This is a genomic window from Aphanizomenon sp. CS-733/32, from assembly GCF_028330045.1.
Taxonomy (GTDB): Bacteria; Cyanobacteriota; Cyanobacteriia; order Cyanobacteriales; family Nostocaceae; genus Dolichospermum; species Dolichospermum gracile.
In genome coordinates, this window is record NZ_JAQMSE010000040.1 from 1 (window position 1) to 40541 (window position 40541).

At 37.5% G+C, this 40541-nt stretch carries 41 protein-coding genes and 1 pseudogene; 22 read left to right on the forward strand and 20 right to left on the reverse strand.

What is annotated here, in order from left to right; all coding sequences use genetic code 11:
• Window positions 1-243: 243 nt before the first annotated feature.
• On the reverse strand, window positions 244-513 hold the full coding sequence (locus PN471_RS03670) for a YciI family protein (protein WP_193899315.1): 270 nt from the start codon (window positions 511-513) through the stop codon (window positions 244-246).
• A 367-nt stretch (window positions 514-880) separates the two neighbouring features.
• Here PN471_RS03670 and urtA point away from each other — a divergent pair, with 367 nt between their 5' ends.
• The 5 genes from urtA (at window position 881) to urtE (ending at window position 6313) form a co-directional block, all read left to right on the forward strand.
• Entirely contained in the window at window positions 881-2197 is a 1317-nt protein-coding gene (urtA, locus tag PN471_RS03675) for an urea ABC transporter substrate-binding protein (RefSeq protein WP_271775707.1), read from the forward strand.
• Window positions 2198-2398: 201 nt separating this feature from the next.
• The gene (locus PN471_RS03680) at window positions 2399-3559 is read left to right on the forward strand and encodes an ABC transporter permease subunit (RefSeq protein WP_271775708.1); all 1161 of its coding nucleotides are present in this window, start codon (window positions 2399-2401) and stop codon (window positions 3557-3559) included.
• 56 nt (window positions 3560-3615) lie between these two features.
• The gene (gene urtC / locus PN471_RS03685; protein WP_271775709.1) at window positions 3616-4776 is read left to right on the forward strand and encodes an urea ABC transporter permease subunit UrtC; all 1161 of its coding nucleotides are present in this window, start codon (window positions 3616-3618) and stop codon (window positions 4774-4776) included.
• Window positions 4751-5524: an urea ABC transporter ATP-binding protein UrtD gene (gene urtD, locus PN471_RS03690; RefSeq protein ID WP_271775710.1), complete on the forward strand. Its 774-nt coding sequence runs from the start codon at window positions 4751-4753 to the stop codon at window positions 5522-5524. The genes urtC and urtD overlap by 26 nt, the downstream gene beginning before the upstream one ends.
• 90 nt (window positions 5525-5614) lie before the next feature.
• On the forward strand, window positions 5615-6313 hold the full coding sequence (gene urtE / locus PN471_RS03695; RefSeq protein WP_271775711.1) for an urea ABC transporter ATP-binding subunit UrtE: 699 nt from the start codon (window positions 5615-5617) through the stop codon (window positions 6311-6313).
• A gap of 76 nt (window positions 6314-6389) precedes the next feature.
• Here the strand turns inward: urtE and pheT are convergent, their stop codons facing one another.
• Window positions 6390-8825, reverse strand: a complete 2436-nt coding sequence (gene pheT, locus PN471_RS03700; RefSeq protein WP_271775712.1) for a phenylalanine--tRNA ligase subunit beta — start codon at window positions 8823-8825, stop codon at window positions 6390-6392.
• Window positions 8826-9272: 447 nt separating this feature from the next.
• Here pheT and PN471_RS03705 point away from each other — a divergent pair, with 447 nt between their 5' ends.
• Window positions 9273-9437, forward strand: coding sequence for a hypothetical protein (locus PN471_RS03705; RefSeq protein ID WP_271775713.1), 165 nt, complete (start codon window positions 9273-9275; stop codon window positions 9435-9437).
• Between the two features lie 99 nt (window positions 9438-9536).
• Here PN471_RS03705 and PN471_RS03710 read toward each other — a convergent pair whose 3' ends face one another.
• From PN471_RS03710 to PN471_RS03730, 5 genes and pseudogenes are all read right to left on the reverse strand, one after another.
• Window positions 9537-10277, reverse strand: a complete 741-nt coding sequence (locus PN471_RS03710) for a phytochelatin synthase family protein (RefSeq protein WP_271775714.1) — start codon at window positions 10275-10277, stop codon at window positions 9537-9539.
• A gap of 150 nt (window positions 10278-10427) precedes the next feature.
• Window positions 10428-11636, reverse strand: a complete 1209-nt coding sequence (locus PN471_RS03715) for a NupC/NupG family nucleoside CNT transporter (RefSeq protein ID WP_271775715.1) — start codon at window positions 11634-11636, stop codon at window positions 10428-10430.
• A gap of 429 nt (window positions 11637-12065) precedes the next feature.
• On the reverse strand, window positions 12066-13754 hold the full coding sequence (locus PN471_RS03720; protein ID WP_271775716.1) for a protein kinase domain-containing protein: 1689 nt from the start codon (window positions 13752-13754) through the stop codon (window positions 12066-12068).
• A gap of 150 nt (window positions 13755-13904) precedes the next feature.
• Window positions 13905-14841: pseudogene (locus tag PN471_RS03725) on the reverse strand (universal stress protein); the annotation flags it as partial.
• A 143-nt stretch (window positions 14842-14984) separates the two neighbouring features.
• Window positions 14985-16589 carry a peptide ligase PGM1-related protein gene (locus PN471_RS03730; RefSeq protein ID WP_271775717.1) on the reverse strand — a complete coding sequence of 535 codons (1605 nt, stop codon included), beginning with the start codon at window positions 16587-16589 and terminating at the stop codon, window positions 14985-14987.
• A gap of 372 nt (window positions 16590-16961) precedes the next feature.
• Here PN471_RS03730 and PN471_RS03735 point away from each other — a divergent pair, with 372 nt between their 5' ends.
• The 7 genes from PN471_RS03735 to PN471_RS03765 all read left to right on the forward strand — a co-directional run bounded on the left by PN471_RS03735 (window position 16962) and on the right by PN471_RS03765 (window position 22277).
• Complete coding sequence (locus PN471_RS03735) at window positions 16962-17588, forward strand: alpha/beta hydrolase (protein WP_271775718.1); 627 nt, start codon at window positions 16962-16964, stop codon at window positions 17586-17588.
• A 146-nt stretch (window positions 17589-17734) separates the two neighbouring features.
• Window positions 17735-17947 carry a protein IsiD gene (gene isiD, locus PN471_RS03740; RefSeq protein WP_015078552.1) on the forward strand — a complete coding sequence of 71 codons (213 nt, stop codon included), beginning with the start codon at window positions 17735-17737 and terminating at the stop codon, window positions 17945-17947.
• A gap of 248 nt (window positions 17948-18195) precedes the next feature.
• Window positions 18196-19329, forward strand: a complete 1134-nt coding sequence (locus tag PN471_RS03745) for a DUF262 domain-containing protein (protein ID WP_271775719.1) — start codon at window positions 18196-18198, stop codon at window positions 19327-19329.
• Entirely contained in the window at window positions 19323-19634 is a 312-nt protein-coding gene (locus PN471_RS03750; RefSeq protein WP_334311894.1) for an AAA family ATPase, read from the forward strand. Before PN471_RS03745 ends, PN471_RS03750 begins: the two co-directional genes overlap by 7 nt.
• 77 nt (window positions 19635-19711) lie before the next feature.
• Window positions 19712-19993, forward strand: a complete 282-nt coding sequence (locus tag PN471_RS03755; protein WP_271775720.1) for a hypothetical protein — start codon at window positions 19712-19714, stop codon at window positions 19991-19993.
• Window positions 19993-21201, forward strand: a complete 1209-nt coding sequence (coaBC, locus tag PN471_RS03760) for a bifunctional phosphopantothenoylcysteine decarboxylase/phosphopantothenate--cysteine ligase CoaBC (protein ID WP_271775721.1) — start codon at window positions 19993-19995, stop codon at window positions 21199-21201. Before PN471_RS03755 ends, coaBC begins: the two co-directional genes overlap by 1 nt.
• Window positions 21202-21833: 632 nt before the next feature.
• Window positions 21834-22277 carry a cobalamin biosynthesis protein gene (locus PN471_RS03765; RefSeq protein WP_271775722.1) on the forward strand — a complete coding sequence of 148 codons (444 nt, stop codon included), beginning with the start codon at window positions 21834-21836 and terminating at the stop codon, window positions 22275-22277.
• Here the strand turns inward: PN471_RS03765 and PN471_RS03770 are convergent.
• Both PN471_RS03770 and PN471_RS03775 read right to left on the reverse strand, forming a co-directional pair.
• On the reverse strand, window positions 22261-22614 hold the full coding sequence (locus PN471_RS03770; RefSeq protein WP_193897400.1) for a phage holin family protein: 354 nt from the start codon (window positions 22612-22614) through the stop codon (window positions 22261-22263). The two genes, PN471_RS03765 and PN471_RS03770, sit on opposite strands and share 17 nt — an antisense overlap.
• Before the next feature lie 9 nt (window positions 22615-22623).
• Window positions 22624-23388, reverse strand: a complete 765-nt coding sequence (locus tag PN471_RS03775) for a peptidoglycan-binding domain-containing protein (RefSeq protein WP_271775723.1) — start codon at window positions 23386-23388, stop codon at window positions 22624-22626.
• Between the two features lie 296 nt (window positions 23389-23684).
• Here PN471_RS03775 and PN471_RS03780 point away from each other — a divergent pair, with 296 nt between their 5' ends.
• On the forward strand, window positions 23685-23930 hold the full coding sequence (locus PN471_RS03780) for a hypothetical protein (RefSeq protein ID WP_271775724.1): 246 nt from the start codon (window positions 23685-23687) through the stop codon (window positions 23928-23930).
• A 9-nt stretch (window positions 23931-23939) separates the two neighbouring features.
• Here PN471_RS03780 and PN471_RS03785 read toward each other — a convergent pair whose 3' ends face one another.
• The 4 genes from PN471_RS03785 to PN471_RS03800 are packed head-to-tail and all read right to left on the reverse strand — an operon-like array spanning window position 23940 to window position 25182.
• On the reverse strand, window positions 23940-24188 hold the full coding sequence (locus tag PN471_RS03785) for a DUF4926 domain-containing protein (RefSeq protein WP_271775725.1): 249 nt from the start codon (window positions 24186-24188) through the stop codon (window positions 23940-23942).
• The gene (locus PN471_RS03790) at window positions 24181-24558 is read right to left on the reverse strand and encodes a type II toxin-antitoxin system RelE family toxin (protein ID WP_039202178.1); all 378 of its coding nucleotides are present in this window, start codon (window positions 24556-24558) and stop codon (window positions 24181-24183) included. Before PN471_RS03790 ends, PN471_RS03785 begins: the two co-directional genes overlap by 8 nt.
• Window positions 24548-24802 (reverse strand): hypothetical protein, encoded by a 255-nt coding sequence (locus tag PN471_RS03795; RefSeq protein WP_027404096.1) that lies wholly within the window; start codon window positions 24800-24802, stop codon window positions 24548-24550. Before PN471_RS03795 ends, PN471_RS03790 begins: the two co-directional genes overlap by 11 nt.
• The gene (locus tag PN471_RS03800) at window positions 24799-25182 is read right to left on the reverse strand and encodes a hypothetical protein (protein ID WP_193897390.1); all 384 of its coding nucleotides are present in this window, start codon (window positions 25180-25182) and stop codon (window positions 24799-24801) included. The genes PN471_RS03795 and PN471_RS03800 overlap by 4 nt, the downstream gene beginning before the upstream one ends.
• 286 nt (window positions 25183-25468) lie before the next feature.
• On the opposite strand from PN471_RS03800, the gene PN471_RS03805 reads away from it, so the two are divergent.
• Entirely contained in the window at window positions 25469-26011 is a 543-nt protein-coding gene (locus PN471_RS03805) for an REP-associated tyrosine transposase (RefSeq protein ID WP_271775726.1), read from the forward strand.
• A 323-nt stretch (window positions 26012-26334) separates the two neighbouring features.
• On the forward strand, window positions 26335-27687 hold the full coding sequence (locus PN471_RS03810; protein ID WP_271775727.1) for a reverse transcriptase domain-containing protein: 1353 nt from the start codon (window positions 26335-26337) through the stop codon (window positions 27685-27687).
• On the opposite strand, the gene PN471_RS03815 is transcribed toward PN471_RS03810, so the two are convergent.
• Genes PN471_RS03815 through PN471_RS03840 form a run of 6 tightly spaced genes read right to left on the reverse strand, consistent with a single transcriptional unit; the run spans window position 27665 to window position 30125 of the window.
• Window positions 27665-27820, reverse strand: a complete 156-nt coding sequence (locus PN471_RS03815) for a hypothetical protein (protein WP_271775728.1) — start codon at window positions 27818-27820, stop codon at window positions 27665-27667. The two genes, PN471_RS03810 and PN471_RS03815, sit on opposite strands and share 23 nt — an antisense overlap.
• A 51-nt stretch (window positions 27821-27871) precedes the next feature.
• Window positions 27872-28183, reverse strand: coding sequence for an HNH endonuclease (locus PN471_RS03820; protein ID WP_271775729.1), 312 nt, complete (start codon window positions 28181-28183; stop codon window positions 27872-27874).
• Complete coding sequence (locus PN471_RS03825; protein ID WP_271775730.1) at window positions 28184-28393, reverse strand: hypothetical protein; 210 nt, start codon at window positions 28391-28393, stop codon at window positions 28184-28186.
• Window positions 28390-28893: a hypothetical protein gene (locus PN471_RS03830; protein WP_168467348.1), complete on the reverse strand. Its 504-nt coding sequence runs from the start codon at window positions 28891-28893 to the stop codon at window positions 28390-28392. The genes PN471_RS03825 and PN471_RS03830 overlap by 4 nt, the downstream gene beginning before the upstream one ends.
• Window positions 28871-29758, reverse strand: a complete 888-nt coding sequence (locus PN471_RS03835) for a hypothetical protein (protein WP_168467349.1) — start codon at window positions 29756-29758, stop codon at window positions 28871-28873. Before PN471_RS03835 ends, PN471_RS03830 begins: the two co-directional genes overlap by 23 nt.
• Window positions 29739-30125 carry a prevent-host-death family protein gene (locus PN471_RS03840; RefSeq protein ID WP_196803219.1) on the reverse strand — a complete coding sequence of 129 codons (387 nt, stop codon included), beginning with the start codon at window positions 30123-30125 and terminating at the stop codon, window positions 29739-29741. Before PN471_RS03840 ends, PN471_RS03835 begins: the two co-directional genes overlap by 20 nt.
• Window positions 30126-30514: 389 nt before the next feature.
• Here PN471_RS03840 and ileS point away from each other — a divergent pair, with 389 nt between their 5' ends.
• The 3 genes from ileS (at window position 30515) to PN471_RS03855 (ending at window position 34768) form a co-directional block, all read left to right on the forward strand.
• Window positions 30515-33424: an isoleucine--tRNA ligase gene (gene ileS, locus PN471_RS03845; protein ID WP_271775731.1), complete on the forward strand. Its 2910-nt coding sequence runs from the start codon at window positions 30515-30517 to the stop codon at window positions 33422-33424.
• A gap of 100 nt (window positions 33425-33524) precedes the next feature.
• Window positions 33525-34130, forward strand: a complete 606-nt coding sequence (locus PN471_RS03850; RefSeq protein ID WP_271775732.1) for a Uma2 family endonuclease — start codon at window positions 33525-33527, stop codon at window positions 34128-34130.
• Window positions 34131-34186: 56 nt separating this feature from the next.
• Window positions 34187-34768, forward strand: a complete 582-nt coding sequence (locus tag PN471_RS03855) for a Uma2 family endonuclease (protein ID WP_271775733.1) — start codon at window positions 34187-34189, stop codon at window positions 34766-34768.
• Between the two features lie 152 nt (window positions 34769-34920).
• Here PN471_RS03855 and PN471_RS03860 read toward each other — a convergent pair whose 3' ends face one another.
• On the reverse strand, window positions 34921-35199 hold the full coding sequence (locus PN471_RS03860; RefSeq protein WP_193897380.1) for a hypothetical protein: 279 nt from the start codon (window positions 35197-35199) through the stop codon (window positions 34921-34923).
• 344 nt (window positions 35200-35543) lie between these two features.
• Here PN471_RS03860 and ppsA point away from each other — a divergent pair, with 344 nt between their 5' ends.
• From ppsA to rpsN, 3 genes are all read left to right on the forward strand, one after another.
• Window positions 35544-37979 (forward strand): phosphoenolpyruvate synthase, encoded by a 2436-nt coding sequence (gene ppsA / locus PN471_RS03865; protein WP_271775734.1) that lies wholly within the window; start codon window positions 35544-35546, stop codon window positions 37977-37979.
• Window positions 37980-38267: 288 nt separating this feature from the next.
• Window positions 38268-39776, forward strand: a complete 1509-nt coding sequence (locus tag PN471_RS03870; RefSeq protein ID WP_271775735.1) for a pyruvate kinase — start codon at window positions 38268-38270, stop codon at window positions 39774-39776.
• 332 nt (window positions 39777-40108) lie between these two features.
• A complete protein-coding gene (gene rpsN / locus PN471_RS03875) occupies window positions 40109-40411 on the forward strand; it encodes a 30S ribosomal protein S14 (protein WP_027404105.1) in 303 nt (100 codons plus the stop codon).
• Window positions 40412-40541: the final 130 nt, after the last annotated feature.

A 40541-nucleotide genomic window follows, 5' to 3' on the forward strand; every position in this document is an offset into this window, starting at 1 on the left:
GCAGCCTACAAAACAAAAAACAAATCTCAAAACCAAAGAACCGTGGGGCGCACGGTCTTAAAGCTCAGTTAATGTCCTCATAGAGGAGTCACTGAGAAGCCCACACTCACCTGAAAGGGAGTGTGTGGAGTACGTCACCTAATTCATCCTATCGTCGCAATTTCCAAAAGGCACTGAAGGGATAATTAATTCGTAATTACCCATTACGAATTAATTATTTTCGTTAAAAGTTGTGTCAAGGGGCTAAAAAGCCTGAATCCATTCTTTAACAGAATACTCTGTCCAAATGCCGTTTTGCCAATAGGGATCTGATTCTACTAATTGACGAACGGTGTTTTCGTCTTCAGCTTCGTAAATAGCAAAAACTTGAGTTACATCTTTTGTTGGACCAATGGTAATTAAAATTCCAGATTCCTTCTGTTGTGCTAATCCGGCTAAATGGTCTTGACGATAGGGTTCGCGTTTGGTAAGAACGTCTTCACAATAGCTTCCCCATAAGATGTATTTTGTCATAATTTCTGATTTGATTATTGATACTAATTAAAAAATATAGCAACATCAGGTTTTTTAAGATAGAGATTGATGATCAAGTTTTTAATTTCACTAATATGCCTACATACTTAATTATACTCATTACAATACTAAAAAATATACATACATTTATAGTTATATGAAGTAGATCCTAACTTGCTCATTGCTGGCAGGGAGGGGGTTAGGTGCGTTGTTATTATACCAGTCCCGATGAGAAAGAAATTATATTTTTCATCTATCTTGAGGTAGATTTTTATTAAAATAAATTACGATTTTGTATAACAAATCACAGTTTAATAGTTAAATATAGAACTAATATCTCAGTTTAAAAAGATAACTAATCAAAAATATGGGTAGACAATTTAACCGACGTAAGTTTCTGCTTTATGGTGCAGCGGGTATTGGTAGTAGCATTTTTTTAAAAGCTTGTGCTAATAACTCTCCAAATACTGCGAATAGTCCAGCAGCATCCACCAGTATATCTCCCGTAGCTGGTACTACTGGTAAAACCATCAAGGTAGGTATTTTACATTCTCTCAGTGGCACAATGGCTATCAGTGAGAAAAGTGTGGTAGATGCGGAAAAACTAGCAATTAAGGAAATTAACGCTGCTGGGGGTGTTTTAGGTAAACAAATTGAAGCAGTTGTTGAAGATGGCGCTTCCAATTGGGATACATTTAGAGAAAAAGCTACCAAATTGATTGACCAGGATCAAGTAGCTGTGGTTTTCGGGTGTTGGACTTCTGCTAGTCGCAAAAATGTGAAGCCAGTTTTCGAGAGCAAGGATCATATGCTCTGGTATCCTGTGCAGTATGAAGGTCAAGAATGTTCTAAAAACATTTTTTACACTGGTGCAGCCCCAAATCAACAAATTGAACCTTCTGTTGATTGGTTGTTGAAGAATAAAGGTAAAGAGTTCTTTTTAGTAGGTTCTGACTATGTTTTCCCCCGCACTGCTAATAACATTATTAAGGCTCAATTAGAGGCTTTAGGTGGGAAAACTGTTGGGGAAGATTACTTACCCTTGGGTAATACGGAAGTAACAGCTATTATCACAAAAATCAAGCAGGTTTTACCCAATGGTGGTGTAATTTATAATACTCTTAATGGTGATAGTAATGTTGCTTTCTTCAAACAGTTGAAAGGAGCGGGATTGACACCAGAGAAGTATCCTTCCATGTCTGTGAGTATTGCGGAAGAGGAAGTTAAAGCCATTGGTGTGGAGTATCTAAAAGGACATTATGCTGCTTGGAACTATTTTCAAACAGTAGACACACCTGCGAACAAGAAATTTGTGGCGGCTTTCAAGAAAGAATACGGTGAAGATAGGGTAACAAATGACCCAATGGAAGCAGCCTATATCGCCGTGTATTTATGGAAACAAGCAGTAGAAAAAGCCACTACAACTGACTTAGCAAAAGTCCGGGCTGCGGCCTATGGTCAAACTATAGATGCACCTGAAGGAAAGGTGACTGTTAATGCTAATCATCACATATCAAAAATTGTGCGGATTGGTCAAGTCAGACAGGATGGACTATTTGACATTGTTTATGCTACCCCCGCACCAGTTGAACCAGTTCCTTGGAATCAATTTGTGAAAGAGACTAAGGGATTTGCCTGTGATTGGTCAGATCCTGCAAAAGGTGGTAAATACAAGAAAGGTTAATTTTGTGGTCAGTTGTCAGTATTTAGTGATACAATGAATTGCATCTCGATGAGGTATGTATGGGCAGGCAAGATTCCCACCCGACAAGAGTTTTACTATTCATATTTGTACTTCGTTTAGTGGCAATTTTGTGATGTGAAAATAACTAAAAAATAACTGGCAACTGACTATTAGGAATAAATTGATAATTGCAGGGATAAAATGTTAACAGGTTTTTTGGAAGCTGTCTTTAATGGTGTTAGTATTGGTGCTGTTTTATTAATTGCTGCGCTAGGATTAGCGATCATATTTGGCTTAATGGGTGTCATTAATATGGCTCATGGTGAGCTAATGATGTTTGGTGCTTATACAACTTTTGTGGTGCAAAATGTTTGTAAGCAATTGGGTGGGGTTTGGTTTGAAGTTTATATCTTTTTGGCTTTGATTATCGCTTTTATTTTTACTGCTGGTGTGGGATTAATTCTGGAGAAAAGTGTAATTCGTTATCTCTATGGACGACCTTTAGAAACTCTGTTAGCAACTTGGGGCGTAAGTTTAATTTTTCAGCAGTTTGTCCGCAGTGTGAATTTATTATTGATCATCGGGGTAGCTTTGTTTTCTCTGCTGTTTTTTGGGGGTTTATGGATTTTAAATTCTCGGAATAATTTACAGAAAATTCGTAACTGGGTTGTGGGAGTTTTACTATTTTTGTCACTAGGATTGACAATCACAATTTGTAATTTATTGAGTAAAACCTATCAGCAAGCGGTAACTTTACCTTGGTTTGGCGCTCAAAATGTGGATGTTACAGCCCCTAGTTGGTTACAATCTGGTGTATCTTTAGCTGGTGTACAATTACCTTATGCCCGGTTATTTATTATTGTTTTGACGATTATTTGTGTGGGGGGAATTTATCTATTTTTGCAACGTTCTCATTGGGGATTAAGAATTAGGTCTGTCACGCAAAATCGCAGCATGAGTGCCTGTTTGGGTATCCCCACTCAACAAGTTGATGCAATTACTTTCGCCCTGGGTTCAGGGTTAGCTGGTGTAGCTGGATGTGCAATTAGTTTACTCGGTTCTGTTGGACCAAATACTGGACAAAATTACATTATTGACACCTTTATGGTGGTGGTTGTCGGTGGTGTGGGTAATTTAGCTGGTACGATTTTGGCGGCTTTGGGAATGGGGACAATTAATTATTTAATTGGTTCGGGAACTTTGGCTTTGTTATTGGGTGCGGTTAAGCCTTTGGCTGATTTATTTAGTTTTTTTGCAACTACAAGTATGGCTAAGGTGATGGTTTTTGCGTTAATTATTGTGTTTTTACAGTGGAAACCTGGCGGAATTTTTCCTCAAAAGGGTCGTCATGTTGATGTTTAAGTCATGGGAAATTAACCGCAGATAAACGTGGATTTGAGAAAATGGATAAAGCAGGAATGATAAAAATTAAAAAGGGGCGGAGTTTAATATTAGTTGAAGTTGGGGTCGTTTGTGCGATCGCTTTAATTTTGATTTTGATGATGCCGGTATTACTTTCAGATTTTCGTCTGAATTTATTGGGACGGTTTTTGTCTCTGGCCATTGTGGCTTTAGGAATTGATTTAATTTGGGGTTATGCTGGTTTATTGAGTTTGGGACATGGGATTTTCTTCGGTTTGGGTGGATATGCGATCGCTATGTACCTAAAATTGCAAGTCCCCACGGGGGAGTTACCGGATTTTATGTCCCTTTATGGTGTTATGGAACTTCCTGGATTTTGGCAGCCTTTTTCTTCTTTTCCCCTGTCTATAGCTGCTGTGGTGATGATTCCGGGTTTGTTAGCAGGATTACTCGGATATTTAGTCTTTCGTAATCGCATTAAGGGCGTTTATTTTTCGATTTTGACTCAAGCTGCAATTATTGTATTTTTCAATTTTTTTAATGGACAACAACAATTTTTTAATGGCACAAATGGACTCATAGATTTTACCACCTTTCCGCCTTTATCTTGGGGAATTAATGGCAGTGGTGCTATAGTTAGTGATAGCAAAACTCAATTTGTTTTTTACGTCTTGACGGTGGTATTTTTGGCAGCTACTTATGGGCTTTGTCGCTGGTTAACTAGTGGACGTTTTGGCAGATTATTAATAGCTATTCGTGATGATGAAAGTCGGGTGAGATTTTCTGGTTACGACCCCACAGATTTTAAAGTCTTAGTATTTGCTGTTTCGGGAGCAATTGCTGGTATAGCTGGGGCATTTTACACCGTTCAAAGTGGTTCTGTATCTCCTAGATCCATGGATATTGGCTTTTCTATTGAAATGGTGATTTGGGTGGCTGTGGGGGGAAGAGGGACATTAATCGGGGCAGTTATCGGGACTTTATTAGTTAATTATGCCCGGACTTTTTTAAGTGAACAATTCGCGGAAATATGGCTATTTTTTCAGGGTATACTATTATTAATTATCGTCGTTTTGCTTCCTGACGGCATCATGGGATGGTTAAGTAAACAAAATATCCCTTTTGGGAAACGTCAGCAATTAAAACTTTCTCAGACCTATCCTAGTTTAGAAGAAGATATGGAGGTGAAACATGAACGCCAAAATCTTAGAAACTGAAAATGTCACCGTTAGTTTTGACGGTTTCAAAGCATTAAATCGCCTAAATTTTAGTATGAATGTTGGTGAATTGCGCGTAGTAATAGGTCCAAATGGGGCGGGAAAAACTACCTTTTTGGATGTGATTACGGGTAAGGTGCAACCAACTATAGGAAAAGTATTATTTAAGGGTAAAAATTTACGTTCTTTAGCTGAACATCAAATTGCACGGCTGGGAATTGGGCGCAAATTTCAAACTCCACGCATATATCTTAATTTAACACCTTTCGAGAATTTAGAAATCACTAGTAATCGTCATAAAAATGTCTTTTCTACCTTGTTTCGTTCTATCAATTATGCGGAAAAAAATAGTCTGAAAGGCTTATTAGCAACAATTGGTTTAACTGCAAAAGCAAATATTCCAGCGGCTTTATTGTCCCACGGAGAAAAGCAACGTTTGGAGATTGGAATGTTAGTAGCACAATCTCCTGATTTATTACTTGTTGATGAACCAGTGGCTGGTTTAACAGATGAAGAAACCTATAATATCGGTAATTTGTTATTAACATTAGCGGAAAGTCATTCAATTCTAGTCATTGAACATGATATGGAATTTGTGCGACAAATTGCTAAGAAAGTGACAGTATTACATGAAGGTTCAGTATTGTGTGAAGGTGATTTTGAGAAAGTCAGAAATGACCCCCGCGTTATTGAAGTATATTTAGGAAAACAGGAAGATAATCACACCCCCCTTAGTCCCCCCTTGTAAAGCTGGGAAACAAGAATCCTGTCCCCTCCCCTTTATCAGGGTAGGGTAAAGTTAGGAAAAATTAAAATAGTTAATCAGGTTAATTTTATAATGCTAAAAATTTCTAATCTTAACGTTCATTATGGTGAAAGTCATATTATCAGAAATGTAGATTTGACTGTATTACCAGGACAGATGGTATGTTTAATTGGCCGCAATGGGGTGGGGAAAACAACCATGCTAAAAACAATTATTGGCTTACTCAAACCCAGCAGCGGAATTATTAATTTTGCAGGGGAGATAATTAACAGTAAACCAACTTATGAAAGGGCGAAAATGGGTATTGGTTATGTGAGTCAGGGAAGGGAAATTATCCCGCGATTAACAGTTAAAGAAAATCTGCTTTTGGGATTAGAAGCTAGACAAAAACCAGTCAAAAAACCAGAAATTCCTCCAGAAATTTTTAGCCTATTTCCAGTGTTAAAAACTATGCTTTCTCGTATGGGTGGAGATCTAAGTGGTGGACAACAGCAACAATTAGCGATCGCTCGTGCTTTAATGGGAAAACCACAACTACTCGTATTAGACGAACCGACGGAAGGTATTCAACCATCAATCATTTTGGAAATTGAAGCCGCAGTCCGTCAGATTATTGAAACCACAGGGGTTTCCGTCTTATTGGTAGAACAGCACTTGCATTTTGTCCGTCAGGCAGATTACTATTATGCCATGCAAAAAGGGGGGATTGTTGCTTCCGGTCTAACTCAGGAACTTAGTCAAGATGTGATTCAAAAGTTTTTGACGGTTTAGTTTAGTGATAATTGATAAAGCCAGGGAATAAATTCCCTGTCTCATAGCAAAAGTCGGTTAAAACCGACTGTTTCGATTAACTTCTCAAATTCACACCAAATTTTTCCACTAAGGCTGTCCGCACTTGATTATGAACTGGTTCAATTTCATTTTCAGTGAGAGTGCGATCGCTGGCACGATATACTAACCGAAAGGCTAAACTGCGTTGTCCTGTGGGGACGTTTTCACCCCGATATTCATCGAACAATTCCACAGAATTTAACAACCCTTTCCCAGCTTTATTAATAACTTTTTCCAATTCGGAAACCGTTACTTTCACAGGGGCAAAAAACGCCAAATCTCTGTCACTAGCTGGATAGGTAGAATAGGAACTGAATTTGGGAACTAGCAAATCATCATCATCCCAGGCATCCAACAGAGCATCTAAATCCAATTCAAACACATAAACGGCTTCTGGTAAATCCTTCTCTCGACGTAATTGGGGGTGAACTTGTCCGAATGTTCCCAGTCTACTACCCTTTACCCATAATGAAGCTGTGCGTCCAGGATGTAAGCGAGAATCTCGATTTTCGGGTTGAAATTCTACCACTAATTTTAGTTGTTTAAAGACACTTTCTAAAATGCCTTTGGCTTCAAACCAAGTAATCGCTTCTTCCTTACCACCTCTTGACCATTTACCGACAGTGATATCACCACCAATAATTCCAGCCAGGATTTCCGCTTCTTGTAAACCCTCTTCTTCGCGCCAGAAAATCCGCCCGATTTCAAAACCGTTTAATGCCCCATTTCCTTGCTCTATATTATATTGAAAAGCGGTAATTAAACCGGAAATCAAATCAGTGCGTAAAGCCGAATATTCAGTAAACAAAGGGTTACTTAAAATGATCTGTTTATCTTCACCTGGTTTCACCAAAGAATAATGAATTAATTCTGTTAAACCTTCAGCGCGGAGATAAGCGCGTAACCTGCGAATTAATTCTTGTTCTAAAGATAGATAACCAGCTTCGGATTTTTCTGGTAGAGTATCACAGAACTTATCATAACCATATAACCGGGCAATTTCTTCAATTAAATCAATTTCCCGTTCTAAATCGCGGTAACGATAGGGAGGTACGGTAACTGTCCAATTCCGGTCATCAATTTTGGCTAATTTACATCCTAAAGCCGTGAGAATTTTTTCCACATCTGACCCTTGTAATTCTCCTGTTTCTTGTCCTAATTCAATCGGACCTAGCACTTCATTAACTTTATCTAAACGCAGGTTAATAGAATGTGACCAAGTAGAAATATCTGGACGATAATCGGAAATTTCTTGCTGAACAATCACCCCTGCGGCTAATTCACTAATTAAGGATAAAGCGCGGTGACAAGCTATTTCTAATTCGGCACGATTTACGCCCCTTTCGTATCTACCAGAAGCCTCACTTCTTAACCCCGCACTGCGAGAAGAACGCCGAATAGCCACAGAATCAAATAACGCAGCTTCTAAAACTAAACTTTGTGTACCTTCATGAACTTCTGTTTCTGCACCACCCATAACACCTGCTAAAGCCACCGCTTGATTATTAGCAGTAATTAATAAATTTTGGGTTGATAAATTGCGAATATTTCCATCTAAGGTTTTTAAAGTTTCCCCAGTTTCCGCAAACCGCACACCAATGATTAAATTTTCGCCGCCACCTACAGATTGTAAACGCCCTTTATCGAAAGCGTGAAGAGGTTGTCCTCTTTCTAATAAAACATAGTTAGTGATATCAACTACATTATTAATTGGTCTGACTCCAGCAGCGCGTAAACGTTGTTGCAACCATTCAGGAGAAGCCGCAATTTTGATGTTTTCGACAACTGTACCAATATAAGCAGGACAAGCTTGGATTTCAGAAATTTTTAAAGTGATGCTTTTCCCAGTCTTGGTATTTTCTACTTCTGCAATGGGGGGAATTGATAGTTTTCCGCCAGTTAAAGCTGCTACTTCCCGGGCAATACCCACCATAGATAAAGCGTCAGCCCGGTTAGCAGTAGCGGTGACATCTAAAATCACATCTTCCAAACCCAATAAGGGACGAACATCACTACCCACCACCATGTTTTCTTCAGGGAAGATATGAATACCGTCAATATCAGTGGGTAAACCCAGTTCTTTTAAAGAGCATATCATCCCATTGGAAGGAACACCACGCAGTTTTGCGGGTTTGATTTTTAAATCAATGTTGGGTAAATAAGTTCCTGTGGTGGCGACGGGGACATAGATATCTGCGCGGACGTTCGCAGCACCGCAAACGATATTTACAGTCTCAGCAGCCCCAATATCTACGGTACAAACGCTCAATTTATCTGCGTTGGGGTGGGGTTGACGTTCTAGCACTTTTCCCACAACTACACCATTTGCCCAAGTGCGGCGGTCTTCTATATCTTCTACTTCAAACCCTGCCATTGTCAAGGTTTCCGCCAGTTCTTCTGGGGTGAATTTGATTTCTACAAGTTCTTTTAACCAGGTTAGAGAAATACGCATGGAGTCTGTTTGTTTAGATTTGTCTTTCGCTCTAATTTTATATATTAGGTGAAAATTATGAGATTTTTTTGGTTTACATCCAAGTGCAGAAAATTTGTAGAGACGTTCCATGGAAGGTCTCTACATTCTATTATGATTAATTAAGTAGATATCAGAATCTATTCCGATGGGAGATATGTCCTTGCAGCAGTGCTTCGCTATCGCTATCTGAAATTTCCCAAATTTTGTATATACTCAAAACGGCTAAAACTTGGACTTTTTTATAATACAAATAACAGTCTCAAAGCCTCTCCCCGTTGCGGGGAGAGGTTTTGAGAGGGGTTTCATATTTAGTTACACAATAAACCGTTTGCAGTATAAAAACTGTCCTCCAAGGTATTCAAAAATCCGATAGCGGAGCGTGGCGTTAGCCATAATTACCGATTGTGACACTAGGGGGTGCGAAAGGTGGGCTCAATTGTTACAGTTTTGGTAACAGGGAATAGGCAAGAGGCAATATTAGTCATTGTAGGGTGCGTCAAACCCCATAATTTGACAAACAACAGATTACCTCTACCTGACGCACCTCCTCAACAAGCGATTCCCAACATCGAAAATGGCGAAGGTAAGTAGATGAACGGGAAAAAACCGAAATATGTAACAAAAAGTAAAGTTTCCCAAAACCTCTTCCCTGTTCCCTATTCCCTATTCCCTATTCCCTGTAGATAAACATCAATTATTCTTACTCACCAATACAAACCCCCGCGTCTTCCCTGATGTTGAATCAACAGTATTCATTGCTTTCCATAAATCTGCTGTTTTTACCCAAACAGGTGGATATTTATAGCGCGAAACATCCATAATTAAAAATCTATCTGTTAACTCGTTATATGCAGCTAAAGGTGAAATATGTCCACCTCGTTCTTGACCAATTTCTTTACGTAAATAGTTAATAATAATAAAATTTCCTGGTTGCTTTAAATTCTCTGCTGCTAACTTGCGAAACTCTGCTAAATTTGTCCCGCTGGCATGATACACCTTAACCCGCACATCATAACTTGCCAATAATCCTCCTAACTGATCTAAAGTCATACCTTGACGGGCAACAACTTCAGGATTTACCACAGTTTTAGTTTTTGCATTACTAAAAAAATTATCTTGGGTAAATACCCTAAATGGCTTATACTGTGGTGCTTCTGGGGCAGGAACTTTCAAACTATTTAACACCATAACCATACTAGCAACGCCACAATATGCCTGATTAATTTGGGTGACAAACTGTGTACTTAGTGGAAAAAAATCATTGTTTGATTTACTGGCAATTAATAATTTTTCACCTTCAGGGGTATCAAAACCAATCAAGTTTGGAGAAAGTGATAATGTTTGGGCAAAAACATTACCTCCAACCAAACAAACACCCAAAATCATAACTCTAATTGATGTTTTGATAGAATTGATTGCTGCCAATTTCATAGTTTATTTTCAACCTATAGCGGTATGCACTTGAATAAAATCTATCATAGCCCCTTCCCACAAGCGATGAGGTGGTTCTTGTACCTCCATAAGAAGGGGGTAGGCACGGGGGCGCTACCCCTACATTAAATCCTGTAATTTCAATTATTTCTAAATCAAAATTCCCGCAATTCCCGCAGTAATAAAACCTGTCAGTAATCCGCCAATCATTGTCCTTAAACCCATACGGGCTAAGTCTTGTTGGCGGTTGGGTGCTATTCCTGTCATCCCTCCAATAGTAATGCCAATTGAGCCAATATTAGCAAAATTACATAAGGCATAGGTAGTAATAATAGCTGAACGTTGAGAAATTTCTTGTTTCTTAATCAGTTCTCCCAAATCCAAATAGGCGATAAATTCATTAAGAATCGTCTTTTTACCTAATAATGCTCCAATTTGTCCACAGTCAGCCCAAGGTATACCCATTAACCAGGCTACAGGAAACATAATTAAAGATAACATCCCTTCTAAAGATAATTGTGGATAACCTGCCAAATTTCCCAACCAACTTAAACTAGCATTCACAGCAGCTAATAAACTCAAAAAAGCAATTATTATGACTCCAACGTTAACTGCTAATTTTACGCCATCAATTGCCCCAGAGGTGGCTGCATCAAGGAAATTAACATAATTATTTTTGATATCTATATTAACTTTTTCCGTAGTTTCCGATACTTCTGTTTCTGGATACATGATTTTTGATACTATTAAAGCAACGGGAGAAGTCATAAAGAAAGCCGCAATTAAATGCTCAGGCGGAATCCCAAAGGACAGATAAGCACCTAGTACACCCCCGGCAATGGTAGCAAAACCACCTGTCATGACGGCGTGCAATTCAGATTTTGTCATGTTTGCTAGGTAAGGTTTGACCATGAGTGCTGCTTCTGTTGGTCCCAAGAAGATATTTCCCGCACAGGACAAAGATTCAGAACCTGATGTTTTCATGGTTTTCATCATCAACCATGCTAGGGCATTGACAACCTTTTGCAAAATGCCATAGTAATAAAGAATACTGATAAATGATGAGAAAAAGATAATTGTGGGGAGAATTTGAAAAGCAAACAGATGATCTTTGAAGTTTTCACCAAAGACGAATTTTGCACCAACATCAGAAAAGGCTAAAAAGTTACCAACTATATTTCCCAAGGATTTAAATAAGTGCAAACCCCAAGGGGTTTTGAGAATGACTATAGCTAAAATAAATTCTAACCCCAATCCCCAGGCGACTGTCCGCCAACGCACGGCTTGACGGTTCACGGACAGGGCGTAGGATATACTAATAAAAACGCCAATGCCTAAAAATGAAATAGTGCGTTCCATGTTCAATGTTTCAATATTTTCAGCAAATAAGCTTCAGATTAACTTAATTTCAGGTATTAAGTTCCGCACTGGCTAAGTTGCACGGTGTTTTTTGCTAGAATACTGCTGATTTTAGCAAGATGACAGTATATTTGCTGGTTTAATCAGTCTTAAATATGAAGGAATAATTAAAAATATACAAAACTTAAATAAATTGTTATTACAGAACTATGCAAATGGGAATAAAGGGTGTATATTAGTTTCAACTTCACTATACCGAAACATTTATAGTCTACTAGTTATGAGATACCTCTGGTTCACAACAAAAATGAACTAGGGGTATCTGTGTTTTTGGTCAGTAGTCAGTGGTCAGTGGTTATTGGTGAAAACTATTCTTCTTTTTTCTTCCTCCTGACTCCTGACTCCTGACTCCTGACTCCTGACTTCTCCTTATCGCCAACCTAGCCAGCGTAAGCCAGGGACAATTAGGTAATGGCTTATACTCAGGGAAAAGCTGATTAAGATACTCACTAAACTAAAAAAACCTATGGGTGAAAATATATCCAGCCCTTGTGGTTGACTGGAAAAATGGAATAAATTTAGTCCTAATCCTAAACGCACGAGAATGGCTATGAGGTTGGCGCTTCCTAAACCTGCAATGACTGCGTAGGCGATTTGATGACTGCGAAGACCTAAACCAAGGGTTAATAGGGGAAGTGAGATTAAAATCCATGTGACTAAGCTTTCCGCCGGATTTGGAGTGGTGATGAATTGACAAGCTACCCAGCCTAAACTGTAGCCAATTAAGCCCATTAAGGCTGTGATCAGAAACCGCCGCTTTTGCCCAAAACAGCCTGATAAGGTTAATCCCCAACCTGTTCCTAAACCTGCAAAACCATAAACTATACTTTCTGCGGCTATATAAGGTTGTTTTTCGACTAATGTTGGTAATGGATAGGTTAGTAATTCTAGCCAGCGATCGCCTAAACTGGTATGATAAGCTAGGAAAAACCCTGTTATTGTGCCGATTCCCGCGCAGATAATCGTCAACATCATTACCCAAATAGTCGCCAAACAAGCGGATAAAAATTTGTATATTCCCTGAATTATTAATAAAGTAGTATTACTTATAGCTTGGGTAAATTCAGTGATTGATTGGACAACAGATTTACCTGTACTGCTAAATAAACCTGGCTGTGGAGAGGACGAGGCGATACTTAATAACCGTTTATGAATAATAGCTGCATTGGCTGGGCGTAACCGCACATCATCTTCCACCATTTCATCAATTAAATCTGCTAAATCTGGTTTAATCTGCCGATAATTCCGCCAACGCAATTTTCCAGTTAAACTATCTTCCAATTCGGATGGATATTTGGCGGTAAGTAGTTGAATCATTGTCCGTCCCAAGGCATAAAAATCTGCCGATGGTCCAATGTTACGGCCGCGAATTTGTTCTTGGGGACTATAGCCGGCAGAGTACAAGCGTGTAGAAGTGGGGTGCATTCGCAAAACTGACCCACTAAATTGTTTAGCACCACCAAAATCAATTAGCACCAATTGATCACTTTTGGCAGGAGATACTGGTGTGGAAGTCCGCAACATCAAATTAGAAGGTTTGATATCGCGGTGAATAATTTGGCGTTTATGTAACTCCTGTAAAATCAATACAGCTTGAATAAACCAACCGACTACCAAATCTTCGGAACAACCTTGAGGATAATTTATTAATACTTCCTCTAAAGTGTAGCCATTAATCTTTTCCATCACCAAACAAGGTAACTGATGGGGTTTAGGATTAATTAAGTTAACTTGAAAATAGCCATCAGCCTCAACTTTAGGCACGCCAAAACTGCGGAAACTACTTAAAACTTCCGCTTCTTGAATGAACAATTCCAGCGCCTTGGGTGAGGTTTCGACTAGCACCTTTAGCACTTTTTCTGTCTGTGTCTTTTCATCCCAAATTGTGTAAATTTGGGCAAATCCCCCCGCACCGAGAGGTTTAAGAGAGAAATAGCGGTCTAACAGATGCAGCGGTGTGCCACAACTGTTACAGAATTTGTTTCCCCAAGGTTGAGGATAAGGACGTTGACAATGGGGATTTATGCAGTGAACCGCACTCTGAGTTATCTGGGTCAAAACCACGAAAATACAAAGGCTGGATCGATTTTAGCGTCTATTTCACTTTAGTTCTAGATATTCGTCTAAATAACTCTAACTGGCCATTGCCATTAGTCTTTGTCCCAAATATCGAGCCTTTTTTTGGGTCAGAGGAGGGAATTACAGGTATTATTGAGGTTCTCCCAGCATGACAATCGAACATTTCAAATTGTTAATCACTTGGGTTGTCACTTCACTAACGGCTAATCCTCCAGCGGTGCGATAGCGGACAGAACGCAAAACCACTAAGTCAAATGCCTGCGCTTGCTCAATAATGACTTTGGCAATATCATCACCAACAATTGTTAAAATACTTGTATTGACTTGTAAGTTGCCTTGATTAGCAATATCAGACAATTGAGATGTGAAATGTGTAACCTGCTCATCAGCTATTAAGCGTTGGCTGGGACTGCGGTAGGCATCGTTCACGTGCAAAAGCACAACCTCAGCTTGATTAGCATCAGCTAAAATTTGGGCAAATCTGATAGTCCCAATAGTCACCCTCATTAAGTCACCAACAGGAACAAGAATGCGTCTGATTTCTGTCGGACTTTTTAACAGGCGTGTTACCGCTACCGGACAATGAGAAGACCAGAAAACCTTATCAATGAGACTACCAAATAAACGGGCGCGGAAATTCCTGGTATTTCCCCAACCCATTATCACTAAACTAGCATAATGTTTTAGCTAGAAAGGCCGCCACAAATTTACTGCTAATCAGTGCCACGACAATTGCCACAGTTAAAGTAATTGAACTGAGAGTTTTGATAAACGCAGGTATATCAATTAGTAATCCCATGTCCACAAAGAAACAAGGGATAAACAGAACACTACCCACAAACTCTACCTTTTCTTTAACGGGGCTATTTCCCAAAACGCCATTGACTGCTAAACCTGCCAGGAACGCACCAACAATTTTTTCAATCCCAATCGCTTGCGCTCCTACAGATGCCAAAAATAAGGCCAGCAAGATAAACAAAAATTGATTACTCTCTTCCTCTCCAGTGCGGCGGAAAAACTCTTTTCCTACCTTATTAAACCCAAATAAGATCACAACTGAATAAATTTATAATAGTTTGCTCTATCTCCGGGTATAACTGTTTCCTACCGGAGATGATATCCTGACATCAGAATTTTGTGAATATTCCTGATGCTTGATTGATAGAGGAATAGAGCATCAGGAATATCAAGCTGAGTTTTATATTTGATTTAACAACTATATCCATCCCCAGTCATGGGAAAATTATAATCAGTAAAGATAGAATGATTATTATGATCACCACTGGTTTCTTGATCAAGAACTTCAATAACCTTGTGATAAATATCTTCTGCTTCTTGGGGTGAATCACCAATACTGGTTAATCCTAATTTACCAAACTGGGAAAGACAACCCATAAGATGAAAAACTGTACCTGTTTCTGTGCCACTATCAAAATGTAACCTGTGGTGAGCGATAATATCCATTAAATCATTAGGTAATAATCCCTGATAATTAGGTTTTTGTAAATTATCTGTGGCAATATAATATTTAGGTCTGCCTTGTTGACTATAAAATAATCCAGTGGATAAATCATAACGACCATTAGTTAATAATTTTAACGTCATAAATGGATGGGTTGTTCCTCCTTTGCGAAGATTAATTTCAATAGCTTGAATATCCCATTTACCATCACCTTGATCTACAGTGACAAAATCAACGGCAAATCTTTCTAAAGCTCCTTTTGCCGCTAATTTATTTCCAACTCTTAAACCTAATTCCTGTAATTCACAACGATAATTTGTATTCGCAGGAAAGCGACAACCTATATAAATTTGTCCGTCAGGTCCGCCCAAAATTTGGTCATGGGTAGAAAGAATTTCCACTTCTCCGTTAGGTGTGATTCTGCCTTGGACACTGGGTGAATATTTGATTTCTCCTTCGATAAAAGCTTCTACAATTGCCCCCAATTCAGGAATGCGTCGAGAAAAATTTGCCCAGGTTTCTTGTAAAGATTGAAAACGTAAATGCTGGAAGCGATCGCTAATTGCTGTTACTCTTTGACTATGATCAGCTTTTCCCGGTGCAACATCCATTATTTCCCGTAGATCTAACAGTGCATTCCCTTCCCCAGAAAAACCTTCATTCAACTTAATTACCATTCTTTGTAATGTCGGTTGACGTTCCCACAAATCAGCCGCAACATTGGCTAAGTCTTTGCAATTTCTAACTAACTCACTACCGTCGGGAAGGGGGACATTACTTTCTTGAAAAATCTGTCTACTGCCGCTCTTTGTTCCCCAAATTTGCAAATCTGGTGCAGCAGCATATAAAGGTACACCCAACTTTAAAGATAATTGCGCTTCCCAAAAAGTAGAATTATAACATACCATAAAAGCCTTATCTAACCGCAAAGCTTTATGAATTCTTTCCAATAACCGAGGCCGTTCTAATATTTTTTGACTGAGGGGTTTTAAAGAAGCATCATAGGTAGAAAGTAATAATAAGCGATGACGAGCATGGGAAAAAGGAATGCCCGGAAGTAGTTGTAAATAATAATCAATAATACTGGGATGCAGTGGCATTGATGTCACATAAATTAACCTAGTCCGGGGATTTCTTAACCGCATTAATGAAAAAAGTAATCTTTCTTCATAATGCTCACATCCTTCTATCTTGAGTAATTCTTCTTGATCTATACTCAAGGAAGGAATAATTAAAATATCCGCTTCACTATTGTCGAATAATTCGCTAGTTTGCCAGCGATCGCGTAATGTTAATTGTAAATTACGAAATTTATCAACTTCTTGTAAATCATCAATATTTAATGTCACCATATCCCCATCCCCATATTATTTTTTTATTTTACTTCCCTATTTAATATATACCATAAGGGAGAGTGTAAATTAAGATGAAGCTGCATAGAATAAAATTTCGGGATTTATTGACCGCAGATAAACGCAGACAAAGATAGATGAATTTAGGGATTTCATAATTCTGTGCAACCTCACATTAAATTAGTATTAAACTTTGCGTGTTTGCTTCTTTGCCTCTTGGCGCGAAACATAATTCATGCCGTCATTATGCAACATCACTGTGTGAATACAGCAAAATAGAAAAACTTCCAGAACAACGAAAAAAGTTAGGAAATGTGTACTGGATTAAGACGCGGTATACTGTATCTGCATTAATTCTTAACTCAATTACCTATGACTCAAACATTAGACTTCATCAGAGTTTCTCCACCAGCAGGAAAAACACCAGATGCTTTAATCGTCACTTTACATGGTTGGGGCGCAAATGCCCAAGATGTGGCATCTTTGATTCCTTATGTCAATTTACCTGATTATGAGTTTCTCCTCCCTAATGCGCCCTATCCTTATCCCTATACTGATACAGGTAAGGCATGGTATGACCTGCGGACAGAAAATATGTATGATGGATTAAATGAAAGTAAACAATTACTGATAGATTGGTTGCTCTCTTTAGAAAGTAATACAGGCGTACCGTTATCACGCACAATTTTGAGCGGATTTTCTCAAGGTGGGGCGATGACTTTAGATGTAGGATTAGGCTTACCCTTGGCTGGATTAGTAGTGATAAGTGGCTATTTACATCCTACTGTGGCAACGCTGAATCAAGGCAATTTTCCGCCGACATTAATCATGCACGGGACAAGGGATGAGGTAGTCCCTCTGCAAGCGGCGATTAAGTCGAGAGAAATGGCACAATCTCTAGGCGTAGCTGTGGAGTATCATGAATTTGCAACGGGACATGAAATTAATTTACAAATGTTAGAAGTGCTACGAACTTTTGTTCTTAACACAATTGGTTAGGTTTAGTTACAAAAATTTTCCAAATTCTGGTAAAAATCACAAGAATTTTTACAAATTTAATGCTCATTCATGAGTAAGATAGAACAGGTGGAAACAACTCCACCCTAAGCTGAATTTAAGCGCTGCAAAAGGGAGGGGCAAGCATTATGAAAACTCTAAGCATTTCCAAAACAGAAATTTCTGCTATGACGGCAACAGAGGTAAAAGATTTGGCTACACGTCTGGAATTAGATAATTATAGTAATGCTTTTGAGGGTTTAAATGATTGGCATCTATTGCGGGCGATCGCTTTTCAGCGTCCAGAGTTAGTTGAAGCCTATATCCACCTCTTAGATTTAGAAGCTTACGACGAAGCTTAAACATTGTAGGGAAAAATTCAGGAGCCGCTCAGGGTTTAGCCATGCTAAATCCTGATTTTGCTTGCATCATTTAATTTAGATGCGTTTTGCTGCGATAGCCAATTTAATAAAATTTTTAATACTAAGTGAGATTACTGTTTATAAGTAGTTGGAAATTATATTCAATCAATGTTCAGATAATTTGTCTGGTATTATGATTTAATATATCTAAATTCTGCCTAAGTAAATTTTTAGGAGTATTTGTCATAATGGTAACAAATAAACTCAATGATCAACAGATGGAATTATTAGATCGAGAAGATAATTCGGATGATGATTTTAATTTTCAAGAAGATGATGATGAAAGTTTAGAACCATTTGATCCCACCAAAATTAGGGTTAAAACTAAACCGATGACAATGGATCTGTTGCTAAAAAGAATCGAATATGATGAAATTGACTTAGCTCCTGATTTTCAGCGACAATCTGATATTTGGACTACTAAAGCTAAAAGTCGCTTAATTGAATCTCTTTTAATTCGGATTCCACTACCAGCATTTTATATAGATGCAACAGATGATGATAAATGGATTATTATAGATGGTTTACAAAGAATTCATACGTTTAAAAAATTTATTCTTGATAAAGAACTCACATTAACTGACTTGCAATATCTTACAGATTTAAACAACAAAAAATATAATGATTTACCTCGTCATTATCAAAGACGAATAGATGAAACAGAATTAACAGTTTATTTAATTGAACCTGGAACTCCTAAAGAAGTCAAATATAATATTTTTGAAAGAGTTAACACAGGAGGATTACCTCTTAATCCTCAAGAACTCCGTCAAGCTATGAATCCGGGTAAACCGATAAAAATCCTCAAAAATCTTGCTAATTTACCAGAATTTAAAAGAGTAATAAATCTAAGTAAAAAGAAAAAGAAACGTATGGATGACCATGAATTTATACTTGGTTTTTTAGCTTTTTATTTAACTACTTATGAAGACTATCCAGAAAAGAAAGGACGGAAATACTTTTTGAATGAAGCTATAAATCAACTAAATACAATAGACTATAATTTGATAGAAACCATAGTCAATAAGTTTACTATAGCAATGAAAGCAGCTTACAATATTTTTGGAAATACTGCTTTTCGTAAATCATCAAGTTCTCCTGTTAATAAATCTCTTTTTGAAGCATGGTCAGTTACTTTAAGTAAATTAAACTCACAAGAAATTGATATATTGATTAATCAAAAAGAAGTATTAAAAGAAAAGTTCATCCAAAAGATACAAGAAGATAATGATTTTAATAAATCTATATCTCAAGCTGCTAATAAAGTTAAATATCGGTTTGAAAAAATTAATCAAATAGTTCAAGAGGTTTTATCATGCTAAGTTCTTTAACTTTAAAAAATTTTAAACCATTTGAAAATCAGTCTTTTTCTTTAAAGCCATTAACTCTACTGACAGGCTTAAATAGCACTGGCAAATCGTCTGTATTGCAATCTCTATTACTATTACGTCAATCTTGTTTGCAGGATGATTTATTAGATAGAGTTGGTTTAGTATTAAACGGTGATTTAGTATCTATAGGTACTGGACAAGATGCACTTTTTAAGAGAGCTAAAGAGGATTTGATAACTAAGAAAACATTGAAGTTGAATTTCAAGATGGTACAAATTCCAAAGAAACTCGAATAATCAATAATTTAACTGAAATTAAACAGGCTAGAAAAATATGTCCTCGTTATAAAGTTTCTTCTGACAAACATGATCTTGTGAAGCATTGGAAAAAAGGGAAAAAAGGGGAAGAAGTTACTCCTATGGATTTAAAAGATGAAGAAGCTCAAAAAGTTCTAAATAGTTCTGTATGTAGTAGTAATAAAAATAGTAAAAAACGTTATGGATATCACAAGGAAACAGATCAATTCTATGTATTTCATTCAGATGATGCTTTTGATGAACAAGGTTATCCAACTTATCATGGGTTTCCAATTCCTGAAGATCAAGTTAAAGATCCTCCAGTCCCTAAAGAAGTATTAAATAGAAGAAAGATATAATGCGATTATCTACAAATCTAACTAAAAAAGTCCTCATTGCTGTAAGTGGTGGTATCGCCGCTTACAAAGTTTGTGAATTAGTCTCTAAATTATTTCAGTCTGACGTAGAAGTGCGAGTTGTCCTGACTAAATCTGCCAAAGAATTTATTACTCCTTTAACTTTAGGTACTTTATCCCGTCATCAAGCTTATACTGATGATGATTTTTGGCAACCAATTTATCAGCGTCCATTGCATATTGAATTGGGTGAATGGGCTGATTTAATTGTGATTGCGCCCTTAACTGCTAATACTTTGGCTAAGTTAGCTTATGGTATGGCGGATAATTTACTAACAAATACGGTTCTCGCTTCTACCTGTCCCGTGTTGTTAGCACCGGCAATGAATACGGATATGTGGGAACAGGTGGCGGTACAAAGAAATTGGCGACAGTTATTGACAGATGGTAGATTTTATGGTCTGGAAACTGGTTCTGGTTTATTGGCGTGCGATCGCATTGGTACTGGTAGAATGGCAGAAGCCGCAGAAATATTTGTTTATATTCAATCTTTATTACACACCCAAGGAATCAGAGATTTAGCTGGGAAACAGGTTTTAATCAGTGCTGGGGGAACGCGAGAATATTTAGATCCGGTGCGATTTATTGGCAATCCCTCAACTGGTAAAATGGGTTTAGCATTGGCACAGGCAGCGCTGCACAGAGGCGCAAAAGTAATATTAGTCCATTGTCCGGGGAGTTGGAATGTACCTTTGGGAGTAGAAGCAATTGCGGTTGTGAGTGCGGAGGAAATGCAGCAGGAGATGTTCAAGCATTTAACCAATGCAGATATCATTATCATGTCAGCCGCAGTTGCAGACGTAAAGCCTAGAGATTATAGTAGCGAAAAATTGCCCAAGCGATCGCTCCCCGAAAATCTTCCTCTAGCAGCAGTACCGGATATTGTCGCTGAACTGGGAAATCGCAAACAACCCCATCAATATTTAATTGGTTTTGCAGCACAAACCGGGGATATTATTACACCTGCAAAAGAGAAATTGCAAAGAAAGAAATTAGATGCAATTGTCGCAAATCCTATTGATGAAGTTGATAGTGGTTTTGGTAGTGATAATAATCAAGCGGTGTTTTTAGATAGGTCAGGAAGAGAGGTAGAAATTCCGGCTTGTTCTAAGTTGGAAATGGCGCATTATTTGTTTGATTTTGTTGTTTAATGGAATCAAATTCTATCGTTCTTTCTTCAACTACAGAATTAATTACTACCTAGATAAATCTCTACATTTCGAGTGTTCCATGTGGAAATTCCCGCTTGTTCTAAGTTGAAAATGGCGCATTATTTGTTTGATTTTGTTGTTTAATGGGATAAAATCACATTTTTATTTTTACTAGGACTTTTGACAATGACACTACATTTACCTGAAATTGGCATTACTAATTGTATGAGGGCAATATCATTACTTGAAGAGTATCCTCAAAACATTGTAGGAAGTTTTTGGATCATGTCTCGAAATTCAAGAATTTCAAAAAATGAAATTTTGTAAATGGATTTGTGAAGAAAGAAGAAAGGCTGAGGATTTTGTTGATTTTAAGATCATCATTGATTTTATCAAAGATTGTTTAAGAACTGTTATTTATTGAAGCTGTAATTAATCAATGTTGGGTTTCATTTTGTTCAACCCAACCTACATCAATGTAAAAATTACGCGACTTTCAAAGACTTGCCTAAAACTTGCGGTTCGGGAAGGGGTTCACCTTCTAGTAAACGTAAATTTAACATCAAAATTACGAAAAAATCCTTGTAATCTGTACAAAGAATCAATCAATATTAAAAAACAAAGTGGATAATGTGGCAGAAAAAAGAAAATTATGGGTGGGAATTGGTTGCCAAAAGGGGGTTTCTCAGCAACTAATTAATACTGCAATTAAACAAGTTTTTCAAGAATACCAACTTATATACAGTGAAATATCGGGAATTGCAACTATTGATAAAAAAGCCTCAGAAATTGGTTTATTAGAATTTTGTAACTTAGAAAAGTTACTTTTAAAAGTCTTTAGTGCTGAACTTTTAAATAGTGTACTTGTTCCCCATCCTAATAATACTATTACTAAATTACTGGGAACATCTAGTGTAGCCGAGGCTTCAGCTATTCTTGCAGCTTCGGAAATCACATCTGCGGAAATAACATTATTAGTTCCTAAACAGATTTTCCGATTATCAGGGGAAATAGGAGCAGTAACAGTAGCTGTGGCTAAAAGTGATGAAAAACTAATATTTAGTCAACGACATTAACTATTTGGTTAATAATACCAGAGACAACTGATAGAACAATTGAACCTAAAAAAGCTGGAATAAAACCCCGAATTTCAAAACCATAACCAGGAGTTATGGCACTGGCAAACCATAGAGTTAAACCATTAATCACTAGGGTAAATAAACCTAAAGTTATTAAGGTGAGGGGAAATGCTAAAATCTGCAAAATTGGCCGAATAATGGCATTGACTAAACCAATGACAATAGCGGCAATTAAAGCAGCAGAAAAACTTGTGAGTATAATTCCGGGGACAATTTTAGAGGTAATTAACAATGCTACCGCAGTACCAAGCCAAGTTAAAATAAAGTGCTTCATAGTTTAATGTTATGGGGAAGTGCGTTTTAAGAAAACTTTCCATGTACCAGCACCGACTACACCATCAGGTTTTAGTCCATAACGGATTTGTGCCGCTTTGACTGCGGCCTCTGTGGATAGTCCGAAATATCCATCTATTTTACCATTTAAAAACCCCAAATTTTGTAGTTGTTTTTGCAATTTAATCACTTCTGCACCACTCATGCGTAAACGCAAAATTGGCCACCCTTCGTCAGTATATTGGATACCGGGCATTTGTTGATTGGGAGGAGTGGGTTGAATGCTGGTATTTTGTGGATTTTTGGTGGTTGGGCGTTTGGTAATTGGTGGTTTTGTAACTCTTGCAGGTTGGGTGGGAACAGTTGTAAAACTACTGGCTTTAGCTGTGGTAGCGGTAATATTTGATGGGCTGGGAAATAGTTTTTGCCATGTGATCTTATCTACATTACCAGTGGAGTTTAAACCGGCAGCTTGTTGAAATTGGGCAACAGCAATGACTGTACTCTGTTGATATTTACCATCTACAGCACCCGAATAAAATCCTAAAAGTTTCAAAGCGGCTTGAAGTTCGGTAACTCGTTCACCTTGACTACTCATGTTAAGGAGGGGACGATCAATTTTAATGTCTGTGTTGACTTGGGCAATTTTGAGTGGTGTTGCTGTGGAAATGAACGCAGTGGCAGTAATTAAGGTGGGTGTTGTGGTTAACAAGATTAAGGAATACCAACAATTTGCGCTCATTTTGGGAATACTGGCTATCCAAGTATTTTTCATAGAACTTTTGTATAACTTTCTGATACTGATCTTACACCTGTTGCGATCGCTTTGTTCATCATTAATTTTTTGGGGATGAAGATCAAATATAACCGGATATTTCCATGATTTTACTGGGTCGGGTTTTCTTGTATCAACCTACGGGGTAATATCAAGATCATAATACACAACTTTATTTAAAATATATTTATAGGTAATAAAAAATAAAGTTTTCTTATGAAAGATAAAATGTTTGTGATAAAATGAATCTAGTTTTATCAACTTACCAAAATTTTTGATAATGGCGACAAAAAACTATGACTAATCTCTTACAACAAGCTTATGCTGTCGTCTCACGGCTACCTGAAGATGAACAGAATGAAATTGCTCAACTGATTTTCCAGCAATTAGCACAGCGTCAACAATTATTGCATCGAAAAAATGTAGATTTTATGCAATTTGCTGGTATTGCGAATGCTGGAGAAACTATACTTTTACAAAAGCTCGATCATGAGATTGAAGAACAAGGATTACTAGAGTTGCAAAGGCAAATTGAACTGTGAAAAAGTTATTTATGCTGTAACCATTTCCGGCAATAAATTAGGTGATACTGGCTCAAAATGTAACACCATAATTTGCTCTAGACGCAACCCAACAGATTCATAAGTTTGTCCATTGCGATCGCTAAATTCTACTTCAAACGCAGCACCATCGGCTAATAATTCAACTATTGTACCAACTTGACCACGTAACAAGTTATATTCAGGTAAATCCACTGTTAATGCTACTACGTCTAGTAATTGGGGCATACTTTTAGTCATCTAGAATTGTCTTTCCTTCTTCATATTGAGCTATTGCTTGTTCAATTATTTCATTACTCACATCTGTCAGATCAGATTTAGAATAAATTGTAGTGAGTATAATTCCTTGAGCATTTTTCAGATAATAAATCACCCTATATCCTCCACTTTTTCCTTTTTGAATGTTACTATTTTTAATACGAACTTTGAAAACTTGATATTTAATTCCCGCAATTCTATCTCCAGGAATTTCACCTGCTTGTAGTTGATCAATTAAAGGTTGAACATCACTACGAATTGAACGATAGCGTTTAGCCAGTTCTCTTAAATCCCTTTGAAAACGAGGAGTAAGAGCAATTTCAATTAGTAGTGGTTCATTATTATTCTGCATCTATTCCTTCCCACATTTGTGAAAGGGGTATAGTTTGTCCACTTAATGCTTCTTTTATTCCCTGATGAATACCTTCAATGACAATTTCTGTGGGTGTTTCTTCAAGAGATGAATTTTTCTCTAATTGGAAAATAGATTTTTGTAGTAATTGTAATGTATAAGTTTCCACAGAAAGTCCTTGCTGTTGTGCTTGCTGTGTTAAATACTGTTCTAATTCTGGTGGTAAGCTGAGGGTTAGTGTCATAAGTCTATTGTGGGTGATTTTATATAAGTAAAAAAATCTAAAAATTCTCCTATTTGTTGGTTATTTAAATTTGATAATTTTTGCAAGAGCCTATCAGCATTTATTTTTATTTCCTGCCATTTTTGATTTTGCTTTTCTGCTGTATATTCATTTCCAGGTCTACCTAATATTGTTAAAGCGATCGCAGTTACAAAACCAACACAAGCTGGTTGACTACTAAATAAATCTTTTCCTGATTTAAAATAACCTTCTATGTCGTCATCTTGATAGGATGCAAGTTTTACCATATTCAAATATTCTCCTACTGTAAATTGTACAACTACTGAGTAACAATTCAATTTGGTATCTTTAATAATATCTAGCTTTTCTACAATTACCATTGATATTTCCTCAATCTATGAATAAATATGACTATCAAATAACTGATTAAGATAGCAATCACCCTGTCCTACAATCATACCATTTTCTATAATTGATCGGATAACCTACACACCTACATTTAGGCATGAAACTGTAACCGAAACTGGAAAATACAAAGATACTGTCAACTTACCCAAAATCACCCATCAGGATATGATAATTAATGTTGGGTAACATACGTCAACCCAACCTACGGGGTAAAATTAAGATCATAAAACACAACTTTATTCACAGGATATTTATAGTATGGAATATCGCCGCGCCAAAGTGGCAGGAGGAACATACTTTTTTACAGTCGTGACAGAGAAAAGACAAAAAATATTATGTTTACCAAAAAATGTTTCTTTATTAAGAGATGCTTTTGGTTATGTAACGCAGAAACATCCATTTATTATAGATGCTGTTGTTATTTTACCTGATCATCTCCACTGTATTTGGACATTACCAGAAAATGATCATGATTTTTCTACCCGTTGGCGGTTAATTAAAAGTTATTTTAGTCGTAAATGTGAAACTATTTCACCAGAAAATATATCTGCATCTAGAAAAAATAAAAAGCAACGGGCTATCTGGCAATATCGTTTTTGGGAACATTTAATTAGAGATGAAAGTGATTTTCAAAATCACATTGAATATATTCATTATAATCCTGTGAAACATGGTTTGGTAACAGCACCAAAGGATTGGGAATATTCCAGTTTTCATCGCGCTGTGCGTCAAGGTATGTATGACATGATGTGGGGTGCGGGGGAGGAAATTATTTTTGATGATGATATTGGCAATGAGTAGATAACACGAAATATAATCTATTGTAATAGATTGTTACAATAATATAATATTAAATTAACTCTTGGCACATTCGGAATAATGTGTTATTTTAAGTAGCAGTAGATTTGGTAGGTCTGAATATAACATCTAGTAATAGATATAGAATTCAGTAGTGACTGGTAAAATTGGACTACTATCTCAACCACATAGAGATAGAGACTACAGTTAGATAAGGTAAGTGGTTACAATGCTAAGAGAGGTTTTCATGGGCTTACATACCCTAAAACTCCCTGCCTAATCTACTACCTATTTATTACAAATAAATATATTTCTGTGGTTACTCAATGTCACTTTCAAACTATTTTACTGACAGCCATATTATTAGATTACTCTGTCATTATCGTGCTGAAATAGCCAATAAGCGACATGATAAACAATTTTTATATAACATATCCACCTTTGTACAAAAGCCAGAAGAAGGAGCGAAGCCTGAAGAAACTCTAATATGTAGCCTGATGCCTCCGCGTAAACAGTGGATACGTCCAAAATCTGATGAAAGAAAGAAGTATAAAAGCAGTGTTCAATTTAATGCGTGGGCAATAGAGCAAACTATAATTCAAAAGCGAAATTCTGCTAAGTTTCAAGAAGAACCTTGGTTAATGCGGCTCAACCAATTTATTGAGGATATAAGCTATGCCGCATTACAAGATAAAAACTTTAAAATTGAAACCCCTCACATAGATTTCTATAGAAAAGAACCTAAAAGTAATCATGAATATAGACCTATTGCCAACTACAAGTTAAACCATAGAATTATTATTGGACAATGTGCTAAATATCTGATTGATATTTTTGATAAATCTTTTCAACCACACTCTTATGCTTTTCGTAAAAATAAGCTCAACCACCATAAAGCTATCAAAGATTTAATTGATTACAAAGCCAATTATGATAATCAATTTCTTTGGGTTGCTGAATGTGACATTAAAGGGTTTTTTGACTGTGTACATCATGATCAGGCACGCCTAGCTTTTAATCAAGCTCAAAAACGTTTAGAAAGTGATGGTCAAGTAGTTGATAATAGGGCAGTTGAGATTTTTGAATTGTATTTGCAATCTTATTCTTTTACGAAGGTAGCTATTCCTACTGCTAATGAATGGTTTCAATCAAACGATAAACAAGGACATTATTATTGGGCAAATAAACAAGAAAATGCAGCAGTGCCTTGGATTGCTTTTGTCGGTTATCAAGTACGTTATGATGGTTTGATTAGAATTCGTCCATCTTCTATTGAAAAAGAACTGAAAAAACAAGTTGAAGAAGCTAATCAAATTTTAAAGGTTATCAATTCTAAACATAATTCAAATACTGCTACTAATACTCATGTCAGAAAATCTAAACATCAAATACGCTACAGACTACAAAAAAGATTAATTTCTATGTCTGTAGGGCGTGTCAGTATCAATTCTTCAAATAAGGAAAAATCTGGATTTTGTTGGAGTAATGGCTTTCAAGTTCTCAAAGGTTATCCTTGTATTGTTAAGTCTCAACTTAGACAGTTAGATAGAGGAAGAGAAAAGCAACTGCGTCGTGTTACTAAAAATATTGACAATTTAGATATTCTGTCTGATTCTAAGCAAAGCAAGAAAGACACAAATTACTATGGTAAACCATTTAGCTATGATGGTCAGTTCTAAATGTATTACTGAATAATGGTGGATGACGGCCAAGTAATTCCTCTTCTCCACGAATTGCTAACATCATCGCACGATTTATTTTCAATGCTTCAACAGTTCCTCTTCCTGTAGCTGTTAATCCTACTACTCTCACGTCATCCCAGTGAAAGTGTTCTTGCCATCGCTTTTTTTGCCATTGATCTTCTCAATTCTTGCGTACTCTCACGTCATCCCAGTGAAAGTGTTCTTGCCATACTTGTTGACGAGGATTAAAAATAGATACTTCTTTTTTTGTTTCTGGATCTGTTACTGTTTGTCTAGCAGATTTACCAAGTGAGCATGACACACAAGCAAGAGCTAAATTATCAGATATTGTTGCACCACCAGCCACAACCGGAATAATATGATCTATGTGAAATGTTGCAGCTTGTCCTGCTTGAGACAAACAACAATATTCACACCTATCTTTTGCACGCTGGATAACTAATTGACGTAGCGAATTTGGAATTTTACCCATTTATCCCGCCCGCATGATACGCTGAGAACGTAAGGAAAGCAAAGATAAAAATTCCGCCAAATCAACTAAACCTTCAGCTTCATTTCTTTCAGCTAAAGTCAATTCTTCACCAGCATCTTGACGATCTAATAAAAATTTTAACCGCGCTTGAACAGCTTCAGGAAGTTGAAAATAAGTCAAACTAACGGGTATCTCAATTACTTCATTCATATAAAATTTTCCTCTAATTGAACAGTGTAGTAAGCAATTTCTCTCACTTTAGATAAAGGAATAGGAATTCCTAAAGTTTTGTAGCCTACGTTCTGAATTTCCTTTTCTTGGAGTTCCCAACGATGACACCAAATCATATTTCTCATTTTTCCAGGTTCAACTACTAATACTTCCATCGTTGGTAGTAAAAATATCCAGTATTCAGCCTGTGATAGCCATCCCCAACCAGAAATATTTTTATTATCTACAGAGACAGTTTCAAAAAATAAATTGCCTGTTCTAGATGAAGCTAAGTCAAATTTATATTCAACGCTGACAGTGCTTCCATCTGGCCGCATCAAGATTCTGTCTATTCCAGATTTTTGATACTTTTTAATGCTGGAAACATCTAAAATTCTATAAATAGAGCCAAGCCATTTATCAAGAATATTTTCACCATTCTTGCCTATGAACTCTTGGCTCTTAAAATCATATGTTCTAGTCTTCCTCTGTGTTTTCATTGTTATACCCATTTTCAGCATATAGCATTGGAATAGTAAGCTGCATACCGCGATTGTGAAGACGAATAGGCATTCCAAAAAAGATAGAAATACTTTTAATCCAGTTCTTTAATGTTTGCGAACGACGATTACTTGTATCAGCACCTCTTAATATTTCTGGAAAAACTAAATTTTTAACTAGCTCATCATTGAGTATCAAGTCCTCATTTAGTTGACTATCAATTTCTGAAACAGCAACAATAATTCGCCAAACAGGAGGATAATGTAACATGGCTTCATACAGTAATCTTCGTTTTAAATCATCATTAATTCCTTCAGCAATTCGTCTTCCTTGTTCTGTAATTTCTAATATCCATTTGTTGCCTTTGCGTGTCTTTGTAATCAATTTAAGCTGCTCAAGAGTGTGTTTTGCATACTGTCCATGTCGAGAGATATATCTCTTTTCTTTACCTCTATGTCCTAATTGATAACCTAATTCATAGGAATCTTGAATGCCTTGATGAATTAATTCGATAGCTTTAACGATTTTTTCTGGTTTATCGTACTGGGGAATAGATTCTATAACATCCTTATCATCCCATTCATCCTGAATGTTAAATCTCTGTCTAAATATGTCTGCTGGCTTCAGTTTGATAGCAATTATTAAAACCTCTTTATTTGCAAAGTTGGATCTGTAAAACAAATTACAAGATAAACCAGAAATTTTATGCGTATTAACATCATAAAAATCTGTTTTGCTAAATTGACCATCTCTTTTGAGAATGTCTATAAAGTGATTGATCTCTAAACGAACTTCAGGAGGATAATACTTTTGTAGGTTATTTAGCTGTTTTTGTAATTCCGAATCAGCTTTGATGTTGAACATGAATTATTTCTTCCTTGAGTAAACTTTCTACTTGAATAAGACCGCTATCTATGGCAAGAAGCTTATGAGCAACTTCTGAAATTGGAATTGAAAGATAATTTGTGAGACGAGGGCTAACAAAAGCAACTGCTCTGCGCGTATGATATGTCACATAAATACAATCAACATCCATTTGTAAGCGTTCCCAACATTCCGTTAGATGTAGTCGGAAATCTGATAAAGACATTTCTTCACTTTTACTAATAGCGCCATCTTTTTCAGCTTGTTCTAAATCCTTTAAAGGAACTAAGAATGCAACTACTTGACCATAATAGGTAGCAGCAATTCTCTTCATCCCTAACTGAACTTGACGCTTGAACTTTGGCAAGCTCTCTCTAAGGTCTGATAGTGGGAGCTGCTTAAAAGAACTCACGTGCTTTTTCCTCTCAATGCAATAGTACAAACATATTATTCATCGTTTGACTAAATTTGTATATCAGACAATATAGCTTTATCTCACAAAAGTTGTCAATATGTATTTTAAGTAGTTTTATTATTGTTTTACATTTTATAGCTAAAAAGGTTGTACAGAACTAGTTTCAGTTCTAAACTATTTGGCATTTTCTCTACCTATGCTCCCGTAGGTTGGATAGAACGAAGTGAAACCGAAAATTAACCACAAGATACCCATAACTGCTGTTGGGTTTCGTTCCTCAACCCAACCTACGATTTATAATTGATCGGATAACCTGCACACCTACATTTAGGCATGAACCTGTGACCGAAACTGGAAAATACAAAGATACCGTCAACTTACCCAAGACTAACTTCGATATGCGGGCAAACGCCATTAAGCGTGAACCCGAAATCCAAAAATTCTGGGCAGAAAACAACATTTATTCTCAACTGGCTGAAAACAACCCCGGCGAATTATTTATACTGCACGATGGTCCTCCCTATGCTAACGGTCAATTACATATTGGTCATGCCTTAAATAAGATTCTCAAAGATATTATTAACCGCTACCAATTGCTAAAAAGTCGTAAAATTCGTTACGTTCCTGGCTGGGATTGTCACGGATTGCCTATTGAGTTGAAAGTTCTGCAAAATATGAAACAGGCAGAACGGCAAAATCTCACACCTTTGCAATTGCGTCAAAAAGCGAAAGAGTTTGCACTGAAGACGGTTGATGAACAACGAGAAAGCTTTAAACGCTATGGGATTTGGGGTGATTGGGAAAATCCTTATTTAACCTTAAAACCAGAATACGAAGCCGCGCAAATTGGCGTATTTGGGGAAATGTTCCTCAAAGGTTATATTTATCGCGGTTTAAAGCCAGTGCATTGGAGTCCTAGTTCTAAAACGGCTTTGGCTGAAGCTGAGTTAGAATATCCTGAAGGTCACGTTTCTCGCAGCATTTACGCCGCTTTTCCGGTGGTGAAGGTTACGGAACAATTAAAATCAGTTTTAGAGCCGTTCCTGCCTGATTTGGGCGTGGCTGTGTGGACTACTACCCCCTGGACTATCCCCGGTAATTTGGCTGTGGCTGTAAATGGTGCGTTGGAGTATGGGGTTGTGGAGGTTTCATACCCAGACGCAGAGGCGCGGAAAGAGTGCAAATATCTGATTGTTGCGGCTGATTTGGTAGCAAGTTTAGCTGCTAGGTTGGATTGTGAGTTAAGGGTAAAAGTCAAATTCTCTGGTCAGGATTTGGAAGGTACTATTTATCGTCATCCTCTTTTTGACCGTGAAAGTCCGGTGGTTATTGGTGGTGATTATATCACTACTGAATCGGGGACTGGGTTGGTTCATACTGCTCCTGGTCATGGTCAAGAGGATTACATTGTTGGTCAGCGTTACGGTTTGCCGATTCTTGCCCCTGTTGATGATAGTGGGAATTTTACGGATGAGGCTGGTAAGTTTTCTGGCTTGAATGTTTTGGGCGATGGTAATCAAGCGATTATTGACGCTTTGCAGGAAGTTGGTTCTCTGTTGAAGGAGGAAGCTTATCCTCACAAGTATCCTTATGATTGGAGAACGAAGAAACCGACGATTTTCCGCGCTACTGAACAATGGTTTGCTTCTGTGGCAGGATTTAGGGAGGAGGCTTTAAAGGCTATTTCATCTGTGCGTTGGATTCCGGCGCAAGGTGAAAACCGCATCACGCCAATGATAGCAGAAAGATCCGATTGGTGTATTTCTCGTCAACGTTCTTGGGGTGTGCCGATTCCGGTGTTTTATGATGAAGCAACTGGGGAAGTTTTGCTAAATGCGGACACGATTAACCACGTTCAAGCTATTTTTGCCGAAAAGGGTTCTGATGCTTGGTGGGAGTTGTCGGTAGAGGCGTTATTACCGGAAACATATCGCAATAATGGTAAGACTTACCGCCGAGGTACAGATACAATGGATGTCTGGTTTGATTCTGGTTCTTCTTGGGCAGCGGTGGCGAAGCAAAGACCGGAGTTATGCTATCCTGTGGATATGTATTTGGAAGGTTCTGATCAACATCGGGGTTGGTTTCAATCTTCTTTGTTAACCAGTGTGGCGGTTAATGGCATTGCACCTTATAAAACTGTGTTAACTCATGGTTTCGTCTTGGATGAAAATGGACGAAAAATGAGCAAATCTGTGGGGAATGTGGTAGACCCTCAATTGATGATTCAAGGTGGGACTAACCAAAAACAACAACCTGCTTATGGTGCAGATGTTTTGCGGTTGTGGGTTTCTTCGGTTGATTATTCTGGTGATGTCCGGTTGGGTGGTAACATCATCAAGCAATTAGCTGATGTCAGAAATAAGATTCGCAACACGGCGCGGTTTTTATTGGGGAGTTTGCATGATTTTGATCCTCAGAAGGATGCTGTAGCTTTTGATGATTTACCAGATTTGGATAAATATATGCTGCACCGCATTCGTGAGGTGTTTAATGAGGTGACGGAAGCCTTTGATAGTTTCCAGTTTTTCCGATTTTTCCAAACTGTGCAGAATTTCTGCGTTGTGGATTTGTCGAATTTCTATTTGGATGTTGCGAAGGATAGATTATATATCAGTTCGGCTGATGCTTTCCGTCGTCGCAGTTGTCAAACGGTTTTGCAAATTGCTTTGGAGAATTTAGCTAGAGCGATCGCCCCCGTTTTATGTCATACTGCGGAGGATATCTGGCAATTTATCCCCTACGAAACAGAATATAAATCAGTGTTTCAAGCTGGTTGGGTGCAAGTGGATGATAAATGGGATAATCCTGAATTAGCAGAATTTTGGAAAACACTGCGCCGCATTCGTGGTGATGTTAATAAGGTCTTAGAACAAGCACGGACAGAAAAGTTAATTGGTTCTTCTCTAGAAGCTATTGCTTTAATTTATCTCAGCGATGAAAAATTATCCACTGCTATTGAACCTTTGAATGTTAGCGGTAATGGAATTGATGAATTACGGTATTTATTCCTCACTTCCAGTGTGCAATTATTAGATACTCCTGATGCATTAAAAGGATTAAAAACTTTGCGGGTTCAAGGTGAGGATAATTGGGATATTGGCGTAGTCAATGCCGCAGATTACGAACATGATGGGAAATCTTATCACAAATGCGATCGCTGTTGGAACTATTCTCCCCATGTTGGTGAATCAGCAGAACATCCATTATTGTGTGAACGCTGTGTTCCCGCTTTAGCTGGAGAATTCTAGAACAATAAGATCCCCGACTTCTGCCATCAATTTATAATTTGTTTATAATAAAAAAGAAGTCGGGGATCTGAATCTTCATTCACTACCATCTTTAATTATTATGGTCACACAATTATCTGTAGCTTTAGAAATTTTACCAATGGTATTGCAAATGCAACCAAATATTATCATGACTGATGATAATTTTTATGATTTCTGTCAGCTAAATCGGGACTTTCGCATTGAACGTAATCAAATAGGAGATTTATTAATTATGTCCCCCACAGGTTCAGAAACAGAGGAACGCAATTTTGACTTAAACGGTCAATTATGGATATGGACAAAGCAAAATGGTACAGGAGTAGGATTTGGTTCTAGTGGTGGTTTTACCTTACCCAATGGTGCAGTCCGTTCTCCTGACGCAGCTTGGATAAACCGCACAAAATGGCAAGCAATACCAGCAGAACAAAGGAAAAAATTTGCGCCTATTTGTCCTGAGTTTATTATTGAATTGCGTTCAGAAACTGATAATTTAAAGATTCTGCAAGAAAAGATGCAAGAATATATAGATAATGGTACACAATTAGGATGGTTAATTGATAGAAAACAACGGAAAGTATTTATTTATCGTCCCGGTCAAGCTGTGGAAGAATTAGATAATCCCCAAACATTAACTGGTGAGGATTTATTACCCGGATTTGTTTTAGATTTAAGTCAAATTTGGTAATCAATAAATGTGGTGCAATCTTTTTGACAAAAAATAGAGCAAAAGTGTAATATTCAATGAATACCACGACTTTACCTCCTCAGCTAACACTAAATATCAACCTCACAGATGAGGCGTTTTTCCAACTCTGTCAAAATAACCGTGATTTGAGATTTGAACGCACAGCAGCAGGGGAATTAATAATTATGTCACCAACTGGTAGCGATACGGGAAATAGAAACTTTGATATTGCTGTGGAATTAGGAATTTGGAATAAACAAACAAAATTAGGTAAAGGTTTTGACTCTTCCACAGGTTTTAAACTACCAAATGGCAAAGATGTTTCTCCTGATGTTGCTTGGATAAAAAAAGAACGTTGGGATAGTTTAACCTCAGAACAACAGAATAAATTTGCGCCTATTGCACCTGATTTTGTCATTGAATTACGTTCTGCCAGCGACAATTTAAAACCATTACAAGAAAAAATGCAAGAATATATAGATAATGGCGTTAAATTAGCTTGGTTAATTGATAGAAAACAACGGAAAGTATTTATTTATTGTCCTGGTCAAGCTGTGGAAGAACTAGATAATCCTCAAACATTAACTGGTGAAGATTTATTACCCGGATTTATTTTAGATTTAAGTCAGATTTGGTAATAAATAAGCCGGAAAACATAAATATTATAAAAACTCATAAATTTCTTAATTTATCCGTCTTTATCTGCGGTAAATTATTCTAAAAATTTTATTTAGGCATGAAAAAATTGGATTCCCGTGTTCACGGGATAATCTTCCACGCAAATCACAAATTAAACTTCTGTAGAACTTTGATAAACAACGTCTTTATCCCACTTTTCTTCTAATCTGGCGTGAAAAGAATTGGGTTGAATCAAACCATGAGAACCGAGACCATGTTCTGGTGGGGCGATTTTTTTAGCTAATTTTGCTAAAATCGGTTTCGGGACATTAGCAGTGTGACGTTGAGTTAATATAGGCATTTCTTGCCAACAACTGCGGCAAAACCAATAAGATTCGGTACCACGAATATGGTGTAAGAGTGAATCGGAACAACAAGGGCATTGAGGCATAATAGTTTTAAGTCCTTCTTTGCAAGTGTTTGGCTAAATGTAGTCATGTAATGAATTGAGATAAATTAAAACTTCTTATGTACATTCCTGAATTTTAACTCTCAAGGATGGGGGGATTGTGAGAATATTTGCAAGAACAATATATTACGTAATATTTCGCTATATTGCCTCTATATTTATTTACACTCTAAACTAGAGTAATCTTGAATGGAGGGTGTCATTGAGACATCTGGTAGGAAATCCCGTTCCCTCTTCTATATCCTGGCAACATCTTTAAACTGTCCGTGCATAAACAGAATGGGTTCTGAATTAAATAACAGTAGCTATTTAAGGAATCTCAGAATATGTTGGAAATTAAACGCAACCAAGAAAATAGCCAAATTACTCAAGAAGCTTTAGTATTACCCTTTAAATCAGTGGGAATTGTAGATATTCCCCTAGTAGGTGGTAAAAATGCCTCTTTAGGCGAAATGATTCAACAACTCAGTTCCCAAGGAGTGAAAGTTCCCACTGGATTTGCCACTACTGCTTATGCTTATAGATACTTGATTACGGCGGCTGGTTTAGAAGCAAAACTGCGGAAGATTTTTGCAGATTTAGATGTGGAAGATATGGATAATTTGCAAGAATGTGGCAAACAAGCCAGATCATTAATGTTAGAAACCCCATTTCCGCTAGAATTACAAGAAGCGATCGCTAAATCCTATCAGGATCTTTGTCAAGAATACGGTATTAATACTGATGTGGCTGTTCGTTCCAGTGCCACAGCCGAAGACTTACCAGATGCTAGTTTTGCGGGACAGCAGGAAACCTACCTCAACGTTCATGGCATCAAAGGTGTATTAGAATCTTGCCATAAATGCTTTGCTTCTATCTTCACAGACAGGGCAATTTCCTACCGACAAATAAGAGGTTTTGATCATTTTGAAGTAGCCTTATCAGTTGGTGTCCAAAAAATGGTTCGGTCTGATTTAGCATCTTCTGGAGTCATGTTTTCCATTGACACAGAAACAGGGTTTCAAAATGCCGCTTTAATTACCGCTGCTTATGGTTTGGGCGAAAACATCGTCCAAGGTGCAGTTAACCCAGACGAATATTTAGTATTTAAACCAACTTTAAAACAAGGATATAAACCCATTCTCCAAAAGCGGTTGGGAACAAAAGAAATTAAAATGGTTTATGATTTAGGCGGATCAAAATTAACCAAAAATATTTCCGTTCCTAAACCTGAACGTCATCAATTTGCCCTCAATGATCAAGAAATCCTCCAACTAGCAGAATGGACTTGTATTATTGAAGATCATTACTCCCAAGTCCGGGGAATGTCCACACCAATGGATATTGAATGGGCAAAAGATGGCGTAACAGGTGAATTATTTATTGTCCAAGCTAGACCAGAAACAGTTCAATCGCAAAAATCAAAAACCGTCCTCAGAACTTATCAACTCCAAGAAAAAAGTCAAGTTTTATTAACAGGTCGCAGCGTTGGCGAAATGATTGGTCAAGGTAAAGCTAGAGTAATTTTAGATGTACCGGAAATTAATCTCTTTCAAGCCGGAGAAGTGTTAATTACTAACCGCACAGACCCCGACTGGGAACCGATTATGAAGAAAGCCAGCGCCATTGTCACTAACTCCGGTGGGAGGACTTGTCATGCATCAATCATTGCCAGAGAAATGGGTATTCCTGCTATTGTGGGTTGTGGAAATGCAACAGAAATATTACAAACAGGACAAGAGATTACTGTTAGCTGTGCAGAAGGTGAAACCGGTCAAGTTTACTCAGGTTTATTAAACTTTGAAATTCGAGAATTACCATTAGATAACCTACCTCGAACCCGCACCAAAATCATGATGAATGTAGGTAATCCTGAAGAAGCTTTAGGTTTGACAGCAATTCCTAATGATGGTGTTGGTTTAGCCAGAATGGAATTTATCATTGCTAATCATATTAAAGCCCATCCTTTAGCATTATTACATTTTGATGAATTAGAAGACGAACTTGCCAAATATAAAATTAGCGAATTAACGGCACAATATGAAGATAAAGCCGAATTCTTTATTGCTAAATTGGCGCAAGGTATAGGAACAATAGCCGCAGCATTTTATCCCAACCCTGTAATTGTCCGGTTGTCTGATTTCAAAAGTAATGAATATGCCAACCTCTTAGGTGGTAGACAATTTGAACCCAAAGAAGAAAATCCCATGCTGGGTTGGCGTGGCGCTTCCCGTTATTATGATCCCCGTTATCGTGAAGGTTTTGCTTTAGAATGTCAGGCAATGAAACGGGTAAGAGAAGAAATGGGTTTAACCAATATGATTCTCATGGTTCCCTTTTGTCGCACTCCCGAAGAAGGAAAAAGAGTATTAACAGAAATGGCAAAAAATGGTTTAGTTAAAGGCGAAAATGGCTTAGAAGTTTATGTGATGTGTGAGTTACCAAGTAACGTTTTATTAGCTGATGAATTTAGCCAAGTCTTTGACGGTTTCTCAATTGGTTCTAATGATTTAACCCAATTAACATTAGGATTAGATCGAGATTCTGAGTTAGTTGCCCATTTATTTGATGAACGCAACGAAGCTGTGAAAAGAATAATAGAAAAAGCCATAACAACTGTTAAACAAAATGGTCGCAAAATTGGTATTTGTGGACAAGCACCTAGCGATTATCCAGAATTTGCCCGTTTCTTAGTTGAACAAGGGATAGATTCTATTAGTCTCAACCCTGATTCTGTGATTAAGACAATGTTAGAAATTGCGAAAGCAGAAACAGGGGAATAAGTAATAGATGAATCGAAAATCTGCGCTTTCTGTGTCTGAAGTGGGTTGAAAATAATTTATCTAACCACAGAGGCACAGAGGACACAGAGGAAGGAGGTTAGGAGAGAATTTTTCAATATTTTTACTTTCTTTGAAAGGGTTGGTTAACAGTAGGTAAAAAGTGAATTTAAATATCCTTTATAGTCTAATACAATTCAGTCAAGAATTTTTTCTTCTCTCTGTTACTTCTGTGCCTGAAGTGGTTCGTTAAAAAAAGATTTTTAAATTAGTGGAGTTGAATTTATTAATATGCAGTCTACTAATGTAGAGTTGGACTTATCTGATCCTTGTGTTTTACTTACCACATTGCAGGAACTTCGTCAATCTGTTGATGAAGAAGGGAGAGAAATATTTCAAAGGTGGAAAAAGCAAATTCACCGACAATCTTTTATTAATAGTAGTCTCAATCTTGCCTATTATCTAGCACTGAGAAGACACGATTTACGACAACTGCAAGCGGCTTTAATGCCTTGGGGTTTGTCCTCATTGGGGAGGATAGAAGCTAAAGTTTTACCTACCTTAGATGCGGTGATTGCCACCTTACAGGCAGTTTGTGGCACAGATAATGATTCCATAATTATACATCCACCTTTGGACGCATTTTTTGAGGGCGATCGCCTACTTCAACAAAATACCGAAGATTTATTTGGCAACACCCTCGATAACCGTCGCGTCAGAATCATGGTAACATTACCCAATGCAGCCGCTACGAATTACGAATTTCTGCGGGATATCATTCAGGAAGGGGCAAACTGTCTAAGAATTAATTGCGCCCATGATACCCCTGTTGAATGGTTAGCAATGATTAACAATATCAAACAAGCAGAATTAGAATTAGAATCTTCCTGTAAAATTCTCATGGATTTGAGTGGTCCCAAAACCAGAATTAAATCTGTTCTTACCCCCAGTCCCAAACAACGAATATTTAAAGGTGAATCTCTCTTCCTCACCAATGAGTTACCCACTACTATTAATTCTGCATTTTTTCAAGCCACTTGCACAATTCCCGAAGTATTAAAACAACTAACAATTGGCACAAGAATCTGGATCGATGATGGAAGAATTGGTGCTTATGTCGAGTCAATTACACCCCAGGGAGTGTGGTTAAAAATCACCCATGCCCGTCTTAAAGGTGAGAAAATATTACCAGAGAAAGGCATTAATTTTCCTGACACTGACTTACATTTGAGTTCTTTAACAACAAAAGATCAACAAGATTTAGATTTTATTATTACCCATGCCAATCAAGTTAATATTATCGGTTATTCCTATGTGCAAACACCCGCAGATATTCAACTTTTGCAACAAGAATTAGCAACAAGATTACCAGAAAATTCTCCCACACCCGCCATAGTTGCCAAAATAGAAACACCTTTAGCAGTGAGTAATTTGCCAGAATTAATTATCCAAGCCGCCGGCAAACAACCCTTTGGAATTATGATTGCCAGAGGAGATTTAGCCTTGGAAATTGGTTATCAACGGCTGGCAGAAATTCAAGAAGAAATACTATGGTTATGTGAAGCTGCCCATATCCCCGTAATTTGGGCAACTCAAGTCTTAGAAAATCTTGTGAAACACGGAATGCCGTCACGGGCAGAAATTACTGATGCTGCCATGTCAGAACGGGCAGAATGTGTCATGCTCAATAAGGGTGATTATATTATTGAAGCTGTGGGTATTTTAGATGATGTCCTCGCAAGAATGCAAGCCCATCAAGTCAAAAAAACACCCCAACTACGGGCTTTACATTCTTGGTAAGTAGGTTGGCGTTGAAAATTGTGGTTATGGAAAGGGAACAGGGAACAGGGAACAGGGAACAGGTTTTCAGCGATTTTACGTTTCTTTACACAGTTTGGTTTTATTGCGTATTCTGACTCCTAACTCCTAACTCCTAACTCCTAACTCCTAACTCCTGACTCCTGACTTCTGACTCCTGACTTCTGACTCCTGACTCCTAGCCCTCACAGACAACTTTTATGGCTTACGCCACGCTTCGCTATCAGCAACCCTTACTTTATTCCCAATTTCTCTACAATTGCCAATAAAGGTGTAGAATAGGGAATGCTGTCTTTCATTAGATTAGGGAATTCATGGCGAAGAAGAGTATGATTGAGCGCGAGAAGAAACGCGCTAAAATGGTAGCTAAGTATGCTGAAAAGCGGGAAGCACTATTAGAAGAGTTTAGAACAGCAGAATCTCCGTTGCTGAAGTTAGAAGTTCACCGTAAAATTCAACAATTACCCCGTAACAGTGCGCCTACTCGTAAGCACAACCGTTGCTGGTTAACTGGTCGTCCTAGAGGCGTTTACCGTGATTTCGGCTTGTCTCGGAACGTACTCCGGGAATGGGCCCACGAAGGTCTTTTACCTGGTGTTGTTAAGTCTAGCTGGTAGAGTTAGTTGTCAATGGTCAGTGGTCAGTAGAAGGAGGCAAGAGGCAAGAGGCAAGAGGCAAGAGGCAAGAGGCAAGAGAAATATCAATATCCCCCTGTTCCCTATTCCCTATTCCCTATTCCCTATTCCC

Coding starts and splice junctions, on each gene's coding strand:
- PN471_RS03670 (WP_193899315.1), bottom strand. CDS start 513: ATGACAAAATACATCTTATGGGGAAGCTATTGTGAAGACGTTCTTACC.
- urtA (WP_271775707.1), top strand. CDS start 881: ATGGGTAGACAATTTAACCGACGTAAGTTTCTGCTTTATGGTGCAGCG.
- PN471_RS03680 (WP_271775708.1), top strand. CDS start 2,399: ATGTTAACAGGTTTTTTGGAAGCTGTCTTTAATGGTGTTAGTATTGGT.
- urtC (WP_271775709.1), top strand. CDS start 3,616: ATGATAAAAATTAAAAAGGGGCGGAGTTTAATATTAGTTGAAGTTGGG.
- urtD (WP_271775710.1), top strand. CDS start 4,751: ATGAACGCCAAAATCTTAGAAACTGAAAATGTCACCGTTAGTTTTGAC.
- urtE (WP_271775711.1), top strand. CDS start 5,615: ATGCTAAAAATTTCTAATCTTAACGTTCATTATGGTGAAAGTCATATT.
- pheT (WP_271775712.1), bottom strand. CDS start 8,825: ATGCGTATTTCTCTAACCTGGTTAAAAGAACTTGTAGAAATCAAATTC.
- PN471_RS03710 (WP_271775714.1), bottom strand. CDS start 10,277: ATGAAATTGGCAGCAATCAATTCTATCAAAACATCAATTAGAGTTATG.
- PN471_RS03715 (WP_271775715.1), bottom strand. CDS start 11,636: ATGGAACGCACTATTTCATTTTTAGGCATTGGCGTTTTTATTAGTATA.
- PN471_RS03730 (WP_271775717.1), bottom strand. CDS start 16,589: ATGGTGACATTAAATATTGATGATTTACAAGAAGTTGATAAATTTCGT.
- PN471_RS03735 (WP_271775718.1), top strand. CDS start 16,962: ATGACTCAAACATTAGACTTCATCAGAGTTTCTCCACCAGCAGGAAAA.
- isiD (WP_015078552.1), top strand. CDS start 17,735: ATGAAAACTCTAAGCATTTCCAAAACAGAAATTTCTGCTATGACGGCA.
- PN471_RS03745 (WP_271775719.1), top strand. CDS start 18,196: ATGGTAACAAATAAACTCAATGATCAACAGATGGAATTATTAGATCGA.
- PN471_RS03750 (WP_334311894.1), top strand. CDS start 19,323: ATGCTAAGTTCTTTAACTTTAAAAAATTTTAAACCATTTGAAAATCAG.
- coaBC (WP_271775721.1), top strand. CDS start 19,993: ATGCGATTATCTACAAATCTAACTAAAAAAGTCCTCATTGCTGTAAGT.
- PN471_RS03770 (WP_193897400.1), bottom strand. CDS start 22,614: ATGAAGCACTTTATTTTAACTTGGCTTGGTACTGCGGTAGCATTGTTA.
- PN471_RS03775 (WP_271775723.1), bottom strand. CDS start 23,388: ATGAAAAATACTTGGATAGCCAGTATTCCCAAAATGAGCGCAAATTGT.
- PN471_RS03780 (WP_271775724.1), top strand. CDS start 23,685: ATGACTAATCTCTTACAACAAGCTTATGCTGTCGTCTCACGGCTACCT.
- PN471_RS03785 (WP_271775725.1), bottom strand. CDS start 24,188: ATGACTAAAAGTATGCCCCAATTACTAGACGTAGTAGCATTAACAGTG.
- PN471_RS03790 (WP_039202178.1), bottom strand. CDS start 24,558: ATGCAGAATAATAATGAACCACTACTAATTGAAATTGCTCTTACTCCT.
- PN471_RS03795 (WP_027404096.1), bottom strand. CDS start 24,802: ATGACACTAACCCTCAGCTTACCACCAGAATTAGAACAGTATTTAACA.
- PN471_RS03800 (WP_193897390.1), bottom strand. CDS start 25,182: ATGGTAATTGTAGAAAAGCTAGATATTATTAAAGATACCAAATTGAAT.
- PN471_RS03805 (WP_271775726.1), top strand. CDS start 25,469: ATGGAATATCGCCGCGCCAAAGTGGCAGGAGGAACATACTTTTTTACA.
- PN471_RS03810 (WP_271775727.1), top strand. CDS start 26,335: ATGTCACTTTCAAACTATTTTACTGACAGCCATATTATTAGATTACTC.
- PN471_RS03820 (WP_271775729.1), bottom strand. CDS start 28,183: ATGGGTAAAATTCCAAATTCGCTACGTCAATTAGTTATCCAGCGTGCA.
- PN471_RS03825 (WP_271775730.1), bottom strand. CDS start 28,393: ATGAATGAAGTAATTGAGATACCCGTTAGTTTGACTTATTTTCAACTT.
- PN471_RS03830 (WP_168467348.1), bottom strand. CDS start 28,893: ATGAAAACACAGAGGAAGACTAGAACATATGATTTTAAGAGCCAAGAG.
- PN471_RS03835 (WP_168467349.1), bottom strand. CDS start 29,758: ATGTTCAACATCAAAGCTGATTCGGAATTACAAAAACAGCTAAATAAC.
- PN471_RS03850 (WP_271775732.1), top strand. CDS start 33,525: ATGGTCACACAATTATCTGTAGCTTTAGAAATTTTACCAATGGTATTG.
- PN471_RS03855 (WP_271775733.1), top strand. CDS start 34,187: ATGAATACCACGACTTTACCTCCTCAGCTAACACTAAATATCAACCTC.
- PN471_RS03860 (WP_193897380.1), bottom strand. CDS start 35,199: ATGCCTCAATGCCCTTGTTGTTCCGATTCACTCTTACACCATATTCGT.
- ppsA (WP_271775734.1), top strand. CDS start 35,544: ATGTTGGAAATTAAACGCAACCAAGAAAATAGCCAAATTACTCAAGAA.
- PN471_RS03870 (WP_271775735.1), top strand. CDS start 38,268: ATGCAGTCTACTAATGTAGAGTTGGACTTATCTGATCCTTGTGTTTTA.
- rpsN (WP_027404105.1), top strand. CDS start 40,109: ATGGCGAAGAAGAGTATGATTGAGCGCGAGAAGAAACGCGCTAAAATG.